The sequence below is a fragment of the Streptomyces sp. NPDC046308 genome (genome assembly GCF_055588065.1).
In genome coordinates this window covers 530,452-582,920 of sequence record NZ_JBVJFB010000003.1, presented here as the reverse complement: position 1 = coordinate 582,920, position 52,469 = coordinate 530,452, and the positions used below count along the sequence as shown (strand labels likewise).

The window sequence follows — 52,469 nt, the reverse complement described above, 5'->3', positions numbered from 1 at the left end:
ACGTCCTTCCCCCTCCACCTTTGAGCGGCGGTTGGCCCTCTCCTCTCCCCCCCCCCCCCCCCCCCCCCCCCTCTCCCTTCCCCCCCCCCCCCCCCCCCCCCCCCCCAAACCCCCGGCGAGGCTGGTTTGGCCCCCGGCGCGGCTGGGAGCGGAGAGGCTGGTTTTGCCTCGGGCGGGGCTGGGAGCGGCCAGGTTGGGTTTGCGGCCGGCAGGGCCGGAAGCGGCGAGGCGGCTGCGAGGCCCGGGCGGCGGCGGGCCGGTGGGGATCCGGTCAAGGCGTTGCTGCACCGGCACCGGGAGCTGTGCGAGCGGGCCGTGGACCCGCTGGAGATCGCCGCCGGCCTGGAGGCGCACGGGATCACCGACCGCACCGCCGCCCGCTTCCGCCACCGCGACGTCTTCTCCCTCGCCGAGGAGCTGTACGCCCGGAGCCCGCGCGGGGAGCACCCCGCCGCCCGGCCCGGCCGAGCCCCCGCAGGGGCCCCGGCCTTCCGGGGCTTCGGCTGCGCGCTGCTGCCCGGCGCCCTCGCCTTCGGCGCGGCCGCCGTCGCGCCGGCGTGGGCCGGGCCCGTCGCCGTGGCCGTCACCGTCGCCGCCCTGGTGTGGCCGGGGCGGGCCGCCGGGGGCCGGTTCCCGTACGCCGCGCACCTGCTGGCCGCGGCCCTCGTGGGCTGGGCCGCCCACCGGCACGGCACCGCCCTCGCGATCGGCCTCGCGCTGGCCGTCGCCCCCGGGCACCTGGCCGCCGTCGCGTTCGCCGCGGGGGCCCGGGCCCGGCTCGGCGGGAGCCGTGCCCTGGAGGACTTCGCGGACCGGGCCCGGCCGCTGCTCGTCGCGGCCGTCGCCGTGTTCACCGCGGCCGCCGCGGGGGCGGCCGCGCTCGCCGGAGCCGCGTTCCCGGTGGCCGTGCCGCTCGCCCTGCTGCTGTTCCTGACGAGGCTCCTGCTCCGGCACGGAGCCCACCGCGGCCCCGTCGGCGCCGCCCTCGCCCTCGCCCTGATCCCGGTCCCGGCGGCGGCGATCGCCGCCGCGGCCGGACTCCTCGTACACGCCGTCCTCGCCCTGTCCCGTGCATCCGCGCACGCGCGGCCCTGACGGGGCAGGGACGACCACCGACCTTCGGAGCCGACGCCGAGGCGCTGTACCCGTACCCCGCCCCATCCACCCACCCGTCCGCAAGGAGAAACAGACATGACCGGCCAGCCAACCAACCAAGGGGTCACGCGATGAGGGTGCTGCTGATCGGAGCCAACGGATACCTCGGCCGCTACGTCGCCGACCGACTGCTCGCCGACCCCGCCGTCCAGCTCACCGCGCTCGGCCGCGGCGACGACGCCGACGTCCGTTTCGACCTCGCCACCGGCAGCCCCGGCGCGCTCACGCGCTTCCTCGACGCCGTCCACCCGGGCGTCGTCATCAACTGCGCCGGCGCCACCCGGGGCGGGGCCCGCGAACTCACCCGGCACAACACCGTCGCCGTCGCCACGATCTGCGAGTCGCTGCGCCGCAGCGGCTGCGGGGCGCGGCTCGTGCAGCTCGGCTGCGCCGCCGAGTACGGGCCCAGTCAGCCAGGGTCCTCCACGGCCGAGGACGCCGTGCCGAGACCCGGCGGGCCGTACGGCGTCAGCAAACTGGCCGCCACCGAGCTCGTGCTCGGCTCCGGTCTGGACGCCGTCGTCCTGCGGATCTTCTCGCCCGTCGGCCCCGGCACCCCCGCCGGATCCCCGCTCGGCCGGCTCGCCGAGGCCATGCGGCGCGCGATGCAGTCGGGCGACGGCGAGCTCAAGCTCAGCGGGCTCGGCGTGCAGCGCGACTTCGTGGACGTACGGGACGTGGCGCGGGCCGTGCACGCCGCCTCCCTGTCGGCCGCCCAGGGCGTCGTCAACATCGGCACCGGCCGCGCGGTCCGGCTGCGCGACGCGGCCGCCGTCCTGGCCCGTGTCGCCGGGTACGGGGGCGCCCTGCACGAGCTGGACGTCCCGCACGGCGGAGCCCAGCAGGGCCACCCGCACCCCGGCCGGCCGGGCGGGCTGGCCTCCATCGGAGCCCCCCGCTCCGAGGCCACCGCGGAGCAGCTGTCCGGCGCGGCCCCCCAGCCGTACCCGTACCCCGACGGCTGCGGGGCCTGGCAGCAGGCGGACGTCCGTACCGCCCGCGACCGGCTCGGCTGGCGGCCCCGCATCAACCTGGAGGAATCCCTCGCGGACATCTGGATGGAGGCGGCGTGCCGCATCTGACCACGCCGCCGGGGCCGGTGACGGCCGCCGCGGCCGAGGCCGGCCGCCTCGGCCTCGGCATCCCCGGCTACGCGCACCCGCTGCTCGCCCCCGTCGAGTGGGCCGAGCTGACCCGCCCCGGCACCCCGCTGCACTGGGCCGTGCTCAACGTCACGGACGGCCCCGGCGGGCGGCCCGACCCGCACTGCACGGAAGCGGCGGCGAAGCTGCGCGCCGCGGGCGGCACGGTCCTCGGCCATCTCGCGATGCGGGACGGGTCGCGGTCGTTCGGGGAGCTGGTCTCCGACGCCCACCGCTTCCGCGACTGGTACGGGGTCGGCGGCTTCTACCTCGCCGGGGCCCCGGCCGACAAGGCGGACCTGGCCCCGGTGCGCCGGGTCGTCGAGACCCTGCGCGGTCTGGGGGAGGACCTGCGGATCGTGCTCGGGCACGGGACGCACCCGTACGAGGGCTACGCGGAGGCCGCCGACCAGCTGGTCACCTTCTCCGGGCCCTGGGCCGACTACCGCTGGTCGCAGGTGGCGGAGTGGACCGCGGACCATCCCGCGGAGCGGTTCTGCCACCTGGTCCACGGGGTGCCGCGCACGCACCTGGAGGAGGCGATGCGGATCGCCCGCTGGCAGGGCGCGGGCACCATCTGGTTCACGGACCGGCGCGCTGTCAACGACGCTGACCCGTGGGCCTCGATGCCCGGCTACTGGGACGAAATCGTCTCAAGAATTGGGACAGGTGTCTTGGAATGAAGACGGGCGTGGCAGTGTTACGGAGAGAACCACCGTTAAGACGTCACCATCTACGGAGTCCCCGTGTCGCTGCCACCCCTGGTCGAGCCAGCTGCTGAGCTCACCGTTGACGAGGTCCGTCGGTACTCCCGCCACCTGATCATCCCCGATGTCGGGATGGACGGCCAGAAGCGCCTGAAGAACGCCAAGGTGCTGGCCGTGGGCGCGGGCGGCCTCGGCTCGCCCGCCCTCATGTACCTGGCCGCGGCCGGCGTCGGCACCCTGGGCATCGTGGAGTTCGACGAGGTCGACGAGTCGAACCTGCAGCGCCAGATCATCCACAGCCAGGCGGACATCGGCCGTTCCAAGGCCGAGTCGGCCCGCGACAGCGTGCTGGGCATCAACCCGTACGTGAACGTGGTCCTGCACGAAGAGCGGCTCGAAGCCGAGAACGTGATGGAGATCTTCAGCCAGTACGACCTCATCGTCGACGGCACGGACAACTTCGCCACGCGCTACCTGGTCAACGACGCCTGCGTCCTGCTGAACAAGCCGTACGTGTGGGGCTCGATCTACCGGTTCGACGGCCAGGCCTCGGTCTTCTGGTCCGAGCACGGCCCGTGCTACCGCTGCCTCTACCCGGAGCCCCCGCCGCCGGGCATGGTCCCGAGCTGCGCCGAGGGCGGCGTGCTGGGCGTGCTCTGCGCGTCCATCGGGTCCATCCAGGTCACCGAGGCCATCAAGGTCCTCACGGGCGTCGGCGAGCCGCTGGTCGGCCGTCTGATGATCTACGACGCCCTGGAGATGCAGTACCGCCAGGTCAAGGTCCGCAAGGACCCCGACTGCGCGGTCTGCGGTCCGAACGCCACCGTCACCGAACTCATCGACTACGAGGCCTTCTGCGGCGTCGTGTCGGAGGAGGCCCAGGAGGCCGCGCTCGGTTCGACGATCACTCCCAAGCAGCTCAAGGAGTGGATCGACAACGACGAGGCCATCGAGATCATCGACGTCCGCGAGATCAACGAGTACGAGATCGTCTCGATCCCCGGCGCGAAGCTGATCCCCAAGGGCGAGTTCCTGATGGGCACGGCCCTGCAGGACCTGCCGCAGGACAAGCGCATCGTCTTGCACTGCAAGACGGGTGTCCGCAGTGCGGAAGTCCTCGCGGTCCTGAAGTCCGCGGGCTTCGCGGACGCGGTGCACGTCGGCGGCGGCGTCATCGGCTGGGTCCACCAGATCGAGCCCGAGAAGCCGGTCTACTGAGACGTGGCGGTCTGACGAAGGGGTGTCCCGTACGGGGCACCCCTTCTTCGTGGCCCTGCGGTGAAGCCGTCGGTCCGGCGGGCCGGGGTCAGGCTCCGAGGGGTTCCGTCGGGGCCGAAGGCTGCGCGGGGGGCTGGGAGGCGTCCGGCGGCGGGGTGCAGACGGTGTTGGCGCCGGGCACCTTCCCGTCCAGCAGGTAGGAGTTCACGGCCTCCTGCACGCAGGCGTCACCGCTGTTGTACGCGCCGTGGCCCTCACCCTTGTACGTGAGCTCCACACCCACGCCCGGGCCGAGCCGCTCCACCATCTTGCGGGCGCCCTCGTACGGCGTGGCCGGGTCGCCGGTGTTGCCGATCACCAGGATCGGGGCGGAGCCGGGGGCGGACACGTCCGGGGTCTCCCAGGTGCCGGGCACCGGCCAGCCGGTGCAGCTCATCATCGCCCAGCCGAGGAAGTCCCCGAAGACGGGCGAGGCCGAACGGAACGCCGGCAGACCGGCCTTGGTCTGCTCCAGGGTGTAACGGTCCTTGGAGTCCACACAGTTGATGGCGGTGTTCGCGGCGCCGATGTTGCTGTAACGCCCCTGCTGGTCACGGCCGTTGAGCGCGTCGGACAAGGCCATCAGCAGCTGCCCCTGACCGCCCTCCGCCTCGTCGAGGCCCTGCTCCAGCAGCGGCCACAGCTCCTTGGAGTACAGGGCCTGCGCGATGCCGTTGGTCGCGGCGCTCTCGGTGAGCTTCCGGGCCCCGATGCCCGGGATGGGCTTCGCGGCCAGCTCCTTCTGGAGTTTGATGACGTTGGCCTCGATCTCCTTGGGCGTGCTGCCCTGGAGCCGGCACTCGTCGCCGCGGTCCACGCAGTCCTGGGCGAAGTTGTCGAGAGCGAGCTGGAAGCCCTTGGCCTGGCCCATCGCCCCCTCCTCGGAGTTCTTGGTCGGGTCCACGACGGCGTCGAAGACGGCCCGGCCGACGTTCTTGGGGAAGAGGTGGGCGTAGACCCCGCCGAGCTCGGTGCCGTAGGAGACACCGAAGTAGTTCAGCTTCTCGTCGCCGAGGGCCTGGCGGATGCGGTCCAGGTCGCGGGCGGCGTCGGGGGTGCCGACGTGGGGGAGGAGCCTGGCGGAGTTCTTCTTGCAGGCCTGCTGGTACTTCCTGATGTTGTCGACATAGGCCTTCTCCTCCTCCGGGGTGTCCGGCGAGGAGTCCTGCGCGTAGTACACGTCGAGCTGCTTGTCGTCCTCGCAGCGGACGGGGGCGCTGGCGCCCACCCCGCGCGGGTCGAAGCTGACCAGGTCATAGCGGGCGCGCAGGGCCTCGTACTCCTTCGCGGCGCCCGGGAGGGTGGCGACGCCGGAGCCGCCGGGGCCGCCGAAGTTGAAGACCAGGGAGCCGAGACGATTCTTCTCGTCGCGGGCCTTGGCGCGGATCAGGGCGATCGGGATGGTCTCGCCGCCCGGGTCCGCGTAGTCGAGGGGGACGTCGAGCGTGGCGCACTGCCAGTCCTTGGGCGGGACCGGGCCGCTGCCCTGGGCCGGGGTGGGGGCCTCGCAGTCGCCCCACTTCAGGGGCTTGGCGGGCTTGGCCGGCTTGGTGCCGTCGGCCTGGGGCCGACTCCCTTCGCCGTCGTCGGAGCACGCGGCCGTGGTGAGCAGGGTGGCGGCGAGTGCGGCGGCGGCGGTGACCCGCCAGGCGTTTCTCGGCATGCCTCCATCCTGTGCGCCCTCCGCCACCCCCGCCCCCGCGCTGACCCGAACGGGTTCCCCCGCCGCTCCGCCGCGCCCTGCGGCTGCGCCGAACCCGGCCCCGCCGGCGTTCGAGGACCGGGGCTCGGGGCGGAGCCCCGGTCTTTGACCTGCCGACCGAGCCGGAGGCTAGTGCTGTGACCGGAAAGGTTCACCGGGTTGCGACGCCCGGCACGGCACCTCGCCGCGTTGTCGGACCGCGCAAGTACGTCCAGTACGAGCCGCGGCCCTCCGCCTTGCGATCCACCCCACCGGACGCCGCAACCCGGCAAACCTTTCCGGTCACAGCACTAGATGGCTTCCTTGCGGGTCAGGAAGTTGAACGAGATCCACCCCGGCAGGACCGGCAGCCAGAAGGTCATCAGGCGGAACAACAGCACCGCCGAGATCGCGACCTCCTTCTCCAGCCCGGCCGCGATCAGGCCCAGCGTCAGCGTGGTCTCCACCGCGCCCATACCGCCCGGCGTCGGCGCCGCCGAACCCAGCGCGTTGCCCGCCAGGAAGACCACCGCGATGCTCGCGTAGCTGATGGCCTCGCCGCCCCCGAACGCGCGGATCGACGCGTCCAGGCACATCACGAAGCAGCCCGTCAGCAGCAGCATCCCGCCGATGCCGGTCACCAGCTTCTTCGGCCGCTGCAACACGTCCAGCATGCGCGGCACCACACCCGCGAACAGCGCCCGTACCCGGGTCACGACGAACTTCCGCATGAACGGGACCGCCGTCACCACCAGCACCAGCACGGCCACCGTCAGCAGGCCCGCGATGACCGCCCGGGACGGGGTCATCTCCGGGGTCTTCTCCGTCCCGGTCAGGTAGCCGAAGGACAGCAGCAGCAGGATGTGGCTGGCCAGCCCGAAGAGCTGGGAGGCGCCCACGCTCGCGACCGCGAGCCCGGGCCGGACCCCCGCCCGCTGCAGGAAGCGCGTGTTCAGCGCGACACCGCCGACGGCCGCCGGGGCCACCAGCTTCACGAACGACCCCGCCACCTGCGCGACCACGGTCCGCAGGAAGGACACCCGCTCCGGCACGAAGCCCAGCAGGCTCATCGCCGCCGCGAAGTACGTCAGCGCCGAAAAGGCCAGCGCCGCCCCGACCCAGCCCCACTCGGCCTGGCCGATGATGGTCGCGAAGTCCACGTGGGCGAGCTGCGTGAGCAGGAAGTACGCACCGAACGCGCCCGCGATGAACGACACGAGCGTGCGCGGCCGGATCCGCTCCAGCCGGGCCGGCTCCACCGGCGCCTGCGGGCGGATCAGCAGCACCTGGTGGCGGATCTGCGTCAGCAGGTCCTCCTCGCGCGCCCCGTCCAACGCGTCCTCCAAGGCCTTCTTCTCGGCCTTGCGGTCGGCGGCGGCCGACGCGGAGACCGGGGTCGCGGAGGCCGCGGACTCCGCCTCGCGCGCCGCCTTCGCCGCCCGCGAGGACTCCAGTACGGCCTCCCGCTGCCGCTCCGCCCGCTCCCGGGCCAGCTTGCGCAGCGTCGCCCGGGTGGAACGGCTCAGGGCGATCGGCTGGAGCAGCGGCAGACAGTCCGCCACCGCGTCCGGGCCGAGCACCGAGACGGCCGAGGCCACCGCGCGCTCCGCGCCGACCCGCAGGCCGAGCGTGGTCAGCAGCTGGGCGATGTCCATCCTCAGCACCAGATCGCCCGCGGCGATCTCACCGCCGCGCAGGTCGGTCAGGACGACATTGCCGGAACGATCCACCACCAGGGCGTCGCCGGTGAGCCGCCGGTGCGCGATCCGCCGTGACTGCAGGGCCCGTACCTGCTGCCACGTGGTGTGGATCAGCTCGTCGGTGATCTCCTCGTCGGCGAGCGCGTCGAGGGTCCGGGCGTCCAGGTGCTCGTACACGAGCATCACCGCGTCCGGGCCGAGCTCGGAGGTGGCGATCAGCTTCGGCGCGTTCGCTCCGGCCGCGATGGCCGCGTACGCGAGGAGCGCCTCCTGCTCCAGTGCCTGGCGCAGCGACAGCAGGCTGCGGCCCGTGGTGATGCCGCGCAGGGTGAGCCGGCGCCAGACCCGGTAGAAGAACCCGTGGGCCTGCTGCTCGCGGTCGACGATCGTGACGTCGAGCGGCGGCCCGTCCTCCAGGGTCACGTGGTAGCGGCGCCCCCGGTCGTTGGCCTCGGAGGGCTCGGGGCCCTCGGGCAGCTCGGCGCGCATCGCGCTGACCGGCTGGAAGCCGACCCGGCGCAGTCCGGCGAGGAGGTTCTGCCCGGTGGGGCGCACGTTGGGCGAGCCGACGGCGTACAGGGTGCCGTAGGCGACGCTCCAGCCGATCAGCACGGTGAGGATGATCGAGAAGGGTGTGGTGTACCCGTTGACCAGCATGGTGAGGGCGTTGAGCAGCAGGACCACCCACAGCGCCACGCGCCAGTGGGGTCTGCGGGTCATGCCGACCGCGGTCATGTACGCGATGACGGGCGCGAGGTAGCCGTGCACCGGGTCGGTGAGGGCCCCACCGCCCGCCGACCGGGTGAGGGCGTCCTGGATGGTGTCGGGGGCCGCCTGGGAGACCCACAGGTCGGTGGCGAGGGTGACGCCGTGCGCGAGGACGGCGGCGAGCACGCCGTCGGCGATGCGCAGCCCGTCGCGTTTGATCAGCCGCTCGATGGCGAAGGCGACGGGCAGCAGCAGCACCGCGATGCTGGACACCAGCGCCGCGACCTTGATCAGCAGGTCCGGTGCCTGGCCGGTGCCCTTGTTGATGTCCTCCTCGAGACCGACCGTGGTGCCGTGGGCGAAGGCGGCGATGGCGAGCAGGACGGCGATGCCGAGGATGCCGACGAGGAGGCGTACGAGGTCGGACGGCCGGTGCACGCGGGCGGCGAGCAGCGGCTCGTCGACCTCGACGCGGTCGGCGGCCGTGGGCGCGTGGCCGTGCGGCCCCTGCGCGTCCTCGCCGCTCGCGCCGTCCGGACCGCTGCCGCCGGCGGCGCCGGGGGAAGCCTCGGCGCGCGGGGGCTTCGGCGGGATCTCCGGCGTGGCCTTCGGTGCGGCCTCCGGCAGAGTCACCGGCACAGCTTCCGGCGTGGCCCCCGGGCGGGTCGGCGGAACGGGGTCGGGGCGGGAGGCGGCGCCGTCGTCCGGGCGTGCGCCGTCGTCCGTCGCCGCGCCGTTCGGAGGGCTCACACCCTGCTCCTTCGTCGTCACATCCGTCTCTTCTTGATCACGTATCACCAGTCACCGCCCGGAAGATGGTGGCACGGACCGACGGGCCAGCGGGGCATCAGGGTGCGCGCCGGTCCGGAACCCCGACTTCCGCCGGTGGGCCTCCGGCGTGCTGCACCATGTGCTGAATGAGTGAGGAGCTGCCCGCGTACGCGGAGCACGTGCTTGAGGTGGCCGAGCGTATTCCGCCCGGCCGGGTGATGACATACGGCGACATCGCCGAATGGCTCGGCGAGGGAGGTCCGCGCCAGGTCGGGCGTGTCCTGGCCCTGTACGGGGGAGCCGTGCCCTGGTGGCGCGTGGTGCGGGCGGACGGCGTACCCCTGCCCGGCCACGAGCTGCGCGCCCTGGAGCACTACCGGGCCGAGGCCACCCCGCTGCGGCTGACGGCGGGCGGCGAACCGCGGCTGGACATGCGCCGGGCGCGCTGGGACGGGGCCCCGGGAGACCCCGGACGGGACGGCACACGCGACGAGGCTCACACCTGACAGCTTCGGCCATGCGCGGCCCGGACGGGCGATCGGGCGGCCGGGCGAACGTCCGTACGGGGTACCCGGGGGGACTGCGCGGCGTCGGCCGGTTGCCGTAGCGTTGCCTCTTCGGCTTCTCCGCGAGCCGTCACGGCAACACCCGCAGACCCACCAGGACCGGCACCCCACGTGATCACCTCTTCCTCCGAAAGCCACCGCGCCGAGCGGCGGCGTACGCGGACCCCCGACGCGTACCGCCTGGTGCGCACCGGGCCGGAACGGGTGGATCCCCCTGTGCTGGACGCAGCGCAACGGGCGGTGGTTGACCACGCCGGCGGACCGCTCCTCGTCCTGGCCGGACCGGGCACCGGGAAGACGACCACGCTGGTCGAGGCGGTCGCCGCCCGGGTGGAGGCCGGGGCGGACCCCGCCCGCATCCTCATCCTCACCTTCAGCCGCAAGGCCGCGGTGGAACTGCGCGACCGGGCCGCCCTGCGGCTCGGCGGCGCGCGGGCTCCGCAGGCCACCACCTTCCACTCGTTCTGCTACGGCCTGGTCCGCGCCCACCAGGACACCGACCTCTTCGCCACCCCGCTGCGGCTGCTGTCCGGCCCGGAGCAGGACGTGATGGTCCGCACCCTGCTGGACGGTCAGCGCCGCAGCCGCTCCATCCGCTGGCCCGACGACCTGCGGGCGGCGCTGACCACGCGCGGCTTCGCCGACGAGGTCCGCGCGGTGCTGGCCCGCGCCCGCGAGCTGGGCCTCGGCCCGCAGGCCCTCTCCTCCTTCGCCGACCGCATCGGCCGCCCGGACTGGAAGGCGGCGGCCGCCTTCCTCTCCGAGTACCTGGACGTCCTGGACCTGCAGGGCACGCTGGACTACGCGGAACTCCTCCACCGTGCGGTCCTCCTGGCGGAAGGCACCCCCGCCCTGGCCTCCGCCTACGACGCGATCTTCGTGGACGAGTACCAGGACACGGACGCCTCGCAGCTGCGGTTGCTGCGCGCCCTGACCGGCCGGGGCGGCACGCTGGTCGCCTTCGGCGACCCCGACCAGTCGATCTACGCCTTCCGCGGCGCGGACATCAACAACATCCTCGACTTCGAGTCCGCCTTCCCCGGCGCGCGGGTCAGGGCCCTGACGGTCGGCCGCCGCTCCGGCGCCGCCCTGCTGACGGCGACCCGTCTCCTCACCACCCGGATGCCGGTCCCGCGCCTGCCGTCCGAGGCGGTCCGCGCGCACCGCAACCTCGCACCGGTGCGGGAGGGCGGCCGCGTGGAGGTCTTCACGTACCCGACGGCCGGCGCCGAGCTGGACAACATCGCCGACATCCTGCGCCGGGCCCACCTGGAGGACGGCGTCCCGTGGCAGGACATGGCCGTCCTGGTCCGCGCCGGCGGCCGCACCCTCCCGGCGATGCGCCGCGCCCTGATCTCGGCCGGCGTCCCCACCGAAACCGACGGCACGGACACCCCCCTGCGCCACGAACCCGCCGTCACCCCCCTCCTGACCGCCCTCCGCCTCATCGCCACGGCCACCGCCCCCCCGCCCGCGGAACCGGAAGCCGCAGCCGGCACGGGACCCACCCCGGGCCCCGAAGGCACCGCCGGCGCGGCCCCGGCCGCCGCGGGCGAGACGGCCCCGGGGCCCGGCACCGACCCCGCCGACCCCGCCGGAGGCGCGACGCGGGGGCCGAGCCCCGACACGGCCGTCCCCGGCGCCGCCGACGCGGCCGCGGCCGCCGCGGGCGAGGCGGGCCCGGGGCCCGGCACCGACCCCGCCGACCCCGCCGGAGGCGCGACGCGGGGACCGAGCCCTGACACGGCCGTCCCCGGCGCCGCCGGCGCGGCCGCGGACGCCGCCGCAGGCGGCACGGGTGCCACCGTGAACGGCGAGGAGCCGAGGTCCGGCGCGCCCGACGGGGCCGGCGCAGGCGAGGCGGGCCCGGGGCCCGGCCCGGGCTCCGATACCGCCGACCCCGCCGGAGGCGTCGAGGCGGCGATCGCGCTGCTCACCTCCCCCCTCGGCGGCATGGACGCCGCCGACCTGCGGCGGCTCGGCCGGGCCCTGCGGGACGAGGAGCGCGCCGCCGGCGTGAAGGTGCCCGCGCCCTCCGACGTACTGCTCGCGCGCGCCCTCGCCGAGCCGGAGCGGCTCACCGCGCACGACCCCGTCTACGCCCGCGGAGCGCAGCGCCTCGGCCTGCTGCTGCGCAAGGCCCGCGAGCTGCTCCAGGGCGGTGGCACCGCCGAAGAGGCCCTGTGGATCCTCTGGGACGGCACCCCCTGGCCCCAGCGGCTGGAGCGCAGCGCCCGCCGCGGCGGCGCCGCCGGCCGCAACGCCGACCGCGACCTCGACGCCGTCTGCGCCCTCTTCGACACCGCCGCCCGCGCCGAAGAGCGCACCGGCGGCCGCGGCGCGCTCAACTTCCTCGAACAACTGGAGGCGGAGGACATCGCCGCCGACACGTTGACGGCCCGCGCCACCCGCTCCGAAGCCGTCCGTCTGATGACCGCCCACCGTTCCAAGGGCCTGGAGTGGTCCCTCGTCGTCGTCGCCGGCGTCCAGGAGGGCCTGTGGCCCGACCTCCGCCGCCGCGGCTCCCTCCTGGAGGCCGACCGCATCGGCCGTGACGGCCTCGCCGAGCCCCTCACGCCCGGCGCCCTCCTCGCCGAGGAGCGCAGGCTCTTCTACGTCGCCGCCACCCGCGCCCGCGACCGCCTCGTCGTCACCGCCGTCAAGGCCCCCGCCGACGACGGCGACCAGCCCTCCCGTTTCCTCACCGAGCTCGGGGTCACCCCCAAGGACGTCACCGGCCGCCCCCGCCGCCCCCTCGCCGTGCCCGCGCTCGTCGCCGAGCTGCGCGCCACCACCGTCGACCCGGACGCCTCGCCCGCCCTGCGCGAGGCCGCCGCCCGCCGCCTCGCCCGCCTCGCCGCGCTCACCGACGACGAGGACCGTCCGCTGGTCCCCGCCGCGCACCCGCAGCGTTGGTGGGGCCTGTACGAGCCCACCCGCAGCAGCGTGCCGCTGCGCGACCGGGACCGGCCCGTCGCCCTGTCCGGCAGCGCCCTGGAGCAGCTGGCCAACACCTGCTCCCTCCAGTGGTTCCTCGGCCGCGAGGTCAAGGCCGACACCCCCTCCACCGCCGCCCAGGGCTTCGGCAACGTCGTCCACGTCCTCGCCGACGAGGTCGCCTCCGGCCGTACCCCCGCCGACCTGGCCGTCCTCATGGAACGCCTCGACTCGGTGTGGGACGCCCTCGCCTTCGACGCCCCCTGGAAGTCCCGCCAGGAGAAGGACAACGCCCGCGCCGCCCTCGAACGGTTCCTGCGCTGGCACGCAACCGACCGCGGGGGCCGGGCGGCCGTCGCCACCGAGCACGAGTTCGACGTCACGCTCGAAGCCGGTGAGGTCGCCGTCCGCATCCGGGGTTCCATGGACCGGGTCGAAGCCGACCCGCAGGGGCGCGCGTACGTCGTCGACTTCAAGACCGGCAAGTCCGCGCCCACCCGCGACGAGGTCGCCCGCCACCCCCAGCTCGCCGTTTACCAGCTCGCCGTCCGCGAGGGCGCCGTCGACGAGGTCTTCGACGGCCTGCGCCCCACCCCCGGCGGCGCCGAGCTCGTCCAGCTCCGCCAGGGCGCGGCCCAGCGCGACGGCGGCGACACGGTCCCCAAGGTGCAGGCCCAGCAGCCGCTCGACGGGGAGTGGGTCGGCGACCTGCTCGCGACCGCCGCCGGGCGGGTGCTGGACGAGCGGTTCGCGCCCGCCACGGGCAGGCACTGCGACCACTGCTCCTTCCGCAACGCGTGCAGCGCCCGCCCCGAGGGCCGCCAGACCGTCGAGTGAGCGGGACGGTCGGGCCTGTCGGTGGGGGCGGCTAGCCTTTTCACGTGTCCGCGCGTGCGTCCGTCCTCACCGATCCCGAGCAGCTCAAAGAGCTCCTCGGGATCCCCTTCACGCCCGAACAGATGGCCTGCGTCACCGCCCCGCCCGCCCCTCAGGTCATCGTCGCCGGCGCCGGCTCCGGCAAGACCACCGTCATGGCCGCCCGCGTGGTCTGGCTGGTGGGCACGGGAGCGGTCGCACCCGAGCAGGTCCTCGGCCTGACCTTCACCAACAAGGCCGCCGGCGAGCTGTCCGAGCGCGTGCGCAAGGCCCTCGCGCGGGCCGGCATCACCGACCCGGACCCTTCCCCGGCCGGGGACGGGTCCGGGGCCGGGGCCTGGGCCGAAGCGGGGGCCGAGGGGGCCGGCGGGGAGCCGCGCATCTCCACGTACCACGCCTTCGCCGGCCAGCTCCTGAAGGACCACGGCCTGCGCATCGGTCTGGAGCCCAGCTCCCGCCTCCTCGCCGACGCCACCCGCTTCCAGCTCGCCGCGAAGGTGCTGCGCGAGGCCCCCGGCCCGTACCCCTCGCTCACCAAGTCCGTCCCCGACCTGGTCGGGGACCTCCTCGCGCTCGACGGCGAGCTGTCCGAGCACCTGGTCGAGCCGGAGCGGCTGCGCCTCCACGACACCGCGCTGCTGGACGTGCTCGCCGGCACGAAGCTCACCAACGACGACCTGCGCAAGGTCCCCGAGGCCGTGCGCGGCCGCCTCGAACTGCTGGAGCTCGTCGTCCGCTACCGCGCCGCCAAGCGCGCCCGCGACCTCTTCGACTTCAGCGACCAGATAGCCCTCTCCGCGCAGCTCGCCACCACCCGCCCCGAGGTCGGCGCCCTGCTGCGCGAGGAGTTCAGGGTCGTGCTCCTGGACGAGTACCAGGACACCTCGGTCGCCCAGCGGCTCCTGCTCTCCGGGCTCTTCGGCGCGGGCTCCGGCCACGCCGTGACCGCCGTCGGCGACCCCTGCCAGGCCATCTACGGCTGGCGCGGCGCCTCCGTGGCCAACCTCGACGACTTCCCCGAGCACTTCCCGCACGCCGACGGGAGTCCCGCCACCCGGCTCTCCCTCAGCGAGAACCGGCGCAGCGGCGGCCGGCTCCTCGACCTGGCCAACGGGCTCGCCGCCCCGCTGCGCGCCCTGCACGAGGGCGTGGAGGCGCTGCGCCCCGGCCCGGGGGCCGAGGGCGCCGGGCAGGTCCGCTGCGCCCTCCTGGAGACCCACGCCCAGGAGCTCGACTGGCTCGCCGACTCCGTCGCCCACCTGGTCCGCACGGGCACCGAGCCGCGCGAGATCGCGGTCCTGTGCCGCTCGGCCGGGGACTTCGCGCGGATCCAGGCCGTACTGGTGGACCGGGACGTCCCGGTGGAGGTCGTCGGCCTCTCCGGGCTGCTGCACCTCCCCGAGGTCGCGGACCTCGTCGCGGTCTGCGAGGTCCTCCAGGACCCCGGCGCCAACGCCTCCCTCGTCCGGCTCCTCATCGGCCCGCGATGGCGGATCGGCGCGCGCGACCTGGCCCTGCTGGGCCGCCGGGCACGGCTCATGGTGGGCCGCGCGCCGGCCGGGGCGGACCCGGACGAACGCCTCGCGGCGGCCGTGGAGGGCGTGGACCCGGCGGAGATCGTGTCGCTGGCCGACGCGCTGGAGACCTTCCTCGACGGCGCCGGCCAGGCCCCCGACGACCTGCCCTTCTCCGCGGAGGCCCGGGTCCGCTTCGCGCACCTCGCCCAGGAACTGCGCGACCTGCGCCGTTCCCTGGCCGACCCGCTGATGGACGTCCTGCACCGCGTGCTGTCCGCGACCGGCCTGGAGGTGGAGCTGTCCGCCTCCCCGCACGCGCTGGCGGCCCGCCGCCGCGAGACGCTGTCGAACTTCATGGACGTCGCGGCCGGTTTCGCCGCGCTGGACGGCGAGGCGTCGCTGCTGGCCTTCCTGGCGTTCCTGCGCACCGCCGCCCAGTACGAGAAGGGGCTGGACCACGCCCTGCCGGGCGGGGAGAACACCGTCAAGGTCCTGACCGCCCACAAGTCGAAGGGCCTGGAGTGGGACGTGGTCGTCGTCCCGGACCTGTGTGCGGGCTCCTTCCCGAAGGAGAAGGCGCCGGAGGCCTGGACCTCGTACGCAAAGGTCCTCCCGTACGCGCTGCGCGGCGACGCCCCCACCCTGCCGGCGGACCCGGAGTGGACCTCGGCCGGCCTCAAATCCTTCAAGGCGGCCCTGAAATCCCACAAGGAGACGGAAGAGCTCCGCCTCGGGTACGTCACCTTCACCCGCCCCCGCTCGCTCCTGCTGGCCTCGGGCCACTGGTGGGGCCCGACCCAGAAGAAGCGTCGCGGCCCTTCGGCCTTCCTCCAGGCGCTGTACGACCACTGCGCGGCGGGCCACGGCGAGATCGAGGCCTGGGCCGAAGAGCCGGAGGCGGGCGCCGAGAACCCGTCCCTCGCCGACGACTCCACCCCGGACCACTCCTGGCCCCTCCCGCTCGACCCGCACTCCCTCAAGCTGCGCCGCGCGGCGGCCGCCCTGGTGGAGTCGTACCTGGCGACCCCGCCCCCGCCGGAGGACGAGTCCTACCTCTGGCCCCCGGACTGCGAGGACCCGTCCTACGACGAAGAGCCCTGGCCCCCCGACGAAGCCTGGCCCGACGCCGCCGCCCCAGCCGAAGCCCACCCCCACCCCGCCTCGCGCCAGCCCCCTGCCGGCGAGCCCGCGCCCGAGGGCGGGACCCCGCGTACGGCCGAGCCGCACCCCGGCTCGGGCCCGGACGCTGCCGGCGCGCCCGCGCCCGGGGCGCCGGGTGCGGCGCAGGCGCTTCCCGGCTCGTGGCCGGGGGCTGCCGGGCGTGTGCCCGCGCCGCGGGCCGCAGGCCCGGCCCCCGACGGGGTCCGGGGCAGCGCCCCGGTTCCGGCGGAGGACTCCGACCCCGCCGCCGCGCCGCTCGACGACGACCTGTGGCCGGAAGCGGCCGACTGGGCCGTCGCGGAGGGCCCGGGCGAAGCCCGCCGGGCGGCGGAGCCGCGCACCGGTGCCACCGTCCCGGACGGTGACGACCCCTGGGCCGGCGAGGCCTGGGCCGGCGGGGACCGGCACGGCGGCGGCGCAGCCGGCCTCACACCGGAGGACGCGCGCGCCATCGCCTCCTGGGACCGGGACCTCGACGCCCTGGAGGGCGAGCTCCGCCGCGCCCGCGCGGCCGTCCGCGACGTCGAGCTGCCCGCCGCCCTCTCCGCGAGCCAGCTGCTCCGGCTCGCCGCCGACGAGCAGGGCTTCGTACGCGACCTCGCCCGCCCCATGCCCAAGCCCCCGCAGCCCGCGGCCCGGCAGGGCACCCGGTTCCACGCCTGGGTCGAGTCCCGCTTCGACGAGCTCCCGCTCCCCTTCCTCGACGTCCTCGACCCCGTCACCGATCTCCCCGGCGCCGGCTCCGACCAGGAGATCGCCGACGAGGCCGACCTCGACTCCCTCAAGGCCGCCTTCGAGCGCAGCCCGTACGCCGACCGGCCGCCCCACCGCATGGAGGCCCCGGTCCAGCTCACCCTCGCCGGCCGCGTGATCCGCGGCCGGATCGACGCCGTCTACCGCAACGACGACGGCTCGTACGAGATCGTCGACTGGAAGACCGGCCGCACCACCGAGGCCGACCCCCTCCAGCTCGCCGTCTACCGCCTGGCCTGGGCCGAGGCCACGAACACCCCGCTCAGCCAGGTCACCGCGGCCTTCCTCCACGTCCGCAGCGGCCGCGTGATCCGCCCCCGCAACCTCCCCGACCGGGCCCGCCTTGAGCGGATCCTCCAAGGCAATTCGGACACCGGCGGTGACCATCTGGCGGACAGCTAGGCTCGTGGGCATGAGCGACACCCCGCCGGACAACGTCGTCCGCACGTACATCGACACCCACCGCGCCGCCTTCCTCGACGACCTCGCCGAGTGGCTCCGCATTCCCTCCGTCTCGGCGCAGCCCGAGCACGCGGGCGACGTACGCCGCAGCGCCGAATGGCTGGCGGCGAAGCTCAAGGAGACCGGTTTCCCGGTGGCCGAGGTCTGGGAGACCCCCGGCGCCCCCGCCGTCTTCGCGCACTGGCCGAGCGAGGACCCGCAGGCCCCCACCGTCCTGGTGTACGGGCACCACGACGTACAGCCCGCCGCCCTCGCCGACGGCTGGCACACCGACCCCTTCGAGCCGGTGGTCCGCGACGGCCGCATGTACGGGCGCGGCGCCGCCGACGACAAGGGGCAGGTGTTCTTCCACACCCTCGGGGTGCGCGCTCACCTGGCGGCCACCGGCGCCGCCGCCCCCGCCGTGAACCTCAAGCTGCTCGTGGAAGGCGAGGAGGAGTCCGGTTCCCTCCACTTCCGCGCGCTCGTCGAGGCCCGCGCCGCCGAACTCGCCGCCGACGTCGTGATCGTCTCCGACACCGGCATGTGGTCCGAGACCACCCCCACCGTCTGCACCGGCATGCGCGGCGTCGCCGACTGCGAGATCGACTTCCACGGTCCGGACCAGGACATCCACTCCGGGGCCTTCGGCGGGGCCGTGCCCAATCCGGCCGCCGTCGCCGCCCGCCTGGTCGCCGCCCTGCACGACGACGACGGGCGCGTGACGATCCCCGGCTTCTACGACGGCATCGCCGAGCTCACCGAGGCGGAGCGCGCGCTCATCGCCGAGCTGCCCTTCGACGAGTCCGAGTGGCTCCGTACGGCCCGGTCCCACGCGGCCTCCGGCGAGGCCGGCTACTCCACCCTGGAGCGGGTCTGGGCCCGCCCGACGGCCGAGGTCAACGGCATCGGCGGCGGCTACCAGGGTCCCGGCGGCAAGACCATCGTGCCCGCCAACGCCCACCTGAAGCTGTCGTTCCGCCTGGTGTCCGGCCAGGACCCGTACGAGGTCGAGGCCGCCGTCAGGGACTGGGTCGCGGCCCGGATCCCGGACGGGATCCGGCACTCCATCACCTTCGGCGCCCCGACCCGGCCGTGCCTGACCCCGCTGGACCACCCGGCCCTGCAGTCCGTCGTACGGGCCATGGGCCGCGCCTTCGGCCAGAAGATCCGCTTCACCCGCGAGGGCGGCTCCGGACCGGCCGCGGACCTCCAGGACGTCCTGGAGGCGCCCGTCCTGTTCCTCGGCATCTCGGTGCCGTCCGACGGCTGGCACTCCCCGAACGAGAAGGTCGAGCTGGACCTGCTCCTCAAGGGCGTCGAGACGACCGCCTACCTCTGGGGAGACCTGGCCGCCACCCACCGCGCAACCGCCTGACACCCGACGCACGCACGCCTGCCTTGTCCCACCACCGGGGGAGTTGGAAGTACCTGTGAGCACCCATACCGAGCGCCCTCTCGCCGAGCGGCCTCTCTCGCTCGCCGCGCCCAGCGGAATAGACCGCGCCGCGCACCACCGCCTCGACGAGGCGTGGCTCGCCGCTGCCTGGAGCCACCCGACGACCCGCGTCTTCGTCGTCTCCGGCGGCCAGGTCCTGATCGACGACACCCCCGACGGGGGCACCGGCATCGTGATGACCCCGGCCTTCGAGGCCCCGGTCACCGAGACCCACCGCTATTTCCTGGGCACCGACGAGGACGGCGTACGGTACTTCGCGCTGCAGAAGGACGCGCTGCCCGGCCGCATGGACCAGTCGGCCCGCCCGGCCGGCCTGCGCGAGGCCGGACTGCTGCTCTCCCCGCGCGACGCCGGGCTGATGGTGCACGCCGTGGCACTGGAGAACTGGCAGCGGATGCACCGCTTCTGCTCGCGCTGCGGCGAGCGCACGGTGGTCGCGGCCGCCGGGCACATCCGCCGCTGCCCGGGCTGCGGCGCCGAGCACTACCCGCGCACCGACCCGGCCGTGATCATGCTGGTCACCGACGAGCACGACCGCGCGCTGCTGGGCCGCCAGGTGCACTGGCCGGAGGGCCGGTTCTCGACCCTCGCCGGGTTCGTGGAGCCGGGCGAGTCGATCGAGCAGTCCGTCGTGCGCGAGGTGTGGGAGGAGGCGGGCGTCAGGGTCGGCGAGGTCGAGTACGTGGCGAGCCAGCCGTGGCCGTTCCCGTACAGCCTGATGCTGGGCTTCACGGCCCGTGCCACCACCTCCGAGATCACCGTGGACGGCGAGGAGATCCAGGAGGCCCGCTGGTTCTCCCGCGAGGAGCTGCGCGCCGCGTTCGAGACGGGCGAGGTGCTGCCCCCGTCGGGGATCTCCATCGCCGCCCGGCTGGTCGAGCTCTGGTACGGCGAGCCGCTGCCGAAGTCGGCGTAACGTTCGTCACAGCAGGAAGGCCCCCGCCTCGGCGGGGGCCCTCGCGGTGCGCGGGTGGGGCTGCCTCAGACGGCGAGGGCCTGCTTGACCTGCGCCAGGCTCGGGTTCGTCATTACGGACTCGTTGCCGGCGACGGACTTGACGAGCACAGTGGGAACCGTCTGGTTGCCGCCGTTGGCCTTCTCCACGAACGCGGCGGACTCCGGGTCGAGCTCGATGTTGATCTCGTTGTACGCGATGCCTTCCCGGTCCAGCTGGGTCTTCAGCCGACGGCAGTAGCCGCACCAGGTCGTGCTGTACATCGTGACGGTGCCCGTGTCCTGCATGCTGCGCTCTCCTTCGTGAGGGCTCGGTGGTCCGAGTACTCGAACGTACGCGACCCCACCGCCATTCCCGTACGGGCGTCCTCGCGCGGCCGGTGTGACTGATACGACGGATACGTGCCGCCTGTGGACGGTTTTCCCGCCCGCCTCACGAGACCTGGCAGCATGGCGGGGTGACATCAGCAACGCACTCCCCTTCGTTCCCGGGCGGCCCCGGCTCCGCCGACTCGGCCGACGCGGTGCTCCTGGGCCTGGACCCGGAGCAGCGCGAGGTCGCGACGACCCTGCGCGGGCCGGTGTGCGTGCTGGCGGGAGCCGGTACCGGCAAGACCCGCGCGATCACCCACCGCATCGCCTACGGCGTCCGCTCCGGGCAGCTCATGCCGGCCAGTGTGCTGGCCGTCACCTTCACCAACCGCGCCGCCGGGGAGATGCGCGGACGCCTGCGCGCCCTCGGCGCGGGCGGGGTGCAGGCCCGGACCTTCCACTCCGCCGCCCTGCGCCAGCTCCAGTACTTCTGGCCCAAGGCGGTCGGCGGGGACGTGCCCCGGCTCCTGGAGCGCAAGATCCAGCTCGTCGCCGAGGCCGGCGCGCGCTGCCGGATCCGGCTCGACCGGGGCGAGCTGCGCGATGTCACGGGCGAGATCGAGTGGGCCAAGGTCACGCAGACGGTGCCCGCCGACTATCCGGCCGCCGCCCTCAAGTCGGGCCGCGAGGCACCCCGGGACATGGCCGAGATCGCCCAGATCTACGGGACGTACGAACAGCTCAAGCGCGACCGCGGCATGATCGACTTCGAGGACGTGCTGCTCCTGACCGTCGGCATCCTCCAGGACCGCCACGACATCGCCGAGCAGATCCGCGCCCAGTACCAGCACTTCGTGGTCGACGAGTACCAGGACGTCAGCCCCCTCCAGCAGCGGCTGCTGGACCTCTGGCTCGGTGAGCGCGACAGCCTCTGCGTCGTCGGCGACGCCAGCCAGACGATCTACTCCTTCACCGGCGCCACCCCCGACCACCTGCTCAACTTCCGCACGAAGTACCCGCAGGCCACCGTGGTCAAGCTGGTCCGCGACTACCGCTCCACCCCCCAGGTGGTGCATCTCGCGAACGGGCTGCTGAACCAGGCCACGGGGCGCGCCGCCGAGCACCGGCTGGAGCTGGTCTCCCAGCGCGAGGCCGGACCCGCCCCGGTCTACGCCGAGTACGCCGACGAGCCCGCCGAGGCCGAGGGCGTCGCCCACCGGATCCGGGACCTGATCGCCGCGGGCGTCCCGGCCGGCGAGATCGCCGTCCTCTACCGGATCAACGCCCAGTCCGAGGTGTACGAACAGGCCCTCGCCGACGCCGGGGTCCCCTATCAGCTGCGCGGGGCCGAGCGGTTCTTCGAGCGCGCCGAGGTCCAGAAGGCGATCCTCGCGCTGCGCGGAGCCGCCCGCTCCGGCGGGAACGACCCGCTGCTCGACGACGTCGTGGAGCTGGGCTCCCAGGTCCGGGCGGTGCTCAGCTCCACCGGCTGGACCTCCGAGCCGCCCGCCGGCTCCGGCGCCGTCCGCGACCAGTGGGAATCCGTGGCCGCGCTGGTCCGGCTCGCCGAGGACTTCGCCCGGACCCGGCCCGGAGCCACCCTGGCGGACCTCACGATCGAGCTGGAGGAGCGCAAGGCCGCCCAGCACGCCCCGACCGTCCAGGGCGTCACCCTGGCCTCGCTGCACGCGGCGAAGGGCCTGGAGTGGGACGCCGTGTTCCTCGTCGGGCTCACCGACGGCATGCTGCCGATCACGTACGCGAGGACCGACGAGCAGGTCGAGGAGGAACGCCGGCTGCTCTATGTCGGCGTCACCCGGGCGCGGCTGCACCTGACCCTCTCCTGGGGCCTCTCCCGGGCTCCGGGCGGCCGGGCCTCCCGTCGCCCCAGCCGCTTCCTGAACGGCCTGCGGCCGGGCTCCGCGGTGCCTCGCAGCGGCCCGGGCTCCGCGACCGAGAGCGGGCCGCGCAAGCGGGGGCGCCGCGGGCCGGTGCTGTGCCGGGTCTGCGGCAAGACCCTGACCGAGGCCGGCGAGCTCAAACTGATGCGCTGTGAGGACTGCCCGTCCGACATGGACGAAGGGCTCTACGAGCGGTTGCGGGAGTGGCGTGCGGGCCAGTCGAGGGAGCAGGGGCTGCCCGCCTACTGCGTCTTCACGGACAAGACGCTGATGGCGATCGCGGAGGCCGCGCCCACCGAGCCGGGGGAGCTCTCTATGATCTCCGGAGTGGGAGGGCGCAAGCTCGACCGCTACGGAGCCGAGGTCCTGGCCATATGTGCAGGTCAGCAGCCCGAGTCCGAAGATCCTGCCGACGCGTAGAAACTCGTCGGAAAAATAGTTTGCACATGCCCAGCGAAGACCCATAGGTTCTTAGCAACGGAAACGGTGGCTTCTCCGAAGCCCTGGATCCGTGCTGTACTTATCCGAATACGCATGGGACAGGCCTCCGGGCCACGTCCCCGAGACGCCGAGAGGAGGCGAGACCAGTGACCAGCTTCATGACCTTCACCAAAATGACCGATCGCTCGGTCGACGCTTCCTGCCTGCTCGGTTCCGTCTCCCTTCTGGGTACCGGTGTGTCCGCGATTTCCGCCGACCGCCCCGCCCTGCTGGCGACCCTTCCGGTCAGTGAGCGCAACGAGCGACCGACCCTGGCACCGGTGGCAGTACTGGCAGTGGAAGCCCAGGCGCATGGCGCCTATGGCTTCGCGGCCGCAGCCGGTGCCGGAGCCAAGACGAAGCAGACGAAGAAGCAGCAGCACCACCTGATGTGGGCCTTCCGTGGGCTCGAACCCTGGAGTGATCCAGTCTGATCGCATGATCAGGCCGGCGCCTTCAGGGCCGCGGAACCCCACCCGGGATCCGCGGCCCTTCTGTTTGCCCCCGAACAGGGGGCGATGCAGCGAAGGAGCCTCGGGACTGGCAGAACCAGGTGACAGCCGAACCCGGCCGACCGGCCGGAACGACTAGCCGACCAAGACGACGAGGAAGAAACCACCGTGCAACTCGAAGCGCACGCCCCGTCCGTACCGCAGACCCACACGATCTCCCCGCCCGCAGTCCCGGAGGACCACACCTTGACCCCGCTCACCGCGCTGACCGCGCTCGACGACGCCATCGAGAACCTCGGCGTACCCGTTCCCTGCCGCACCTTCGACCCCGAGGTCTTCTTCGCCGAGTCCCCGGCCGACGTCGAGTACGCCAAGTCGCTCTGCCGCACCTGCCCGCTGGTCGAGGCCTGCCTCGCCGGAGCGGTCGAGCGCCGCGAGCCCTGGGGCGTCTGGGGTGGCGAGCTCTTCGTCCAGGGTGTCGTCGTCGCCCGCAAGCGGCCCCGTGGCCGTCCGCGCAAGAACCCGGTTGTCGCGGCATGACCGCCATCGGAACCATCGACCGCCCCCTGACGCACGACCCCCTGAAGCAGGCCCTCATGACCGCCCACATCACGAGCGAGCAGCCCCACGGCGCCGCCCACGCAGACTTCATCACCGCCGGCGCGATCACCTCGCGTCAGAACAGGACCCGCGAAATGCAACTCATCCCAGAAGCCCTGGCTCGCGCCCATATGGACGAGCTCATGCGTGAGGTGGACGTCGAACGTCACGCCGTACGCCTGGTCGCCGCCCGCCGCATGCAGCGGCGTGCCGAGCGCGTCTCGATGCGCGCCCGCCGCGCGCTGGCCATGGCCGTCATGCACTGAGAGCCGAAAACGGCATCCCCGGGGGGACCGGTCCGAACGGACCGGTCCCCCCGGTGCGTTGCGGACGGCACTCCACCCCTCACGGGGATATCGTCTGGAGGTGGACCAGCCGACTTCCCACCCCACCCCGTCGGGATCCGAGGCCCAGCCCGTCGTCTGCGCGCGCTGTGGCACGGAGTCCCCCGGCGGCGCCCCGCCCACCTGGACCTGCTCGGTGGAGAACGGGACCAGACAGTACTTCTGCGTCGACTGCGCGCGCGCCAACCTCCGGGCGATCGAAGGCAGGCTCGACTCCTCCTGGTGGTGACGCCGGGGGCCGGGCCCGACGGAGTCACTCGGCGGAGGCGAACCCCGGCAGCCAGGCGTCCAGTTCGTCCCGCAGCCGCACCGTCGCGCCCAGCTGGCACAGCACCCCGATCGTGCTCAGCGTCACCCGGTGGATCAGCAGGTACGAAGGCGGAAGGTTGATCTGCCGGCCCAACTGGTGCGCGGGGGAACGGGGATCGGCGATCCGCGCCGCCTGGCCGCGCAGCCACGGCCGGGTGAAGGTGAACTCCTCGGCCTCGGCGGGCTCGATGATCGGCTTGAGGTAGTCCAGCACCGCGTCGGGGTCCAGCTCGATGGACTCCTTCACGAACCCCTCGGCGCGCAGGTGCCCGTAGACCCCCTCGGCGTCACCGTCCAGGGTCATCCGCAGCGACCTGCCGATGGGCTTGGGCCAGCCGCCCGGCAGCCGGTCGACCGTGCCGAAGTCCAGCACGCCCAGCCGCATCCGGCCGTCGGCCCCCGGTATCAGCCGGAAGTTGCCCGGGTGCGGATCCGCGTGCAGCAGACCGGTGCGCGCCGGACCGGAGAAGAGGAACCGGGCCAGCAGTTGTCCGGCGCGGTCGCGTTCCTCCTCGGTGCCGTCGGCTATCACCTCCGACAGCGGCGTCCCCTCCATCCACTCGGTCACCAGCACCTGGTCGCCCTGGTGCACGACATCCGGCACGACCACGTCCGGATCGTCCTCGAAGGCGTCCGCGTGGGTCCGCTGCGCCTCGGCCTCCAGCTCGTAGTCGAGCTCCTCGGCGACCCGGTCGCGCAACTCCTTGATCAGCGGCTTGATCTCCATGCCGGGGATCAGCGGCCCCAGCAGCCCCGCGAACCGGCCCAGCTGCTTCAGGTCCGACAGCAGCGCCTCACCGGCCCCCGGGTACTGGACCTTGACGGCGACCTGCCGGCCGTCGTGCCACACCGCCCGGTGTACCTGCCCGATCGAGGCCGCCGCGGCCGGCTTGTCCTCGAACTCCTCGAACAGCTCGCGCCAGTCCGCGCCGAGACGCTCCGCCAGCACCTGGTGCACCGTCGCCGCGGGCAGCGGCGGCGCCGCCTCCTGGAGCTTGGTCAGCGCGGCCCGGTAGGGTCCGGCGACCTCCTCGGGCAGCGCCGACTCGAAGACCGACAGGGCCTGCCCGAACTTCATGGCACCGCCCTTCAGTTCCCCGAGCGTGCGGAACAACTGCTCGGCGGTGCGCTTCTGGAGCTCGCCCGCCACGATCTCCGCGGACTTGCCCCCGATCCGCTTGCCGAGGCCCCAGGTGGCCCGTCCCGCGATGCCGAGCGGCAGCGCGGCCAGCTTGACGGTGCGGGTGACCGCCTTCCGGGGAAGATCAGACATACGCCCCTCCATTTCCCAGACAGCTGGGCCGCGAACAGCGGTTCTCCGCATCCTGTCATGGCCTCCTCGCGGCTCGGAGGAGGGCACCTTCCCCGGGCTCCCTCGGGGCGGCCGTGCGTTGCGTGTGCGCCCCGCAGGGGCAGTCGGGATGGGGGAGGACCGGGGCGGACTCCCAGTGGAGCGAGGGGAGGGCCGCCTCCCAGCGGGTGGCGGTGGACGCGGGCAGCTCACCGTCCAGGAAGGAGAGCGCGTGGGCCGCGGCCAGGCCCGCCACCGCCGTGGACAGGCCCAGGTCGCAGGCGGCGCCCGCACGGCGGCGGTGGGCCGAGCGCCACTGGACCAGCATCCGGGGCCAGGCCGCGTCCCGGTCCATGCGGTCGCGCTCCATGCACCCCGCGCAGGCCGTCGCCCCCGGCAGGACCAGCGGCCCCACCAGCCCCGTCCCCTCCAACACCCCCGCGTACAGGTGCGGGATGCCCGTGGCGACCCAGTCGGCCGCGGTGTCCGGATCGGGCGCCCAGGCGTGCAGCCCGTCCCGCGGCGCGACCACCACCAGGGCCAGCCGCGGCTCCGCCCCCTCCTCCTCCCCGGCCCGGGGGGCGCGCCCCGGAGCCGACCCGCGCACCAGCTTCCCCGCGGCCTCCGCCCGCAGCCGGCCCACGCTCCCGGGATCCAGCCCGCCCGGTGCCACGTCCGCCGGCTCCACCCGGCCCCCGTCGAGCACCTCGACCCGGCCCACGCCGGCTCCCGCCAGGACCGCGGCGATGACGGCGCCGACCCGTCCGCTCCCGCGCACCCGCACCCGTATCGCCCGGCGCGCGGCTACACCCCGCAAGTCCCCGCCCGGCTCCCGGTGGACCAGGGAGAGGGAGCCCAGATCGGGCCCCAGCCGCTCCAGGACCTCCGGATGACCGCGCACGGCCTGGGCCCGCGGGCCGCCCGCCGTGGCGTCGTCGAGCAGACCGGCCCCCGCCAGCCGCCTGACGAGCGCGTCGGCCTGGCCGTCCGGCAGCCCCATGCCCGTGGCCTCGGCCCGCAGCAGCTCCATCCCCCGCGTCCCGTCGATCCGGTCGATGAGCGTGCCCGTCGCCGTGTCCACCGGGCCGAGCACCACCGCGTGGGCGGGGGTCACCCCGAACTGCACCGTCTCCCGGTCCCGCCAGGCCCGCGCCAGCGCGGGCTTCACCTTCGGATACATGACCGATCCCCCTCGATTTCCCGTGCGGACTCGAGCCGCCCCTTTTTCCGGCTCTCCCCCACACTGCCCGTCCGCCGGAATCCCCGCGCTGATTTGTCCACAGGCAAGGGGTATTAGGCATATGAGATGAAGGGAAATGGCGTTCCCGATATCGGCTCGACATCCCCCAAGTCCGAACCCCGGAGGGGCGGGACTTCGGCCGCCGCCACCGGGTACCGTCGTGGCGTGTCCGCCGATCCACCGCAGCGCGCCGTCGAAGTCCGCCGGAGCGCGCGCCGCCGCAGGACCGTATCCGCCTATCGCGAGGGTGACCGTACGGTCGTCCTCATCCCTGCCCGGATGTCCGAGGCGGAGGAGCAGCGCTGGGTCGGTGTGATGCTCGACAAGCTCGCCGCCCAGGAGAGCAAACGCACCCTCGGGGACGCGGAACTCGGCGAGCGCGCCGAGCGCCTGTCCGAGCAGTACTTCGGCGGCCGCGCACGCCCCCGCTCGGTCCGCTGGGTCACCAACCAGAACACCCGCTGGGGCTCCTGCACCCCGGCCGAGGGCAGCATCCGGCTCTCGCACCGCATCCAGGGCATGCCGGAGTACGTCGTCGACTACGTGCTCCTGCACGAGCTGGCCCACCTCCTCGTGCCCGGCCACGGGCCCCGTTTCTGGGCGCTGCTGGAGGCGTACCCGCGCACCGAGCGGGCCCGCGGCTACCTGGAGGGCGTGGTGGCGGCCGAGCGCCTTCCGACGGTTCCCGCCGCCCGCGACGAGTGAGCCGGAAGGTCCTGTACCCGCCGGTCATGTCACACAGCGTGATTTGTACCGGGTCGGTACCGACTTGGCCGGATGTCGGCAGTTGCCGTTAGCCTGAGCGGCACGCATTCACAGTCGGGATGGGGGACGGTCGTTACGTATGGCCAGGGAATTCCAACGCGGCCACAAGGCCAAGATCAGTGATCTCACGGCGGGCACCGATCTGTACGTAGGCGTCCAGATCGCCGGGCCCGGACTCACCTTCGACATCAGCTGTTTCGGGCTCGATGTCAATGAGCAGCTGTCGGACGACCGCTACTTCGTCTTCTTCAACCAGCCGAAGTCGCCGGAAGAGTCCATTCAGCAACTCGGCGCGCAGTCCGGTGACACCGAATCCTTCCGGGTGACCCTGGACCGCATTCCGGCGTCCATCCACAAGCTGTCCTTCACCGCCACCATCGACGGCGCCGGACAGATGTCGCAGATCGGTCCGGGCTACATCCGGATCGTGGCCGGCGGCGAAGAGGTCGTCCGGTACGCCTTCACCGGCTCCGAGTTCACGACCGAGCGGGCCGTGATGCTCGGTGACTTCTACCTCAAGGACGTGTGGCGCTTCGCCGCCGTCGGCCAGGGCTTCGACGGCGGTCTCGACGCGCTGCTGAGGAACTTCGGCGGCGAGGTCGCCGAGGAGGCGCCGCCCGCGCAGCAGGCGCCCGCCGCCGCGCCCGGGTTCGCCCCGCCGCCGCAGGCGGCCGCCCCGGCCCCCTCCTTCGGCGCCCCGGCGCCCGCCCAGGCACCCGCGCCCGCCCCGTCCTTCGGCGCGCCGGCCCCGGCCCCGCAGCCGCAGCCGCAGTACCAGCAGCCCGCCGCCCCGGCCCCGGTGCACGCCGCACCCACCATGGCCGCGCCGCTCGCCCCGCTGGCCCCCGCCCCGTACGGGCAGCCGCAGCCGCAGCAGCCCTCGTACGGCCAGGTTCCCGGACAGGTTCCCGGCCAGTACCCGGGCCAGGTCCCGCAGCCCGCCCCGGCCCCCGCGCCCTACGGGCAGCAGCCGGGCTACGGCCAGGTCCCGGGCCAGGTCCCCGGGCAGGTCCCGGGCCAGCAGCCCGGCTACGCCCCGCAGGCCGCCGCCGGCGCCGGGCTCGCCGCCGCGCTCCAGCCGTACAAGGAAGCCCCCACGGGCGCCCGCTGGACCCCGCAGAACGCGCAGCTCATGCGCGTCGACCTGGCGATGGGCGGCCAGGCCGTCCTCGCCCGCCAGGGCAGCATGGTCCTGTACCAGGGCAAGGTGGACTTCAGTTACAAGGGCGCCGGCTTCGCCGGCCGCATCGTCGGCAACGCCACCGGCCAGGAGATGCAGCTCATGCGCTGCACCGGCCGCGGCCAGGTCTTCCTCGCCGAGAACGGATCCCACCTGCACGCCATCGAGCTCCAGGGCGACGGGATCTGCGTCTCCGCCGAGGCCGTCCTCGCCTTCGACGAGTCCCTCCAGCACGAGGTCCGCCGCATCGAGGGCCACGGCATCCCCGGCGGCGCCCTGTTCACCATGCAGTTCCAGGGCACGGGAACGGTCATCGTCAAGACGCACGGCGTCCCGGTGGTCCTGCCCGTCACCCCGACCACCTTCGCGGACAGCAACGCCATCGTGGCGTGGTCCTCCGCCTCGCAGGTGATCCTTTCCAGCCAGGTCCGGCTGCGGCGCAACGCCTACCCCGGCCACAGCGGGGAGACCGTGAACCTCCAGTTCCGCGGCGCTCCCGGCAACTTCATCGTCGTCCAGCCGTACGAGGTCTGAGGGAGCCCGACATGAACGCAATGAACCAGCAGCTCGCGGGCTTCGCCCCGACCCCCGTCACGGCCCGCATGGAGAACCACGGCCGGGCCATGCTCAAGGTCGCCATGCAGAGCGGCCAGGACCTCTTCGCCCGCACCGGCTCGATGGTCGCCTACGAGGGCTTCGTGCAGTACGAGCCCAACCCGCCGGCCGTCCGCCAGATGGCCTCGCAGTGGATCACCGGCGAGGGCGCACCGCTGATGAAGTGCACCGGCGACGGCCTGCTCTACCTCGCCGACTACGGCGCCGACGTCGTCGTCATCAACCTCCAGAACGACTCGCTCTCGGTCAACGGCACCAACCTGCTCGCCTTCGACGCGCACCTCCAGTGGGGCGTCGAACGGGTCAAGGGTCTCGCCAAGTTCGCCGGCCAGGGCCTGTTCAACGTGCAGGTCGCGGGTACCGGCTGGGTCGCCCTGACCTCCCGCGGCACCCCGATCGTGGTCGACTGCGGCCGCGGCGAGGACGAGACGTACGTCGACCCGGACGCGCTCGTCGCCTGGTCGCCGAATCTCAAGGTCAAGGGCAAGCGCAGCTTCAAGGCCTCGTCGATGATCGGCCGGGGCAGCGGGGAGGCCTACCAGATGGCCTTCTCCGGCCAGGGCATCGTCGTCGTACAGCCCAGCGAGGACAGCACCGACCGGCTCCGGGTCCGGGGCTGAGGGGGAGCGGACACATCATGCAGAGCTCACTTTTCGCCCACGCCGAGGCCCAGTCCCAGGACCGGTACGCCCTCCAGAACCCGCAGCTGCTGCGGGTCTCGCTGACCGGCTCCGACGACGTCCTCGCCCGCAAGGGCGCGATGGTCGCCTACCAGGGCCTCATCGACTTCGACGGCGAGTACCAGAGCACGAGCCAGCGGGGCGCCCGCCGCCGCACCGGCGAGGGCCTGGACCTCATGCGCTGCTCCGGGCAGGGCACGGTCTACCTGGCCAACCTGGCCCAGTACGTGCACGTCGTGGACGTGGACCAGGACGGTCTCACGGTCGACAGCAGCTACGTGCTGGCCCTGGACTCCACCCTGCACACCGAGGTCATCGCGGTGGACAGCCAGTACGGGATCTCCGGTTCCGGCAAGTACCAGCTCAACATCACCGGCCGCGGCAAGGTCGCGCTGATGACCTCCGGGCAGCCGCTGATGATGCACGTCACGCCCGACAAGTACGTCAACGTCGACGCGGACGCCATCGTCGCCTGGTCGACCTCGCTGCGGGTGCAGATGCAGGCCCAGACGCACTCCAGCGGAGTCTGGCGCAGGCGCGGCAACACCGGCGAGGGCTGGGAGCTCAGCTTCCTCGGCACCGGCTTCGCGCTGGTGCAGCCCAGCGAGGTGCTGCCGCCGCAGAACGCCCAGCTCGGCCAGGGCGTCGCGGCCCAGTTCGGCATGGGCCAGCACGGTTCACACGCGCAGAACCAGAACAACGCCTGGAACTGATCCGGGCGACTGATCGCAGGCAGGCGAAAGGGGCGGCCCCGCGAGGGACCGCCCCTTCGTCGTGCCCGGGATCAGCCCCCGAGCCGCGCCAAGGTCGCCTCCAGCAGCCGCACCACCGAGGTGTCGGCCACCGCCGCCACCTCCTCGTACGGGAACCAGCGCAGGTCCAGCGACTCCTCGCTGATCTCCGCCTCCGCACCGGCCGGGGCCAGCGCCGCGTACTGCACGTCCAGGTGCCAGTGGCACGGCGCCGGGATCGCATGCCGGTCCAGGCGCACCGGGCCGCCGGGCAGCAGGCTCAGCCCCGACGCGATGCCCGACTCCTCGCCCGCCTCGCGCAGCGCCACCGCCTCGAGGGTGTCGTCACCGGGCTCGCAGTGGCCGCCCATCTGCAGCCACATGCCCAGCTTCTTGTGCAGGGTCAGCAGGACCCGCCCCCGCACCGGGTCGATCACCAGCGCGCTGCCGGTGACGTGCCCGGCCGTGCACGGCTTGTACACCCCGTCCGGATGGGCGGCCAGATGCTCCAGATAGACGTCGCGCAGCTCGGGCTGGCCCTCGTAGCCCTTCAGGACCAGGACCGCGTCTTCGTGCAGGCTCACTTCTTCTCTTCGCCGTCCTCGTCGTTCCGGTCACGCTGGTCCCGCTGGTCGCGCTGCTGGGCGGCCTCGCCGAGCATCTTGTCGATCTCGGAGAAGTCCAGCTGCTCGCGGTGCACGAAGCCGTCCGGGTCGTCCAGGTCGGAGGCCGTCGGCAGCATGTCCGGGTGCTCCCACAGCCCGTCGCGGCCGTCCACGCCGCGCGCGTCCGTGAGCGAGGCCCACAGCCGGGAGGCGTCGCGCAGCCGGCGCGGGCGCAGCTCCAGGCCGATCAGCGTCGCGAAGGTCTGCTCCGCCGGGCCGCCCGAGGCGCGCCGCCGACGCATGGTCTCGCGCATCGCGTCCGCCGAGGTCAGCCGGGGCTTGGCGGCCTCGTGCACCACCGCGTCGACCCAGCCCTCGACCAGCGCGAGCGCCGTCTCCAGGCGGGCCAGGGCGGCCTTCTGCTCGGGGGTGTCCTGCGGCTGGAACATGCCGCCCTGCAGCGCTTCCTGCAGCTGCTCCGGGTTCGACGGGTCGAGCTGGCCGACCACGTCCTCCAGCTTCGAGGTGTCCACCTTGATGCCGCGGGCGTAGCCCTCGACCGCGCCGAACAGGTGCGAGCGCAGCCACGGCACGTGCGCGAAGAGCCGGGCGTGCGCCGCTTCGCGCAGGGCCAGGTACAGCCGCACCTCGTCCGCGGGGACGCTCAGGTCCTTGCCGAAGGCCTCGATGTTCAGCGGCAGCAGCGCGGCCTTGCCGGCCGGGCCGAGCGGCAGCCCGATGTCCGTCGAGCCGACGACCTCGCCCGCGAGCGTGCCCACGGCCTGGCCGATCTGCTGGCCGAACATGGCCCCGCCCATGGAGCGCATCATCCCGAGCAGCGGGCCCGCCATGGCCTGCATCTCCTCGGGCAGGACGCCGCCCATGGCCGCACCGACGCGCTCGGCGACCGGGTCCACGAGCTCCTTCCACACCGGGAGGGTCGCCTCGACCCACTCGGCACGGCTCCACGCCACGGCGGTCGTGGCGCCCGACGGCAGCGAGGTCACGCCGTCCAGCCACAGGTCGGCCAGGCGCACGGCCTCCTCGACCGCCGACTTCTCGGCGATGCCGACGCTCGTGTCCTTCACACCGCCCGCCGTGCCCAGCGCGACGGTCTGGCGGGCGATGTCCTTGGCCATGTCCCAGTTCACGGGACCGCCCTCGTAGCTCAGCATCTGGCCGAGCTGCTGGAAGGCGGCACCGAGGTCGTTGGGGTTCATGGCACCGAACATCGCGGCGAACGGATTGTCCGCACCGCCGGCACCGCCCGCGCCGCCCGGCAGGCCCATGCCGGGGAACCCGAACGGATTCGGGCCGCCCTGACCGCCCTCACTGCCCTTCTTCTTGCCTTCGTCGCCGTTGTCCGGCTCCTCCGGCGGAAGGCCGAATCCGAATGGGGTGTCGCTCACGGGTTTCCTCGGCTCGTAGGGCCGCCGGCGGGTGCCGACGGGCAATGGTCCGACAACACCACCCAGCGTAGACACCCGGCCCGCATACGGGCTCGGTGCTCCGCCGACTCCTGGGCTGCGGCAGGATGGACATCACCTGGTGGGTACGCGTCACGGCGCGTCCCTACTGAAGACAACCGCTGGAGACGCCCGGTGAGTTCCCCAGATCCGCAGTTTCGCGCGACGAACGACGACGAAGACCGCCCTGAGCACGGCGACAGCGCCCAGGGCGTTCGCCAGCCGCGAAACCCGGCCGTGCGAGGCCCCGTGATCGCCGTGACCGGCGCCGCGTCGGGTGTCGGCGCGGCCCTGGTGAGCCGGCTGGCCGCCTCCGACGAGGTCAAGCAGGTCGTCGCCATCGACGAGCGACGGGGCGACTGCGCGGCCGCGCAGTGGCACATCCTGGACGTACGGGACCCCGCGATCGCCGAGAAGCTGCGCGGCGCGGACGTCGTCGTCCACCTCGCCCTCGACCTGGACCTGGAGACGGATCCGGCGGCCCGTACGGCGTACAACGTGCGCGGGACCCAGACCGTCCTCACGGCGGCCGCCGCGGCCGGCGTGCACCGGGTCGTGCTGTGCACCTCGGCGATGGTCTACGGCGCCCTCCCGGACAACGACATCCCGCTGTCGGAGGACTCCGAGCTGCGGGCCACGGCCGAGGCCACCGGCGTCGGCGACCTGCTGGAGATCGAGCGCCTCGGGCGCCGAGCCCCCCGCGCGCACCCGGGCCTGAACGTCACCGTGATCCGCCCGGCGGTCCTGGTCGGCGGCACCGACACGGCCCTGACCCGGTACTTCGAGTCCCCGCGGCTGCTCGTGGTGGCGGGATCCCGTCCGACGTGGCAGTTCTGCCACGTCGAGGACCTGGTCAGCGCCCTGGAGTACGCGGCCCTGGAGAAGGTCGAGGGCGAGCTGGCCGTGGGCTGCGAGGGGTGGCTGGAGCAGGAGGAGGTCGAGGAGCTGAGCGGCATCCGCCGCATGGAGCTCCCCTCGGCGGTCGCGCTGGGCGCGGCGGCCCGGCTGCACCGGATCGGCCTGACCCCGTCCCCGGCGGGCGACCTCGCGTACACGATGCACCCCTGGGTGGTCAGCGTTAGCGGGCTGCACGCGGCGGGGTGGCGGCCGCGCTGGACCAACGAGGAGGTGCTCGCCGAGCTCCTCCAGGAGGTCTCGGGGCGACACACGGTCGCGGGCCGTCGGCTGGGCCGCCGGGACGCCGCCACGGCTGCCGGTGCCGCGGGTGCGACGGTCGCGCTGCTGGGTGCGGCCGCCGCGGTCCGCTTGGCGCGGAAGCGGCGCGGTATCTGACCTGCGGGACGAAGACCGGGGCTCCGCCCCGGACCCCGCGCCTCGAACGCCGGCGGGGCCGGATGGGGGGGCCCGATTGGTAGGAGGCTCCCAAGGGTGCGGGTCCGGCACGGGCGAAACTGCTATTTCGCCTCGTCAGCCACTAGGGCACGATGAAGGCATGGCACCGCACTTCGACCACCCCGGCGAGCAGGCCGCTCAGGACCCGATCCGGCTGCTCGAGATCCGTGACACCCCGCTCTCGATCGACGAGGTCTTCCAGGCCGTCGGCGACGACGCGGCGGGAGGGACGACGCTCTTCGTCGGCACGGTGCGCAACCACGACAGCGGGGCGGACGTCGACTCGCTCGGCTACTCCTGCCACCCGACGGCCGAGGCCGAGATGCGCCGGGTCGCCGAGCGCGTCGTGGCCAAGTTCCCCGTCCGCGCGCTGGCCGCCGTGCACCGCGTGGGCGACCTCGCCGTCGGCGACCTGGCGGTCGTCGTCGCCGTCTCCTGCCCGCACCGCGGTGAGGCCTTCGACGCCTGCCGCATGCTCATAGACGACCTCAAGCACGAGGTTCCGATCTGGAAGCACCAGACCTTCGCCGACGGCACCGAGGAGTGGGTCGGCGCCTGCTAGGCGGCGCACGCCGGGACGGTACGACGGACGGAGTCCGGCCCAGGCGTCCGAAGCCTGTGAGGCGCTCCGGCGCCGAGCAGTGCGAGGGCGGCAGGGGAAGAGGGGTCGTTTGCCGACGGCACCGAGGAGGGCGTCGGCGCCTGCTGAGCCCCGGTCGCGGAGCGGCACCCGCATGGGGGTAGCCTCGCACCCGTTCGGCCGCGCAACACGCCCTCGATTTGCGTAACCCCCCCACGGGCACGAGCGTTGAAGCCACCAACGAAACGTAGTTCGGGGTAGGGAGGCACGCCCATGGCGTCTTTGGCGTGGTTGCTGATTCCGCTGTTCGCCGCGATAGGTGCGGCGATATGGGGCAGCTGGGCGGCACGCGACCGCACGCAAGGTGACATATCCGAGCTCGCCGGCTACGCGCGCTTCCGCGAGGCCATGGGCAACGCCGATCAGGCCAGGGTGAAGGCAAAGGCCCATTCCGGTTCCGACGCCGTCTGACGGGCCCCGCTGAGAATCCCCTGAGAGTTTCGCGCGCGGACCCCTTACGGACCGGCCCCGAGGGCTGCCCGCCGGGGCCGTCCCGTACTGTCGGATCCATGCCACGCCGCACTGCGACGATGCTCGCTTCCGTCCTCGTACTGTTCGCGCTGCTCTGCGCCGGGCTGTTCCTCAAGGTCCCGTACTCCGAGATGAGCCCCGGCCCGACCGTGAACACGCTGGGCGACTCGCACGGTGCGCCCGTCCTCAGCATCGCGGGGCGCAAGACGTACCCGACCAGCGGCCACCTCAACATGACGACCGTCCGCGTCACCGGCGCGGACTACGACATGAGCCTGGTGGAAGCCGTGTACGGGTGGCTGTCCGGCGACAACATCGTGGTGCCGCACGAGAACCTCTACCCGGACGGCAAGACGGACGCGGAATCCACCCAGGAGAACGCCGAGGAGTTCAGCCAGTCGCAGCAGAGCGCCAAGGTGGCCGCCCTCAAGCAGCTCGGCATCCCCGTCACCGCCCGCGTGATCGTCGCGTCCGTGGTCAAGGACAGCCCCGCCGAGGGCAAGCTGCACGCCGGTGACGTGATCAAGGCCGTGGACGGCGCCCCCGTGACGGCCCCCGAGGACGTGGCCAAGCTCGTCACCAAGCACAAGCCGGGCGAGCCGGTCGAGTTCACGATCGTGCCCGCCGCGGAGGCGGCCGAGGCGGCGAAGGCCAACCACGAGCCCGCCGGTTCCTCGAAGGTGACGATCAACGCGGGCAAGGCGGAGGGCGACGGTCACGCCATCGTCGGCATCCGGGCCGGATCCGACCACACCTTCCCCTTCACGATCGACATCAAGCTCGCGGACGTCGGCGGCCCGAGCGCCGGACTGATGTTCGCCCTCGGCATCGTCGACAAGCTGACCCCGGAGGACCTGACCGGCGGCAAGTTCATCGCGGGCACCGGCACCATCGACGACGCGGGCAAGGTCGGTCCGATCGGCGGCATCCAGATGAAGACCATCGGCGCGCGCCAGGCCGGCGCCGAGTACTTCCTGACGCCCGCCGAGAACTGCGCCTCCGCGGCCACGAACGTGCCCGACGGCCTGACCCTGGTGAAGGTGTCCACGATCGGTGACGCCACCAAGGCACTGGAGAAGATCAGCAAGGGGGACACGGCCGGGCTGCCGCAGTGCAGCGCCAAGCCCTGACCGGTCCTCCCCCCCCCGAGGTCTACGAGAAGGTCGCCGAAAGGGCCTCCGCCAGCCCGGGCACGAGGCCGCCGCCGGTGAGCACCTCGGTCGAGGAGTCCTTCTCGCGCAGCCGTACGGCCGACTCCCGCGAGCCGTCGCGCAGCACGGCCACGGTGAGGCGGACCTCCTGCCGCTCCGGGTGACCGGCGACCCACTTCGACAGCTGCTTGTCGCTCAGCCCCTCCGGTACGGAGGCCTCCGCGGACGGCGGCAGCATCAGCCGCTCCACCGTCAGCGCGCAGCCGACGACGGCGTCGGGCCAGGCGATGGTGCCGAGGAACTTGTCGAGGGGGGTCCCGGCCGGGACCTCGTCCTGCTCGATCGGGGTGAGGGAGGCCTTGCCGGCGTCGTCCTGGTCGAGGCCGAGCTGGCTCGCGAGCCGCGGCTCCTGCTTCTTGAGCCGGGCGGTGTCGACGAGGGCGAACAGCCGGGCCGGCTGGTCCCAGCCGAGGCCGGCCGCGTACTCGTCGATCTCGAGGCAGGCACGGGTCAGCGGCGAGGCGGCCATGGGGGTGCCGGGGGAAGGCGAAACGTTGGACATGGGCAACATCCTGCCTCCTTTCCACCGGATACCGGGAACTGACCAAAGCCTCAGTAAGTTGCATGAGTGGGCTCTACGATCGGGGGCCCGTTCATTACCAGACCCAGCGACTTTCGAGGTGCGCACCTTGGCTTTCCAGATGCCGGACCGCGGCGGAGGCCCGTCCGGGCCACGGATGAGAGTCGGCCGCCCCTCCCGGCGGGCCCGAACCCTCCTGATGACCCTGGGCGTGCTGGCCGTCCTGGCCATGCTCTTCATCATGTTCGCGGGCTTCTGGACGGACTGGCTCTGGTTCCGCTCCGTGAAGTACTCCTCCGTCTTCACCACCACGCTGTGGACCAAGATCGGCCTCTTCGCCGTCTTCGGTCTGCTGATGGCCGGGGCCGTCGGATTCAACATCTGGCTGGCCCACCGGCTGCGGCCGCCGCTCAGCGCGATGTCGATGGAGCAGCAGAGCCTCGACCGTTACCGGATGAGCATCGCCCCTTACAAGAAGTGGCTGCTGCTGGGCATCGCGGTGCTCGTCGGCCTGATCGCGGGCGCTTCGGCGGCCGGCCAGTGGAAGACCTGGCTCATGTACGTGAACGGGGTGACCTTCGGTACGAAGGACCCGCAGTTCCACATGGACGTGTCCTTCTACACCTTCGACCTGCCCTGGTACCGCTTCCTGCTCGGCTTCGGCTTCGCCGCGGTCGTGCTGTCGGTGATCGCCGCGGCCGTCGTGCACTACCTGTACGGCGGACTGCGCGTGACCAGCCCGGGCGCCCGGGCCACCGCCGCCGCGACCGGGCACCTGTCGGTGCTCCTCGGCCTCTTCGTCACGCTGAAGGCGATCGCGTACTGGCTCGACCGGTACGGGCTCGCCGTGAAGTCCAGCGACTTCAAGGCCGCGGACAACTGGACGGGCCTGCGGTACGTCGACGCCAACGCCTACCTGCCGGCCAAGACGATCCTCGTCGCCATCGCCGCGATCTGCGCCGTGCTGTTCTTCGCCACGCTGTGGCGCCGCACCTGGCAGCTGCCCGTGATCGGCTTCGGCCTGATGGTGCTCTCGGCGATCCTGATCGGCGGGCTGTACCCGGCGATCGTGCAGAAGTTCCAGGTCCAGCCGAACGAGCAGGCCAAGGAATCCCCGTACGTCCAGAAGAACATCAAGGCCACGCGCGACGCCTACGGGATCGAGGGCTCCGAGGTCACGGACTACCCGGGCTCCCCGCAGACGGCGGACCGGGGCAAGCTGCGGCCGCAGGCCGACACCACGGCCAGCATCCGCATCCTCGACCCGAACATCGTCTCGCCGGCCTTCCAGCAGCTCCAGCAGGTCAAGGGCTACTACGCCTTCCCGTCCACGCTCGCCGTGGACCGGTACAGCGGCCAGGACACGGTCATCGGGCTGCGCGAGCTGAACATCGGCGGCATCCCGAAGAACAACTGGATCAACGACCACTTCAAGTACACGCACGGCTACGGCGTGGTCGCGGCCAAGGGCACCACCGTCGGTGACCAGGGGGCCCCGGACTTCACCCAGTCCGACCTGCCCTCCAAGGGGATGTTCGGCACGGACTTCGAGCAGCGCATCTACTACGGCGAGCAGACGAGGCAGTACTCGATCGTCGGCGGGCCGCAGAAGGAGCTCGACTACTCCGACGACAAGGGCGAGAAGGAGACGAGCTACAAGGGCGACTCGGGCGTCAGCCTCGACAACCCGGTCAACCGGGCCGCCTACGCGCTGTCCTTCAGCGAGCCGCAGATCCTCTACTCGGGCGCCATCGGCGACGGCTCGCGGATCCTCTACAACCGCACGCCCAAGCAGCGCGTCGAAGCGGTCGCCCCGTGGCTGACCATCGACGGCGCACCCTACCCGGCCGTGATCGACGGCCGGATCAAGTGGATCGTCGACGCCTACACGACGACCAACGGGTACCCGTACGCCTCGCGCACCACGCTGGGCCAGAGCACCGCCGACTCGCTGACCAACAGCCAGCGCGCGGTGGTGGCCCAGGAGAACCAGGTCAACTACATCCGCAACTCGGTGAAGGCCACCGTCGACGCGTACGACGGCTCGGTCAACCTCTACCAGTGGGACACCGAGGACCCGGTCCTCAAGACCTGGATGAAGGCGTTCCCCGGCACGGTCAAGCCCAAGAGCGACATCTCCAAGCCGCTCATGGACCACCTCCGCTACCCGCAGGACCTCTTCAAGGTCCAGCGCGAGCTGCTGACCCGGTACCACGTCACGGACCCGCAGACCTTCCTCAGCGGCAGTGAGGCCTGGGCGGTCCCGGACGACCCGACGACCAAGGCCGGCACGGCGGTCCCGCCGTACTACCTGTCGATGAAGATGCCGGGCCAGAAGGAGAAGGACCAGGTCTTCTCGCTCACCACGACGTTCACGCCGAACGAGCGGCCCAACCTGAGTGCCTTCATGGCGGTCAACGCCGATCCGGGCACCCCGGACTACGGCAAGATCAGAATCCTGAAGATGCCGACCAGCAAGCCGCCGGACGGCCCCGGTCAGGTGCAGAGCAAGTTCCAGTCCGAGCCGAAGATCGCCGAGTCGATCCGCCTGCTGCGCGGTGGTGACTCGGAGATCGAGTACGGCAACCTGCTCGCGGTGCCGCTCGACGGCGGGATGCTCTACGTGGAGCCGGTGTACGTCCGCAGCTCCGGGCTGAAGTACCCGCTGCTGCGCAAGGTGCTGGTGACCTACGGCGGCCAGACGGCCTTCGAGGACACGCTGGAGAAGGCGCTGAACGTGGTCTTCGGGGCCGAGGCCCCGACCACGCCGGTGCCTCCGGTCCAGCCGCCGGGCGAGGGCACCGTCACGCCCCCCGTCAACCAGGACCCGACGGTCAAGGCGGCCCTCGCCGACGCGCAGAAGGCCGTCGAGGACGCCGAGAAGGCCCGACAGGCCGGTGACTGGGCGGCCTTCGGCAAGGCCCAGGACGAGATCAAGGCGGCGCTGAAGCGGGCGATCGACGCGGAGGCGAAGCCGCCGGCGCCCAGTCCGAGCGGCTGATGACCCATGGGTAATGGCTCCGTCCCGCGTCGTGATACTGTGGTTTCACCGACGCGGGGTGGAGCAGCTCGGTAGCTCGCTGGGCTCATAACCCAGAGGTCGCAGGTTCAAATCCTGTCCCCGCTACTGAAGATGAAGGCCCGGATCCATGGGATCCGGGCCTTCGTCATGCCCGGGGCGGACACGCGGTAGCTGGGGCGGGTGAGTTGGGGTAGGAGCGTGTTTGACTTACCCCACTGTGGGCATGTCGACAAAACGCTGTAGTGACCTCACTGGCTGCGACATACCCGGTGTACGCGGGTAGCAGGTGATGCGACGATGGGATTTATGGGGGACAGGTCAACTCTGCTGGAGACAGGGCGGTTTGTGAGGGCGGAGACCGAGTCGGGCGCAGAGGCCCTGGGGGCGGTTCCGGTAGCCGACGCGCAGACCGCGCTGACCGATGCGGACTTCTTGGACAAGCACAGTGCGCAGGAGCTGTTCGCCGAGACCGACGCGGCGAGCGACGCCGAGCTGGAGGCCCGGCACCGGGTGGCCGCCGACAAGGGCGACCCCGGTGCCATGAGCGTGCTCGGCGCGCTGCTGCTGCGCCGTGGCGACCTCGACGGGGCCGAGCCGTACCTGCGGGGTGCCACCGCCGAAGGTGACCGCGCCGCCGCCAACAACCTCGGCGTCCTGCTGCACCAGCGCGGCTACCCCGAAGAGGCCGCCGGCTGGTGGCGGGTCGCCGCCGTGGCCGGATCCGCGCCGGCCGCGCATGCCCTGGGCCGCCACTTCCGCGAGCGCGGCGACGAGCCCGCGGCCGAGTACTGGATGCGGCAGGCGGCGGAATCCGGCCATGCGCTGGGCGCGTACGGGCTGGCCGACCTGCTGGAGCACCGCGGGGACAAGGGCGTCGAGCGGTGGTTCCGCGCCGCCGCCGAACAGGGTCACCGCGAGGCCGCGTACCGGCTGGCGAGGCACCTGCGCAAGGGCGACCCCGCCGAGGCCGAGCAGTGGTACCGGCAGGCCGCCGCGCGCGGGCACCGGCGCGCGGCCCTGCACCTGGGCGCGCTGCTGGAGGCGCGCGGGGAGCTCAAGGAGGCCGGGCGCTGGTACCTGACCTCCGCCAAGCAGGGGGAGGCCCGCGCCGCGTGCGCGCTCGGCTTCCTGCTGCGCGACGCCGGCGACGAGGAGAGCGCGGCCACCTGGTGGCGCCGGGCCGCCCAGGACGGCGACGGCAACGCCGCGAACGCGCTGGGCGCCCTGCACGCCGCGCGCGGGGAGACCCAGACCGCGGAGCGCTGGTACCGCACCGCCATGGACGCCGGTGACCAGAACGGGGCGTACAACCTCGCCCTGCTGTGCGCCGCACAGGACCGCACCGCGCAGGCCGAGCAGTGGTACCGGCGGGCTGCGTACGCGGGGCACCGCGAGGCGGCCAACGCCCTGGCCATCATGCTGCTGCAGGTCGGGGACGCGGCGGGCGCGGAGCCGTGGTTCTCGAAGGCGGCCGAGGCGGGCAGCGTCGACGCCGCGTTCAACCTCGGCATCCTCTTCGCCAGCCGCGACGACGACCGCACGGCACTGAAGTGGTACGAGCGGGCCGCGTCGGCCGGACACACCGACGCGGCGCTCCAGGTCGGCATCGCGCTGGTCCGCGACGGGGAGGAGCGCGCCGCCGAGCGGCACCTGCGGTGCGCGGCGGGCGGCGGCAGCGCGGAGGCCGCCTTCCGGCTGGCCGCGCTGCTGGAGTCGCTGGCCCCGCCGCCGGAGCCGGTCGCGCTGGGCGAGCCGGTGGGCGGCGCCCCGAAGACGGAGAGCGAGGAGTGGTACGAGCGGGCCGCCGAGCTGGGGCACCGCCGCGCCCAGGTGCGGGTCGGCATGCTGGCCGCCGCCCGCGGCGACCTGGCCGTCGCCGCGCGCTGGTATCGGGAGGCGGCCGAGGCCGGGTCCCGCAACGGGGCGTTCAACCTGGGGCTGCTGCTCGCCCGCGAGGGGAGCGAGCCGGAGGCCGCGCTGTGGTGGACGCGGGCCGCGGTGGCGGGCCACGGCCGCGCGGCGCTGCGCCTGGGACTGCTGGCGGCGCGGCACGGGGACCTCGCGGAGGGGCAGAAGTGGTGTGTTCGCGCCATGGAACTGGGACCGGCGGAGGTCTCGGAGCGGGCGGCGCGGCTGCGCGACGCGCTCGCGGAGGAGCTGTCCGCCTGAGCGTGGAGCCCGCGGCCCGAAGGAGCGGCGGAGGGGCCGGAAGTTAAGCGATTTGCATCTGTTGGAAGGCTTCACGTACAGTCGTGTTTACCGACGCGGGGTGGAGCAGCTCGGTAGCTCGCTGGGCTCATAACCCAGAGGTCGCAGGTTCAAATCCTGTCCCCGCTACTGAAGGTCCAGGGCCCGGATCCGTATGGATCCGGGCCCTGAGTCGTTTCCGGTGGCGAATCGGAAAGCAGAAGGGCCCGGACCCCGTGGGGTCCGGGCCCTTCTCGGGTCCGGGGTCAGGCGGCGGCGCAGTTCGGGCAGACCCCGCGGTAGGTGACCTCGACCGCGGACACGACGAAGCCGAAGCGCTCGGTGTCGGGCAGGTCGGCCAGCGGGTTGCCCGCCGGGTGGACGTCGCGGATCGCGCCGCACCGGGCGCAGACCAGGTGCTGGTGGGGCTGGTGGGCGTTCGGGTCGTACCGCTTGGCGCGCCGGTCCGTGGAGACCTCCAGGACCTCGCCGAGGGTGACGAGCTCGCCCAGCGTGTTGTAGACGGTCGCCCGCGAGATCTCGGGCAGTTTGGCCACCGCGCGCGCGTGCACCTCGTCGGCCGTCAGGTGCACGTGGTCACCGTCGAGCACCTCGGCCACGACACGCCGCTGCGCCGTCATGCGCCAGCCGCGTCCGCGGAGTCGTTCCAGCAGGTCACTCATGGACACCAGCCTAACAGTGAGGGGATTCGGTGTAACTCCCGAACCGGTGCGGACTTGGATAGTTGCTTGACTTAGACAAAGTCCATTGTAGGATCGGGTACGGCATACGCCAAGGACAGGACATGCAGGAATGACGCAGGAGGCGCACGTGACGCAGGGACCGCTCACCACGGAGGCCGGGGCTCCGGTCGCCGACAACCAGAACAGCGAGACCGCCGGCGTCGGAGGTCCCGTCCTGGTCCAGGACCAGCTGCTGCTGGAGAAGCTCGCGCACTTCAACCGCGAGCGCATCCCGGAGCGCGTGGTGCACGCCCGCGGCGCCGGTGCCTACGGCACCTTCACGCTGACCCGCGACGTCTCCCAGTGGACCCGTGCCAAGTTCCTGTCCGAGGTCGGCAAGGAGACCGAGACCTTCCTGCGCTTCTCCACCGTCGCGGGCAACCTCGGCAGCGCGGACGCGGTGCGCGACCCCCGCGGCTGGGCGCTGAAGTTCTACACCGAAGAGGGCAACTACGACCTCGTCGGCAACAACACCCCGGTGTTCTTCATCAAGGACGCCATCAAGTTCCCCGACTTCATCCACACCCAGAAGCGCGACCCGTACACGGGCTCGCAGGAGGCGGACAACGTCTGGGACTTCTGGGGTCTGTCGCCCGAGTCGACCCACCAGGTGACCTGGCTGTTCGGCGACCGCGGCATCCCGGCCTCCTACCGCCACATGAACGGCTACGGCTCGCACACGTTCCAGTGGAACAACGAGGCCGGCGAGGTCTTCTGGGTCAAGTACCACTTCAAGACCGACCAGGGCATCAAGAACCTCACCCAGGCCGAGGCCAACAAGCTCGCCGGTGAGGACCCCGACTCGCACCAGCGCGACCTGCGCGAGGCCATCGAGCGCGGCGACTTCCCGAGCTGGACCGTGCAGGTCCAGATCATGCCGGCGGCCGAGGCGGCGACCTACCGCTTCAACCCGTTCGACCTCACCAAGGTGTGGCCGCACGCGGACTACCCGCCGATCGAGATCGGCAAGCTGGAGCTCAACCGCAACCCGGAGAACGTCTTCGCCGAGGTCGAGCAGTCGATCTTCTCCCCGGCGCACTTCGTCCCCGGTATCGGTCCCTCCCCGGACAAGATGCTCCAGGGCCGCCTCTTCGGCTACGGCGACGCCCACCGCTACCGCGTCGGCATCAACGCCGACCACCTGCCGGTGAACCGCCCGCACGCCACCGAGGCGCGCACCAACTCCCGCGACGGCTACCTGTACGACGGCCGCCACAAGGGTGCGAAGAACTACGAGCCGAACTCCTTCGGCGGCCCGCACCAGACCGACCGCCCGCTGTGGCAGCCCATCGACGTGACGGGCGGCACCGGCAACCACGCCGCCGCCGTGCACAGCGAGGACACCGACTTCGTCCAGGCCGGCAACCTCTACCGCCTCTACTCGGAGGACGAGAAGGTCCGCCTGATCGAGAACCTGTCCGGCTTCATCGCCAAGGTCTCGCGCGACGACATCGTCGAGCGCGCGATCGACAACTTCCGCCAGGCGGACGGCGACTTCGGCAAGCGGCTCGAAGCCGCGGTCCAGGCCCTCCGCGCTTGATCCGGGACCGCTTGTCGTAGCAGGACGCCGGGCCGCGGCCCTCTTCGGAGGGTCGCGGCCCGGCGTCGTTCGTGAAGACGCGCCTACGCGGGAACCGTGCGCCGCGCCGGAACCCAGCAGCGGATGACGTCCCGTACGGACACGATGCCCACCGGGCCGCCGTCCTCCAGCACGATCAGGTGCCGGAAGCCGCCGTGCGCCATCGCCTCGGCGGCCTCCTGCACGGTGGCGTCCGGGGTGCAGAAGACGACGTTGTTGGTGGTGTGCGCGCCCACGGACTCCCGGTCGGGATCGTGGCCTGCGCCGATCGAGTTGAGGATGTCGCGCTCGGTCAGGATGCCGATTCCGCTGTGCTCGGGGTCGAGGACGACGGCCGCGCCGACGCGCCGGCCGGACATGAGGCAGGCCGCCTGCCGGAGGGTGTGCGCGGGTCCGAGGGTGAGGATCACGGTGCTCATTGCGTCACGGACGAGCATGAAGAGAGCCACCTCCTGGGGTGAGCCCCCCGCCTGGGTGGGTGTGCCCGAGAAGCCGCCCTCTAGAGAACGGCTTCACAAGCGCACAAGCGTGGGGAGTATCAGATTCCCACGGACCCGGAGGGCCGACAAGAAGGCGCGTGACGGAGCGCGAGCAGCGCGCGCCGGCCTCAGCCGCGCGGGCGCAGCAGGCCGAGCATCTCCTCGTGGAGCAGCCCGTTCGAGGCCGCGGCGTTTCCGCCGTGCACGCCGTCCACCCCGTCCAGGCTGGTGAAGCGGCCGCCCGCCTCCTGGACCACGACCGCGATGGCCGCCATGTCCCAGAGGTTCAACTCGGGCTCGGCGCACAGGTCCAGCGAGCCCTCCGCGACCATCATGTACGGCCAGAAGTCGCCGTAGCCGCGGGTACGCCAGCACGCGCGCGTCAGGTCCAGGAACCCGGCGAGCCGACCCTGCTCCTCCCACCCGCTCAGCGAGGAGTACGCGAACGAGGCGTCACCCAGCCCGGCCACCTTCGACACGCCGATCGCGCTGGTCTCGCCGAGCGCGCCGCCCGCGTACGCCCCCTGCCCCTCGGCCGCCCACCAGCGGCGGCCCAGCGCCGGCGCGGACACCACGCCGACCACCGGCCGGAAGACGCCGTCGGCGCCCTCGGCCATCAGGGAGATCAGCGTCGCCCAGACGGGCACGCCGCGCACGTAGTTCTTCGTGCCGTCGATCGGGTCCACGACCCAGCGGCGCGGGCCACTGCCCTGCAGGCCGTACTCCTCGCCCAGGATCGCGTCGTCGGGCCGCGCGGCCGCGATGCCGGCCCGGACGATCTCCTCGGCGGCCTGGTCGGCCTCGCTCACCGGGGTCATGTCCGGCTTCGTCTCGACCTTCAGGTCGAGGGCGCGGAACCGCTGCATCGTGGCGGCGTCCGCCGCGTCGGCGAGTTCGAGGGCAAGGCGCAGGTCATCGTCATACTCGGGCATGCCCGAACAGTATCGAGACTCCCGGACCCGGGCGAACGACGTCCACGGTGCGGCCCCGACGCGCCCTTGACAGGATCTGTCGACCCGTCAAATCTTGCCGGAGAGCCGATCGGGGAGGCGAGGATGCCGACAGCCCGGGAGTCCTTACTGGAAGCGGCGGGAGCGGCGCTCTCGGCGCGCCCGTGGCCGGCCGTGCGCATGGTCGACGTGGCGGCGGCCGCCGGGGTGTCCCGGCAGACCCTCTACAACGAGTTCGGCGGCAAGGCGGGTCTGGGCAGCGCCCTGGTCCGGCGCGAGGCCGACCGCTACCTCGACGGCGTGGACCGGGCCCTGTCCGCCCCGGCCCAGGCCGCGGAACGGCTCGCCGCCGTCGCCGAGTGGACCGTACGGGCGGCCCGCGCCCATCCCCTCGTACGGGCCCTGCTCACCGGCAGCTGGGACGCGGACCTGCCGGCCGCGGGACGCCGGGCGCCCGGGCCCGGTGAACTGGCCCGGACCGTCCGCGACCGGGCGGCTGCCGCGCTCACGCCGGGGGAGGGGCCGCAGCGGTGCGAGCTCGCCGTGCGCCTCGCCCTCTCCTACGTGGTCGCCCCGGGGGAGGAGCCGGGGGCGGCCGAGCTGCTGCGGCTGCTCCGCCGGCTCAGTGCGCCGACCCGGACAGCTGGAGCCCGATGACGCCCAGGATGACCAGCGAGATCGAGACGAGCTTGAGGGTGGAGACCAGGTCGCCGAGGAAGACCATGCCGTAGATCGCGGTCCCGGCCGCGCCGATGCCCGTCCACACCGCGTACGCCGGTCCCACGTCCAGCTTCTTGAGGGCCAGCGTCAGCAGACCGAAGCTGCCGAGCGCGAAGCACGCGAAGGCGACGGTCGGCCACAGCCGGGTGAATCCGTGGGAGAGCTTGAGGCAGACCGCGAAACCGGTCTCCAGGAGTCCCGCGACCACGACCAGCAGCCACGCCATGTCGAATGCCTCTCCGCGTCACATGACATCACGTCACTTGGTGGGATTATGCATTTATCCAGACGGGGCCCCCGACAAACCCGGCACGCCCCGCCGGACGGTCAGTCGCCTTCGCGGCGCTCCCGCGTCTGCAGCAGCCGCCGCAGCGAATACAGCCGCGCCGGGTCCGCGTGGCCGTCCTCCACCCACTTGTCGAGCGCGCAGTCCTGCTCGTCGTGACTGCACGCCCGCGGGCACTCCTCGGTCCCCGGGACCAGGTCCGGGAAGGCCAGGATCACCCGGGACGGGTCCACGTGGTGCAGGCCGAAGGAGCGCACGCCCGGGGTGTCGATGACCCAGCCGTCGCCCGAGGGCAGCGGCAGCGCCAGCGCCGAGGTGGTGGTGTGCCGGCCGCGGCCGGTGACCGCGTTGACGTGCCCGGTGGCGCGCTGGCGGCCCTCGGCGACCAGCGAGTTCACCAGGGTGGTCTTGCCGACGCCCGAGTGGCCGACGAAGGCGGTGATCCGGCCGGCCAGCCGCTCGCGCACCCGGTCCGCGGCGTCGCCCGTCGCGAGCTCCTCCCGGTTGGTGACCACGTAGTTCAGGCCGAAGGTCGAGTAGATCTCCAGGATTTTGTCCGCGGAGGTCAGATCGGACTTGGTGAGCACCAGCAGCGGCTCCAGCCCGGCGTCGTACGCGGCGACCAGGCAGCGGTCGATCATCCGGGGCCGCGGCTCCGGGTCGGCCAGCGCCGTGACGATGGCCAGCTGGTCGGCATTGGCGACGACCACCCGCTCGTACGGGTCGTCGTCGTCGGCGGTGCGCCGCAGGACGGACTTGCGCTCCTCGATCCGCACGATGCGGGCCAGGGTGTCCTTCTTGCCGGACAGGTCACCGACGATCCAGACCCGGTCCCCCACCACCGCGGCCTTGCGGCCGAGCTCGCGCGCCTTCATCGCGTGCACCGAGCGGCCCTCGACCAGGCAGGTCAGCCGACCGCGGTCGACGGTCAGGACGAAGCCCTCGGCCGCGTCCTCGTGCTTGGGCCGGATGCTCGTCCGCGGCCGGTTGCCCTTGGGGTTGGGGCGCTGGCGGATGTCGTCCTCGTCGGTGTGCTTGCCGTACCTGCGCATGACCGGCCCTACGCTCCCGCACCCGCTCCGGGCGTCCCGGAACCACCGGCGTCCCCGGCGAGCATGTCCGTCCACATCTTCGGGAAGTCCGGCAGGGTCTTCGCGGTCGTCGCCACGTTCTCGATCTGCACGCCCTCCACCGCCAGGCCGATCACCGCGCCCGCGGTGGCCATCCGGTGGTCGTCGTACGTGTGGAACACGCCGCCGTGCATCCGGCGCGGCCGGATGCGCAGCCCGTCCGCGGTCTCGGTGACGTCGCCGCCGAGCGCGTTGATCTCCTTGGTCAGCGCCGCCAGCCGGTCCGTCTCGTGCAGCCGCAGGTGCGCGACGCCGCGCAGCACCGACTCCGAGTCGGCCAGCGCCGCGACCGCCGCGATGCCCGGGGTGAGTTCGCCGACCTCGCTCAGGTCCACGTCGATGCCGTGGATCTTGCCCGTGCCGGTGAAGACCAGGCCCGCGTCGGTCAGCTCGCAGGAGCCGCCCATCTCGGTGAAGATCCGGCGCAGCGCGTCACCGGGCTGGGTGGTGCGGCGCGGCCAGTCCGGGACGGTGACCGTGCCGCCGGTGATCAGGGCCGCGGCCAGGAAGGGCTGCGCGTTGGACAGGTCCGGCTCCACGACCATGTCGCGGCCGAGCAGCGCGCCGGGGGAGACCCGCCACACGTTCTTCTCGCCGCCGGCCTCCGGGGTGTCGACCTGGGCGCCCGCCGCGCGCAGCATCTCCACGGTCATCCGGATGTGCGGCATCGACGGCAGGGTCGCGCCCACGTGCCGGACCTCGACGCCCTGGTTGAAGCGCGGGGCGGAGAGCAGCAGCGCGGAGACGAACTGCGAGGAGTTGCTGGCGTCGATCTCGACCGTGCCGCCCTCCAGCGCCCCGCCGCCCTGGACGGTCATGGGCAGCGCGCCCCGGCCGTCGTCGTCGATCCGGGCGCCGAGCGTGCGCAGGGCGCTGATGACCTGGCCGAGCGGGCGCTCGTAGGAGCGCGGGTCGCCGTCGAAGCGGACGTCGCCGTCGGCGAGGGTGGCGACGGGTGGCAGGAAGCGCATGACGGTGCCGGCGTTGCCGACGTCCACGGTCGTCGGGCCGTGCAGGGCCGCCGGGATGATCCGCCAGGCCTCGCCGCCCACCGCGCCGTTGGTGGAACCGGCGGAGCTGGACGAGACCGTCTCCTCGATGCCGACGCCGAGCGCGCGCAGGGCGTCGGACATCAGCTGGGAGTCGCGCGAGCGCAGCGGGCGGCGGACCCAGCCGGGTTCGGCGGCGAGCGCGGCGAGCACGAGGGCCCGGTTGGTGACCGATTTGGACCCCGGCACCGTGACGGTGGCGTGGACGGTCCCATCGGCGAGCGGAGCGGGCCAGAGGGCAGGGAGCGCGGGGGTCTCGGTCATGGCCCCCACTTTAGTGGCTTCCTCCGGCACCAGATCTTGATCGCCGTCCGGTCTCAGGGGGTGGTCACAGGGCGAGCAGCCAGCGGCCTCCGCCGATCAGCGAGCACAGGGCGACGACGTGGAAGAACAGCAGCCACACCACCGGATGCAGGTGGGTGAGCCGGCCCAGCTGATCGGCATCGGAATCCGGGGCTCCGCCGTTCCTGCGCTTGGCCCCCAGCTCGAAGACCGGACGCACCCCGCCGAGCAGCAGGAACCACACCACCAGGTAGGCGAAGCCGGCCTGCACCTCGGCCGGGGTCAGCCAGGACACCAGCAGGAAGGCCCCACCGGTCAGCACCACGGTCAGCGCCCCGTACGCGTTCCGGATCATCACCAGCATCGCCACCAGCAGGGCGGTGGCCGCCCACAGCAGCAGCGTGATCCGGTGCGCGGACAGCAGTGCCGCGCCGCCGAGCCCGAGCAGCGAGGGCGCCGTGTACCCGCCGGCGGCGGTCAGGATCATCCCGAGCCCGGTCGGCTTGCCCCGGCTGACGGTGACCCCGCTCGTGTCGGAGTGCAGCCGTATCCCGCTCAGGCGCCGCCCGGTCACCAGCGCCAGCAGGCCGTGCCCGCCCTCGTGCGCGATGGTGATGGCGTTGCGCGAGAGCCGCCACAGCGGGCGGGGACCGACGGCGGCCAGCGCGACCAGGCCGGTCACGATCACCAGCCACCGGTCGGGCGGGGTCTGTATGCCCGTGAGCCGGTCCCACAGGCCGGCCGTCGTGCTGCTGTCCATGAGGTGGCGGACTCCTTGCGGTGGGGTGCGGGTGACATGGCAGTGTGGCAGCCATGTGCGGACGGTATGCGGCGGGTCGTAGGCCCGAGGACCTCGTGGAGGCCTTCGGCATCGAGAAGTGGGAGCCCGAGGAGGCCCTGGCCCCCGATTTCAACGTGGCGCCCACGAAGGAGGTCCACGTCGTCCTCGACCGTCCCCTCAAAGACGCTTCGCACCCGCGCCCGGTTCGCCAGCTGCGCACCCTGAGATGGGGCCTGGTCCCCTCCTGGGCGCAGAACCCCGACGGCGCCGCCCGGATGATCAACGCCCGGTCCGAGACCCTGCACGAGAAGCCGTCCTTCCGGCGCGCCTTCGCGCAGCGCCGCTGCATCGTCCCCGCCGACGGCTACTACGAGTGGGTCACCGCCCACGACGAGCGGCAGCTGGAGGTCGAGGGGAAGAAGAAGCGCGCCCGCAAGCAGCCGTACTTCGTGCTCCCCCGCGACGGCTCCGTCTTCGCCATGGCCGGGATATACGAGTTCTGGCGCGACCGGACCCTGCCCGACGCGCACCCGCTCGCCTGGTGGGTCACCTGCTCGGTGATCACCACCGAGGCCGAGACGACCCCCCTGGGCGTGGCCCCGGCCGACGGGCCGCGCTCGCTCTCCGAGATCCACCCGCGGATGCCGCTGATGCTCACCCCGGACCGCTGGGACGCCTGGCTGGACCCCGCGAACACCGACACCGAGGGCTCCCTGCGGGAACTGCTGGCGCCGCCGCCGGGCGGCCTGATGCGGGCCTACCCGGTGTCCACCGCCGTCAGCAACGTCCGCAACAACGGGCCGGAGCTGCTCGACGAGCTGGCCGCCCCCGAAGAGGCAACCCTCTTCTAGGGCGGAGCCCGGGCAGGATGGGGTGCATGACCACGCGTACCGAGAGCGTCGACACCCCAGCGGGCGAGGCCCGCGTCACCTGGCACCCCGCCCGCGCCGCGAAGCTCGTGCTCGCCGTGAGCCACGGCGCCGGAGGCGGTATCGAGGCCCGCGACCTCCAGGCCCTGGCCGCCGCCCTGCCCGCCCGCGGGATCACGGTCGCGCTGGTCGAACAGCCCTGGCGGGTCGCCGGGAAGAAGGTCGCCGCCGCGCCCAAGGTGCTGGACGAGGGATGGCGCGCGCTGTGGCCCGCGCTCGCCGAGCCCGGGCTGCCGGTGGTCGCGGGCGGGCGCAGCGCCGGGGCCCGGGTGGCCTGCCGGACGGCCGCGGAGCTCGGCGCGGCAGGGGTCCTGGCGCTGGCCTTCCCGCTGCACCCGCCGGGCCGTCCGGAGAAGTCCCGCGCCGAGGAGCTCACCGGCGCCGGCCGGCCGACCCTGGTGGTCCAGGGCGGCCGGGACCCCTTGGGGCGGCCCGGGGAGTTCCCGGCGGGCGAGCACGAGCTGGTGGAGATCCCGTACGCCGATCACGGTTTCGCCGTGCCGAAGAAGGCGGACCTCACCCAGGACGAGGCCCTGGGGAAGATCACCGAGGCGGTCGGGCAGTGGCTCCTGGCGCTCCCGGCCGAGGGCTAGGCCGGAGCGGGCCGCGGGAGCGGAACGCCGGAGCGGGGGCCGAAAACCCCGCCGGTCCGCGGGAATGCGCCGCCCCGCCCCCCTGTTGTCTCGGATGTCGGTACGTACGGGAACGTGTCGGAGGAGAGGGAGCGCATGACCCAGGTCATCAGTCAGAACCGTCGGCAGGCCGCTGACCTGGACTGGACGGTTCTTCCTGCCCCCAAGCGCAGTGCGCTTCGGGCGGCGGAGAGCCGGGATGGTCGACTATTCTCCGATTCGAGCGGGTCCGCTTTCGGAGCCGCCACGCAGTCGGAGGAGGTGGGTCCTGTCGCTGGGACCGACGAAGGCCACGCGGAGGAGACGACCCCGGAGCGCAACGCGCGCTTCGAGCGGGACGCCCTCGGCTACCTCGACCAGATGTATTCGGCCGCGCTGCGCATGACGCGCAACCCCGCCGACGCTGAGGACCTGGTCCAGGAGACGTACGCGAAGGCATACGCGTCCTTCCACCAGTTCCGCGAGGGCACCAACCTGAAGGCGTGGCTGTACCGCATCCTGACCAACACCTTCATCAACTCCTACCGCAAGAAGCAGCGCGAGCCCCAGCGCAGCGCCGCGGAGGAGATCGAGGACTGGCAGCTGGCGCGCGCCGAGTCGCACATGTCGACCGGACTGCGCTCCGCCGAGTCGCAGGCGCTCGACCACCTGCCCGACTCGGACGTGAAGGAAGCCCTGCAGGCCATTCCCGAGGAGTTCCGCATCGCGGTCTACCTTGCCGACGTAGAGGGCTTTGCGTACAAGGAGAT

The 52,469-nt window shown here is 72.9% G+C and carries 44 protein-coding genes and 2 tRNA genes (1 of these 46 running past the window's edge); 31 read left to right on the top strand and 15 right to left on the bottom strand.

The annotated features are described in order from the left end of the window. Positions 1-279: 279 nt before the first annotated feature. From ACZ6JT_RS16435 to moeZ, 4 genes are all read left to right on the top strand, one after another. On the top strand, positions 280-1,095 hold the full coding sequence (locus ACZ6JT_RS16435) for a hypothetical protein (protein WP_469210400.1): 816 nt from the start codon (positions 280-282) through the stop codon (positions 1,093-1,095). 131 nt (positions 1,096-1,226) lie between these two features. Then, entirely contained in the window at positions 1,227-2,237 is a 1,011-nt protein-coding gene (locus tag ACZ6JT_RS16430) for an NAD-dependent epimerase/dehydratase (protein WP_469210398.1), read from the top strand. Further along, positions 2,225-2,980, top strand: a complete 756-nt coding sequence (locus tag ACZ6JT_RS16425; protein WP_469210396.1) for a spherulation-specific family 4 protein — start codon at positions 2,225-2,227, stop codon at positions 2,978-2,980. Before ACZ6JT_RS16430 ends, ACZ6JT_RS16425 begins: the two co-directional genes overlap by 13 nt. A gap of 63 nt (positions 2,981-3,043) precedes the next feature. Further along, positions 3,044-4,222 carry an adenylyltransferase/sulfurtransferase MoeZ gene (moeZ, locus tag ACZ6JT_RS16420; protein ID WP_469210394.1) on the top strand — a complete coding sequence of 393 codons (1,179 nt, stop codon included), beginning with the start codon at positions 3,044-3,046 and terminating at the stop codon, positions 4,220-4,222. Positions 4,223-4,310: 88 nt separating this feature from the next. Here the strand turns inward: moeZ and ACZ6JT_RS16415 are convergent, their stop codons facing one another. Together ACZ6JT_RS16415 and ACZ6JT_RS16410 are read right to left on the bottom strand one after the other, a co-directional pair. Next, positions 4,311-5,924 (bottom strand): alpha/beta hydrolase, encoded by a 1,614-nt coding sequence (locus ACZ6JT_RS16415; RefSeq protein WP_469210392.1) that lies wholly within the window; start codon positions 5,922-5,924, stop codon positions 4,311-4,313. Positions 5,925-6,253: 329 nt separating this feature from the next. Further along, positions 6,254-9,148 (bottom strand): lysylphosphatidylglycerol synthase transmembrane domain-containing protein, encoded by a 2,895-nt coding sequence (locus tag ACZ6JT_RS16410; protein WP_469210390.1) that lies wholly within the window; start codon positions 9,146-9,148, stop codon positions 6,254-6,256. Positions 9,149-9,267: 119 nt separating this feature from the next. On the opposite strand from ACZ6JT_RS16410, the gene ACZ6JT_RS16405 reads away from it, so the two are divergent. The 5 genes from ACZ6JT_RS16405 to nudC all read left to right on the top strand — a co-directional run bounded on the left by ACZ6JT_RS16405 (position 9,268) and on the right by nudC (position 19,747). Then, positions 9,268-9,627 carry an MGMT family protein gene (locus tag ACZ6JT_RS16405; RefSeq protein ID WP_469210389.1) on the top strand — a complete coding sequence of 120 codons (360 nt, stop codon included), beginning with the start codon at positions 9,268-9,270 and terminating at the stop codon, positions 9,625-9,627. A gap of 174 nt (positions 9,628-9,801) precedes the next feature. Continuing rightward, positions 9,802-13,461: an ATP-dependent helicase gene (locus ACZ6JT_RS16400; RefSeq protein WP_469210726.1), complete on the top strand. Its 3,660-nt coding sequence runs from the start codon at positions 9,802-9,804 to the stop codon at positions 13,459-13,461. Between the two features lie 44 nt (positions 13,462-13,505). After that, positions 13,506-17,333 carry a UvrD-helicase domain-containing protein gene (locus ACZ6JT_RS16395; RefSeq protein WP_469210387.1) on the top strand — a complete coding sequence of 1,276 codons (3,828 nt, stop codon included), beginning with the start codon at positions 13,506-13,508 and terminating at the stop codon, positions 17,331-17,333. 10 nt (positions 17,334-17,343) lie between these two features. Further along, positions 17,344-18,750: a dipeptidase gene (locus ACZ6JT_RS16390; protein ID WP_469210385.1), complete on the top strand. Its 1,407-nt coding sequence runs from the start codon at positions 17,344-17,346 to the stop codon at positions 18,748-18,750. Positions 18,751-18,793: 43 nt separating this feature from the next. Further along, a complete protein-coding gene (gene nudC / locus ACZ6JT_RS16385) occupies positions 18,794-19,747 on the top strand; it encodes an NAD(+) diphosphatase (RefSeq protein ID WP_469210383.1) in 954 nt (317 codons plus the stop codon). 65 nt (positions 19,748-19,812) lie between these two features. Here nudC and ACZ6JT_RS16380 read toward each other — a convergent pair whose 3' ends face one another. Continuing rightward, positions 19,813-20,073 carry a mycoredoxin gene (locus tag ACZ6JT_RS16380; protein ID WP_030709961.1) on the bottom strand — a complete coding sequence of 87 codons (261 nt, stop codon included), beginning with the start codon at positions 20,071-20,073 and terminating at the stop codon, positions 19,813-19,815. Between the two features lie 170 nt (positions 20,074-20,243). Here ACZ6JT_RS16380 and ACZ6JT_RS16375 point away from each other — a divergent pair, with 170 nt between their 5' ends. From ACZ6JT_RS16375 to ACZ6JT_RS16355, 5 genes are all read left to right on the top strand, one after another. Further along, positions 20,244-22,418, top strand: coding sequence for an ATP-dependent DNA helicase UvrD2 (locus ACZ6JT_RS16375; protein ID WP_469210381.1), 2,175 nt, complete (start codon positions 20,244-20,246; stop codon positions 22,416-22,418). A 167-nt stretch (positions 22,419-22,585) separates the two neighbouring features. Next, positions 22,586-22,912: a hypothetical protein gene (locus ACZ6JT_RS16370; protein WP_469210379.1), complete on the top strand. Its 327-nt coding sequence runs from the start codon at positions 22,586-22,588 to the stop codon at positions 22,910-22,912. Positions 22,913-23,098: 186 nt separating this feature from the next. Continuing rightward, positions 23,099-23,470 (top strand): WhiB family transcriptional regulator, encoded by a 372-nt coding sequence (locus ACZ6JT_RS16365; protein ID WP_319732474.1) that lies wholly within the window; start codon positions 23,099-23,101, stop codon positions 23,468-23,470. After that, the gene (locus ACZ6JT_RS16360; protein ID WP_362858335.1) at positions 23,467-23,796 is read left to right on the top strand and encodes a hypothetical protein; all 330 of its coding nucleotides are present in this window, start codon (positions 23,467-23,469) and stop codon (positions 23,794-23,796) included. Before ACZ6JT_RS16365 ends, ACZ6JT_RS16360 begins: the two co-directional genes overlap by 4 nt. A gap of 100 nt (positions 23,797-23,896) precedes the next feature. After that, positions 23,897-24,103: a hypothetical protein gene (locus tag ACZ6JT_RS16355; protein WP_469210377.1), complete on the top strand. Its 207-nt coding sequence runs from the start codon at positions 23,897-23,899 to the stop codon at positions 24,101-24,103. A 24-nt stretch (positions 24,104-24,127) separates the two neighbouring features. Here ACZ6JT_RS16355 and ACZ6JT_RS16350 read toward each other — a convergent pair whose 3' ends face one another. Further along, positions 24,128-25,456: an ABC1 kinase family protein gene (locus ACZ6JT_RS16350; RefSeq protein WP_469210375.1), complete on the bottom strand. Its 1,329-nt coding sequence runs from the start codon at positions 25,454-25,456 to the stop codon at positions 24,128-24,130. Positions 25,457-25,511: 55 nt separating this feature from the next. After that, positions 25,512-26,654: a TOMM precursor leader peptide-binding protein gene (locus ACZ6JT_RS16345; protein WP_469210373.1), complete on the bottom strand. Its 1,143-nt coding sequence runs from the start codon at positions 26,652-26,654 to the stop codon at positions 25,512-25,514. Positions 26,655-26,780: 126 nt separating this feature from the next. Between ACZ6JT_RS16345 and ACZ6JT_RS16340 the strand changes: the two genes are divergently transcribed. The 4 genes from ACZ6JT_RS16340 (at position 26,781) to ACZ6JT_RS16325 (ending at position 30,667) form a co-directional block, all read left to right on the top strand. Further along, a complete protein-coding gene (locus ACZ6JT_RS16340) occupies positions 26,781-27,419 on the top strand; it encodes a M48 metallopeptidase family protein (protein ID WP_469210372.1) in 639 nt (212 codons plus the stop codon). Positions 27,420-27,558: 139 nt separating this feature from the next. Next, complete coding sequence (locus tag ACZ6JT_RS16335) at positions 27,559-29,193, top strand: TerD family protein (protein WP_469210370.1); 1,635 nt, start codon at positions 27,559-27,561, stop codon at positions 29,191-29,193. Positions 29,194-29,213: 20 nt separating this feature from the next. Next, the gene (locus tag ACZ6JT_RS16330) at positions 29,214-29,894 is read left to right on the top strand and encodes an AIM24 family protein (protein WP_365475167.1); all 681 of its coding nucleotides are present in this window, start codon (positions 29,214-29,216) and stop codon (positions 29,892-29,894) included. Positions 29,895-29,911: 17 nt separating this feature from the next. After that, a complete protein-coding gene (locus ACZ6JT_RS16325) occupies positions 29,912-30,667 on the top strand; it encodes an AIM24 family protein (protein WP_469210368.1) in 756 nt (251 codons plus the stop codon). Between the two features lie 71 nt (positions 30,668-30,738). On the opposite strand, the gene ACZ6JT_RS16320 is transcribed toward ACZ6JT_RS16325, so the two are convergent. After that, positions 30,739-31,269: an NUDIX hydrolase gene (locus tag ACZ6JT_RS16320; protein ID WP_469210366.1), complete on the bottom strand. Its 531-nt coding sequence runs from the start codon at positions 31,267-31,269 to the stop codon at positions 30,739-30,741. After that, a complete protein-coding gene (locus tag ACZ6JT_RS16315; RefSeq protein ID WP_469210364.1) occupies positions 31,266-32,699 on the bottom strand; it encodes a zinc-dependent metalloprotease in 1,434 nt (477 codons plus the stop codon). Before ACZ6JT_RS16315 ends, ACZ6JT_RS16320 begins: the two co-directional genes overlap by 4 nt. Positions 32,700-32,891: 192 nt before the next feature. Here ACZ6JT_RS16315 and ACZ6JT_RS16310 point away from each other — a divergent pair, with 192 nt between their 5' ends. The 4 genes from ACZ6JT_RS16310 (at position 32,892) to ACZ6JT_RS16295 (ending at position 36,350) form a co-directional block, all read left to right on the top strand. Further along, complete coding sequence (locus ACZ6JT_RS16310) at positions 32,892-34,049, top strand: SDR family oxidoreductase (RefSeq protein ID WP_469210362.1); 1,158 nt, start codon at positions 32,892-32,894, stop codon at positions 34,047-34,049. A gap of 160 nt (positions 34,050-34,209) precedes the next feature. Further along, positions 34,210-34,671: a molybdenum cofactor biosynthesis protein MoaE gene (locus tag ACZ6JT_RS16305; protein WP_469210360.1), complete on the top strand. Its 462-nt coding sequence runs from the start codon at positions 34,210-34,212 to the stop codon at positions 34,669-34,671. 291 nt (positions 34,672-34,962) lie between these two features. Then, positions 34,963-35,160, top strand: coding sequence for a hypothetical protein (locus ACZ6JT_RS16300; RefSeq protein ID WP_469210359.1), 198 nt, complete (start codon positions 34,963-34,965; stop codon positions 35,158-35,160). 98 nt (positions 35,161-35,258) lie between these two features. Continuing rightward, positions 35,259-36,350, top strand: a complete 1,092-nt coding sequence (locus tag ACZ6JT_RS16295) for a YlbL family protein (RefSeq protein ID WP_469210357.1) — start codon at positions 35,259-35,261, stop codon at positions 36,348-36,350. A 22-nt stretch (positions 36,351-36,372) separates the two neighbouring features. Here ACZ6JT_RS16295 and ACZ6JT_RS16290 read toward each other — a convergent pair whose 3' ends face one another. Beyond that, on the bottom strand, positions 36,373-36,942 hold the full coding sequence (locus ACZ6JT_RS16290; protein WP_469210355.1) for a PPA1309 family protein: 570 nt from the start codon (positions 36,940-36,942) through the stop codon (positions 36,373-36,375). 130 nt (positions 36,943-37,072) lie between these two features. Between ACZ6JT_RS16290 and ACZ6JT_RS16285 the strand changes: the two genes are divergently transcribed. From ACZ6JT_RS16285 to ACZ6JT_RS16270, 4 genes are all read left to right on the top strand, one after another. Next, positions 37,073-39,952, top strand: a complete 2,880-nt coding sequence (locus ACZ6JT_RS16285; RefSeq protein WP_469210725.1) for a UPF0182 family membrane protein — start codon at positions 37,073-37,075, stop codon at positions 39,950-39,952. A gap of 52 nt (positions 39,953-40,004) precedes the next feature. Further along, positions 40,005-40,078 (top strand) — tRNA-Met (locus tag ACZ6JT_RS16280). Between the two features lie 201 nt (positions 40,079-40,279). Continuing rightward, positions 40,280-42,142 (top strand): tetratricopeptide repeat protein, encoded by a 1,863-nt coding sequence (locus ACZ6JT_RS16275; protein ID WP_469210353.1) that lies wholly within the window; start codon positions 40,280-40,282, stop codon positions 42,140-42,142. Positions 42,143-42,236: 94 nt separating this feature from the next. Then, a tRNA-Met gene (locus ACZ6JT_RS16270) sits at positions 42,237-42,310 on the top strand. Between the two features lie 116 nt (positions 42,311-42,426). Here ACZ6JT_RS16270 and ACZ6JT_RS16265 read toward each other — a convergent pair. Further along, positions 42,427-42,843, bottom strand: a complete 417-nt coding sequence (locus ACZ6JT_RS16265; RefSeq protein WP_469210351.1) for a Fur family transcriptional regulator — start codon at positions 42,841-42,843, stop codon at positions 42,427-42,429. A 130-nt stretch (positions 42,844-42,973) separates the two neighbouring features. On the opposite strand from ACZ6JT_RS16265, the gene ACZ6JT_RS16260 reads away from it, so the two are divergent. Then, positions 42,974-44,443 carry a catalase gene (locus ACZ6JT_RS16260; protein ID WP_469210349.1) on the top strand — a complete coding sequence of 490 codons (1,470 nt, stop codon included), beginning with the start codon at positions 42,974-42,976 and terminating at the stop codon, positions 44,441-44,443. An 83-nt stretch (positions 44,444-44,526) separates the two neighbouring features. On the opposite strand, the gene ACZ6JT_RS16255 is transcribed toward ACZ6JT_RS16260, so the two are convergent. Next, entirely contained in the window at positions 44,527-44,919 is a 393-nt protein-coding gene (locus ACZ6JT_RS16255; RefSeq protein ID WP_469210347.1) for a CBS domain-containing protein, read from the bottom strand. A 170-nt stretch (positions 44,920-45,089) separates the two neighbouring features. After that, positions 45,090-45,893: a histidinol-phosphatase gene (gene hisN, locus ACZ6JT_RS16250; protein WP_469210345.1), complete on the bottom strand. Its 804-nt coding sequence runs from the start codon at positions 45,891-45,893 to the stop codon at positions 45,090-45,092. Positions 45,894-46,016: 123 nt separating this feature from the next. On the opposite strand from hisN, the gene ACZ6JT_RS16245 reads away from it, so the two are divergent. Then, positions 46,017-46,568: a TetR/AcrR family transcriptional regulator gene (locus ACZ6JT_RS16245; protein ID WP_469210343.1), complete on the top strand. Its 552-nt coding sequence runs from the start codon at positions 46,017-46,019 to the stop codon at positions 46,566-46,568. On the opposite strand, the gene ACZ6JT_RS16240 is transcribed toward ACZ6JT_RS16245, so the two are convergent. The 4 genes from ACZ6JT_RS16240 to ACZ6JT_RS16225 form a co-directional block, all read right to left on the bottom strand. Continuing rightward, positions 46,534-46,857 carry a DMT family transporter gene (locus ACZ6JT_RS16240; protein WP_030011402.1) on the bottom strand — a complete coding sequence of 108 codons (324 nt, stop codon included), beginning with the start codon at positions 46,855-46,857 and terminating at the stop codon, positions 46,534-46,536. The two genes, ACZ6JT_RS16245 and ACZ6JT_RS16240, sit on opposite strands and share 35 nt — an antisense overlap. 101 nt (positions 46,858-46,958) lie before the next feature. Next, on the bottom strand, positions 46,959-47,969 hold the full coding sequence (gene rsgA / locus ACZ6JT_RS16235) for a ribosome small subunit-dependent GTPase A (protein WP_365475013.1): 1,011 nt from the start codon (positions 47,967-47,969) through the stop codon (positions 46,959-46,961). A gap of 8 nt (positions 47,970-47,977) precedes the next feature. Then, complete coding sequence (gene aroA, locus ACZ6JT_RS16230) at positions 47,978-49,360, bottom strand: 3-phosphoshikimate 1-carboxyvinyltransferase (protein ID WP_469210341.1); 1,383 nt, start codon at positions 49,358-49,360, stop codon at positions 47,978-47,980. Positions 49,361-49,424: 64 nt separating this feature from the next. Then, entirely contained in the window at positions 49,425-50,138 is a 714-nt protein-coding gene (locus ACZ6JT_RS16225; protein ID WP_469210339.1) for a M50 family metallopeptidase, read from the bottom strand. Between the two features lie 53 nt (positions 50,139-50,191). Here ACZ6JT_RS16225 and ACZ6JT_RS16220 point away from each other — a divergent pair, with 53 nt between their 5' ends. The 3 genes from ACZ6JT_RS16220 to ACZ6JT_RS16210 form a co-directional block, all read left to right on the top strand. Then, on the top strand, positions 50,192-51,010 hold the full coding sequence (locus tag ACZ6JT_RS16220) for an SOS response-associated peptidase (protein ID WP_469210337.1): 819 nt from the start codon (positions 50,192-50,194) through the stop codon (positions 51,008-51,010). Positions 51,011-51,036: 26 nt separating this feature from the next. After that, positions 51,037-51,681: an alpha/beta hydrolase family protein gene (locus ACZ6JT_RS16215; protein WP_469210335.1), complete on the top strand. Its 645-nt coding sequence runs from the start codon at positions 51,037-51,039 to the stop codon at positions 51,679-51,681. Positions 51,682-51,981: 300 nt separating this feature from the next. Continuing rightward, positions 51,982-52,469 carry the 5' portion of a sigma-70 family RNA polymerase sigma factor gene (locus ACZ6JT_RS16210; RefSeq protein ID WP_030709911.1) on the top strand. 157 nt of this gene lie beyond the right edge of the window, so the window shows 488 of its 645 coding nt (coding positions 1-488); it begins with the start codon at positions 51,982-51,984; the stop codon falls past the right edge of the window.

Excerpts from the sequence above, each read along its gene's own strand:
- ACZ6JT_RS16290 (WP_469210355.1), bottom strand. The coding sequence starts at position 36,942 with ATGTTGCCCATGTCCAACGTTTCGCCTTCCCCCGGCACCCCCATGGCC.
- ACZ6JT_RS16345 (WP_469210373.1), bottom strand. The coding sequence starts at position 26,654 with ATGTATCCGAAGGTGAAGCCCGCGCTGGCGCGGGCCTGGCGGGACCGG.
- ACZ6JT_RS16405 (WP_469210389.1), top strand. The coding sequence starts at position 9,268 with ATGAGTGAGGAGCTGCCCGCGTACGCGGAGCACGTGCTTGAGGTGGCC.
- ACZ6JT_RS16390 (WP_469210385.1), top strand. The coding sequence starts at position 17,344 with ATGAGCGACACCCCGCCGGACAACGTCGTCCGCACGTACATCGACACC.
- ACZ6JT_RS16335 (WP_469210370.1), top strand. The coding sequence starts at position 27,559 with ATGGCCAGGGAATTCCAACGCGGCCACAAGGCCAAGATCAGTGATCTC.
- hisN (WP_469210345.1), bottom strand. The coding sequence starts at position 45,893 with ATGCCCGAGTATGACGATGACCTGCGCCTTGCCCTCGAACTCGCCGAC.
- ACZ6JT_RS16220 (WP_469210337.1), top strand. The coding sequence starts at position 50,192 with ATGTGCGGACGGTATGCGGCGGGTCGTAGGCCCGAGGACCTCGTGGAG.
- ACZ6JT_RS16305 (WP_469210360.1), top strand. The coding sequence starts at position 34,210 with ATGGCACCGCACTTCGACCACCCCGGCGAGCAGGCCGCTCAGGACCCG.
- ACZ6JT_RS16255 (WP_469210347.1), bottom strand. The coding sequence starts at position 44,919 with ATGCTCGTCCGTGACGCAATGAGCACCGTGATCCTCACCCTCGGACCC.
- ACZ6JT_RS16300 (WP_469210359.1), top strand. The coding sequence starts at position 34,963 with ATGGCGTCTTTGGCGTGGTTGCTGATTCCGCTGTTCGCCGCGATAGGT.
- rsgA (WP_365475013.1), bottom strand. The coding sequence starts at position 47,969 with ATGCGCAGGTACGGCAAGCACACCGACGAGGACGACATCCGCCAGCGC.
- ACZ6JT_RS16380 (WP_030709961.1), bottom strand. The coding sequence starts at position 20,073 with ATGCAGGACACGGGCACCGTCACGATGTACAGCACGACCTGGTGCGGC.
- aroA (WP_469210341.1), bottom strand. The coding sequence starts at position 49,360 with ATGACCGAGACCCCCGCGCTCCCTGCCCTCTGGCCCGCTCCGCTCGCC.
- ACZ6JT_RS16430 (WP_469210398.1), top strand. The coding sequence starts at position 1,227 with ATGAGGGTGCTGCTGATCGGAGCCAACGGATACCTCGGCCGCTACGTC.
- ACZ6JT_RS16360 (WP_362858335.1), top strand. The coding sequence starts at position 23,467 with ATGACCGCCATCGGAACCATCGACCGCCCCCTGACGCACGACCCCCTG.
- ACZ6JT_RS16295 (WP_469210357.1), top strand. The coding sequence starts at position 35,259 with ATGCCACGCCGCACTGCGACGATGCTCGCTTCCGTCCTCGTACTGTTC.
- ACZ6JT_RS16325 (WP_469210368.1), top strand. The coding sequence starts at position 29,912 with ATGCAGAGCTCACTTTTCGCCCACGCCGAGGCCCAGTCCCAGGACCGG.
- ACZ6JT_RS16265 (WP_469210351.1), bottom strand. The coding sequence starts at position 42,843 with ATGAGTGACCTGCTGGAACGACTCCGCGGACGCGGCTGGCGCATGACG.
- ACZ6JT_RS16340 (WP_469210372.1), top strand. The coding sequence starts at position 26,781 with ATGAAGGGAAATGGCGTTCCCGATATCGGCTCGACATCCCCCAAGTCC.
- ACZ6JT_RS16330 (WP_365475167.1), top strand. The coding sequence starts at position 29,214 with ATGAACCAGCAGCTCGCGGGCTTCGCCCCGACCCCCGTCACGGCCCGC.
- ACZ6JT_RS16260 (WP_469210349.1), top strand. The coding sequence starts at position 42,974 with ATGACGCAGGAGGCGCACGTGACGCAGGGACCGCTCACCACGGAGGCC.
- ACZ6JT_RS16275 (WP_469210353.1), top strand. The coding sequence starts at position 40,280 with ATGGGGGACAGGTCAACTCTGCTGGAGACAGGGCGGTTTGTGAGGGCG.
- ACZ6JT_RS16225 (WP_469210339.1), bottom strand. The coding sequence starts at position 50,138 with ATGGACAGCAGCACGACGGCCGGCCTGTGGGACCGGCTCACGGGCATA.
- ACZ6JT_RS16285 (WP_469210725.1), top strand. The coding sequence starts at position 37,073 with ATGCCGGACCGCGGCGGAGGCCCGTCCGGGCCACGGATGAGAGTCGGC.
- ACZ6JT_RS16240 (WP_030011402.1), bottom strand. The coding sequence starts at position 46,857 with ATGGCGTGGCTGCTGGTCGTGGTCGCGGGACTCCTGGAGACCGGTTTC.
- ACZ6JT_RS16350 (WP_469210375.1), bottom strand. The coding sequence starts at position 25,456 with ATGTCTGATCTTCCCCGGAAGGCGGTCACCCGCACCGTCAAGCTGGCC.
- ACZ6JT_RS16245 (WP_469210343.1), top strand. The coding sequence starts at position 46,017 with ATGCCGACAGCCCGGGAGTCCTTACTGGAAGCGGCGGGAGCGGCGCTC.
- ACZ6JT_RS16415 (WP_469210392.1), bottom strand. The coding sequence starts at position 5,924 with ATGCCGAGAAACGCCTGGCGGGTCACCGCCGCCGCCGCACTCGCCGCC.
- ACZ6JT_RS16215 (WP_469210335.1), top strand. The coding sequence starts at position 51,037 with ATGACCACGCGTACCGAGAGCGTCGACACCCCAGCGGGCGAGGCCCGC.